This is a genomic window from Proteiniclasticum sp. (assembly GCF_032054185.1).
GTDB lineage: Bacteria > Bacillota > Clostridia > Clostridiales > Clostridiaceae > Proteiniclasticum.
This window is the reverse complement of the sequence record NZ_DAMBTF010000015.1, coordinates 1-57,671: the sequence shown is the minus strand read 5'-3', so window position 1 is coordinate 57,671 and position 57,671 is coordinate 1. Positions and strand designations below refer to the sequence as shown.

Annotated in this window: 47 protein-coding genes and 2 pseudogenes (1 of these 49 running past the window's edge); 5 read left to right on the top strand and 44 right to left on the bottom strand. The window is 43.8% G+C overall.

What is annotated here, in order from left to right:
- The 29 genes and pseudogenes from ltrA (RTX25_RS09700) to RTX25_RS09560 all read right to left on the bottom strand — a co-directional run.
- Positions 1-1,745, bottom strand: partial view of a group II intron reverse transcriptase/maturase gene (ltrA, locus tag RTX25_RS09700; RefSeq protein WP_312653145.1) — the 5' portion only. 220 nt of this gene lie to the left of the window's left edge; 1,745 of the gene's 1,965 nt are visible here — the first part of the coding sequence; the start codon lies at positions 1,743-1,745; its stop codon lies off the left edge, out of view.
- Between the two features lie 771 nt (positions 1,746-2,516).
- Positions 2,517-2,879, bottom strand: a pseudogene (locus tag RTX25_RS09695) (DNA polymerase III subunit alpha); the annotation flags it as partial.
- A gap of 137 nt (positions 2,880-3,016) precedes the next feature.
- Positions 3,017-4,879 carry a group II intron reverse transcriptase/maturase gene (gene ltrA, locus RTX25_RS09690; RefSeq protein WP_312653143.1) on the bottom strand — a complete coding sequence of 621 codons (1,863 nt, stop codon included), beginning with the start codon at positions 4,877-4,879 and terminating at the stop codon, positions 3,017-3,019.
- A gap of 875 nt (positions 4,880-5,754) precedes the next feature.
- Positions 5,755-7,461: pseudogene (gene dnaE, locus RTX25_RS09685) on the bottom strand (DNA polymerase III subunit alpha); the annotation flags it as partial.
- A gap of 43 nt (positions 7,462-7,504) precedes the next feature.
- Positions 7,505-7,795, bottom strand: a complete 291-nt coding sequence (locus RTX25_RS09680; protein WP_312653141.1) for a Dabb family protein — start codon at positions 7,793-7,795, stop codon at positions 7,505-7,507.
- A 25-nt stretch (positions 7,796-7,820) separates the two neighbouring features.
- On the bottom strand, positions 7,821-9,119 hold the full coding sequence (locus RTX25_RS09675) for a DRTGG domain-containing protein (RefSeq protein WP_312653139.1): 1,299 nt from the start codon (positions 9,117-9,119) through the stop codon (positions 7,821-7,823).
- On the bottom strand, positions 9,119-10,069 hold the full coding sequence (whiA, locus tag RTX25_RS09670) for a DNA-binding protein WhiA (RefSeq protein ID WP_312653137.1): 951 nt from the start codon (positions 10,067-10,069) through the stop codon (positions 9,119-9,121). Before whiA ends, RTX25_RS09675 begins: the two co-directional genes overlap by 1 nt.
- Before the next feature lie 196 nt (positions 10,070-10,265).
- Positions 10,266-11,597 (bottom strand): YvcK family protein, encoded by a 1,332-nt coding sequence (locus tag RTX25_RS09665; RefSeq protein ID WP_312653136.1) that lies wholly within the window; start codon positions 11,595-11,597, stop codon positions 10,266-10,268.
- A gap of 102 nt (positions 11,598-11,699) precedes the next feature.
- The gene (locus RTX25_RS09660) at positions 11,700-12,155 is read right to left on the bottom strand and encodes a zinc ribbon domain-containing protein (RefSeq protein ID WP_312653134.1); all 456 of its coding nucleotides are present in this window, start codon (positions 12,153-12,155) and stop codon (positions 11,700-11,702) included.
- 36 nt (positions 12,156-12,191) lie between these two features.
- The gene (hisC, locus tag RTX25_RS09655; protein ID WP_312653132.1) at positions 12,192-13,310 is read right to left on the bottom strand and encodes a histidinol-phosphate transaminase; all 1,119 of its coding nucleotides are present in this window, start codon (positions 13,308-13,310) and stop codon (positions 12,192-12,194) included.
- A gap of 160 nt (positions 13,311-13,470) precedes the next feature.
- The gene (gene murB, locus RTX25_RS09650) at positions 13,471-14,388 is read right to left on the bottom strand and encodes a UDP-N-acetylmuramate dehydrogenase (protein WP_312653130.1); all 918 of its coding nucleotides are present in this window, start codon (positions 14,386-14,388) and stop codon (positions 13,471-13,473) included.
- 280 nt (positions 14,389-14,668) lie between these two features.
- A complete protein-coding gene (gene uvrC / locus RTX25_RS09645; protein WP_312653128.1) occupies positions 14,669-16,579 on the bottom strand; it encodes an excinuclease ABC subunit UvrC in 1,911 nt (636 codons plus the stop codon).
- 4 nt (positions 16,580-16,583) lie between these two features.
- Positions 16,584-18,080, bottom strand: a complete 1,497-nt coding sequence (locus tag RTX25_RS09640) for a penicillin-binding transpeptidase domain-containing protein (RefSeq protein WP_312653126.1) — start codon at positions 18,078-18,080, stop codon at positions 16,584-16,586.
- Between the two features lie 4 nt (positions 18,081-18,084).
- On the bottom strand, positions 18,085-19,278 hold the full coding sequence (locus RTX25_RS09635) for an FtsW/RodA/SpoVE family cell cycle protein (protein WP_312653124.1): 1,194 nt from the start codon (positions 19,276-19,278) through the stop codon (positions 18,085-18,087).
- Between the two features lie 9 nt (positions 19,279-19,287).
- Entirely contained in the window at positions 19,288-19,719 is a 432-nt protein-coding gene (locus RTX25_RS09630; protein WP_312653122.1) for an FHA domain-containing protein, read from the bottom strand.
- A gap of 246 nt (positions 19,720-19,965) precedes the next feature.
- A complete protein-coding gene (gene uvrA, locus RTX25_RS09625) occupies positions 19,966-22,788 on the bottom strand; it encodes an excinuclease ABC subunit UvrA (protein WP_312653120.1) in 2,823 nt (940 codons plus the stop codon).
- A gap of 26 nt (positions 22,789-22,814) precedes the next feature.
- Entirely contained in the window at positions 22,815-24,812 is a 1,998-nt protein-coding gene (uvrB, locus tag RTX25_RS09620) for an excinuclease ABC subunit UvrB (RefSeq protein ID WP_312653118.1), read from the bottom strand.
- Positions 24,813-24,906: 94 nt separating this feature from the next.
- Positions 24,907-26,037 (bottom strand): PDZ domain-containing protein, encoded by a 1,131-nt coding sequence (locus RTX25_RS09615; protein WP_312653116.1) that lies wholly within the window; start codon positions 26,035-26,037, stop codon positions 24,907-24,909.
- A gap of 17 nt (positions 26,038-26,054) precedes the next feature.
- Complete coding sequence (locus RTX25_RS09610) at positions 26,055-27,263, bottom strand: S41 family peptidase (RefSeq protein ID WP_312653114.1); 1,209 nt, start codon at positions 27,261-27,263, stop codon at positions 26,055-26,057.
- Positions 27,264-27,284: 21 nt separating this feature from the next.
- Positions 27,285-28,169 (bottom strand): permease-like cell division protein FtsX, encoded by an 885-nt coding sequence (ftsX, locus tag RTX25_RS09605; protein ID WP_312653112.1) that lies wholly within the window; start codon positions 28,167-28,169, stop codon positions 27,285-27,287.
- A complete protein-coding gene (gene ftsE, locus RTX25_RS09600) occupies positions 28,156-28,848 on the bottom strand; it encodes a cell division ATP-binding protein FtsE (RefSeq protein ID WP_312653110.1) in 693 nt (230 codons plus the stop codon). Before ftsE ends, ftsX begins: the two co-directional genes overlap by 14 nt.
- Positions 28,849-29,035: 187 nt before the next feature.
- Positions 29,036-29,899 (bottom strand): YitT family protein, encoded by an 864-nt coding sequence (locus tag RTX25_RS09595; protein ID WP_312653108.1) that lies wholly within the window; start codon positions 29,897-29,899, stop codon positions 29,036-29,038.
- An 18-nt stretch (positions 29,900-29,917) separates the two neighbouring features.
- Entirely contained in the window at positions 29,918-30,778 is an 861-nt protein-coding gene (locus RTX25_RS09590; RefSeq protein ID WP_312653106.1) for a YitT family protein, read from the bottom strand.
- A gap of 14 nt (positions 30,779-30,792) precedes the next feature.
- The gene (gene alr, locus RTX25_RS09585; protein ID WP_312653105.1) at positions 30,793-31,956 is read right to left on the bottom strand and encodes an alanine racemase; all 1,164 of its coding nucleotides are present in this window, start codon (positions 31,954-31,956) and stop codon (positions 30,793-30,795) included.
- A 157-nt stretch (positions 31,957-32,113) separates the two neighbouring features.
- A complete protein-coding gene (locus tag RTX25_RS09580) occupies positions 32,114-33,631 on the bottom strand; it encodes an NAD(P)H-hydrate dehydratase (protein WP_312653104.1) in 1,518 nt (505 codons plus the stop codon).
- 2 nt (positions 33,632-33,633) lie between these two features.
- Entirely contained in the window at positions 33,634-34,005 is a 372-nt protein-coding gene (acpS, locus tag RTX25_RS09575; RefSeq protein ID WP_312653103.1) for a holo-ACP synthase, read from the bottom strand.
- Positions 34,006-34,197: 192 nt separating this feature from the next.
- Entirely contained in the window at positions 34,198-35,196 is a 999-nt protein-coding gene (locus tag RTX25_RS09570) for a YihY/virulence factor BrkB family protein (protein ID WP_312653101.1), read from the bottom strand.
- A gap of 171 nt (positions 35,197-35,367) precedes the next feature.
- The gene (locus tag RTX25_RS09565; protein WP_312653099.1) at positions 35,368-35,574 is read right to left on the bottom strand and encodes a DUF2922 domain-containing protein; all 207 of its coding nucleotides are present in this window, start codon (positions 35,572-35,574) and stop codon (positions 35,368-35,370) included.
- A 13-nt stretch (positions 35,575-35,587) separates the two neighbouring features.
- Positions 35,588-35,809 carry a DUF1659 domain-containing protein gene (locus tag RTX25_RS09560; RefSeq protein ID WP_312653097.1) on the bottom strand — a complete coding sequence of 74 codons (222 nt, stop codon included), beginning with the start codon at positions 35,807-35,809 and terminating at the stop codon, positions 35,588-35,590.
- 133 nt (positions 35,810-35,942) lie between these two features.
- Between RTX25_RS09560 and RTX25_RS09555 the strand changes: the two genes are divergently transcribed.
- Positions 35,943-36,815, top strand: a complete 873-nt coding sequence (locus tag RTX25_RS09555) for an aldose 1-epimerase family protein (protein ID WP_312653095.1) — start codon at positions 35,943-35,945, stop codon at positions 36,813-36,815.
- A 57-nt stretch (positions 36,816-36,872) separates the two neighbouring features.
- On the opposite strand, the gene RTX25_RS09550 is transcribed toward RTX25_RS09555, so the two are convergent.
- The 11 genes from RTX25_RS09550 to RTX25_RS09500 all read right to left on the bottom strand — a co-directional run bounded on the left by RTX25_RS09550 (position 36,873) and on the right by RTX25_RS09500 (position 51,212).
- Entirely contained in the window at positions 36,873-38,348 is a 1,476-nt protein-coding gene (locus RTX25_RS09550; protein WP_312653093.1) for a gluconokinase, read from the bottom strand.
- Entirely contained in the window at positions 38,338-39,252 is a 915-nt protein-coding gene (gene gnd, locus RTX25_RS09545) for a phosphogluconate dehydrogenase (NAD(+)-dependent, decarboxylating) (protein ID WP_312653091.1), read from the bottom strand. Before gnd ends, RTX25_RS09550 begins: the two co-directional genes overlap by 11 nt.
- Before the next feature lie 58 nt (positions 39,253-39,310).
- A complete protein-coding gene (locus RTX25_RS09540; RefSeq protein ID WP_312653089.1) occupies positions 39,311-40,636 on the bottom strand; it encodes a 6-phospho-alpha-glucosidase in 1,326 nt (441 codons plus the stop codon).
- A gap of 27 nt (positions 40,637-40,663) precedes the next feature.
- Positions 40,664-42,265 (bottom strand): PTS transporter subunit EIIC, encoded by a 1,602-nt coding sequence (locus tag RTX25_RS09535; protein WP_312653087.1) that lies wholly within the window; start codon positions 42,263-42,265, stop codon positions 40,664-40,666.
- 113 nt (positions 42,266-42,378) lie between these two features.
- Positions 42,379-43,131 carry a MurR/RpiR family transcriptional regulator gene (locus RTX25_RS09530; RefSeq protein WP_312653085.1) on the bottom strand — a complete coding sequence of 251 codons (753 nt, stop codon included), beginning with the start codon at positions 43,129-43,131 and terminating at the stop codon, positions 42,379-42,381.
- A 145-nt stretch (positions 43,132-43,276) separates the two neighbouring features.
- Positions 43,277-46,120, bottom strand: coding sequence for an SH3 domain-containing protein (locus tag RTX25_RS09525; RefSeq protein WP_312653083.1), 2,844 nt, complete (start codon positions 46,118-46,120; stop codon positions 43,277-43,279).
- Between the two features lie 117 nt (positions 46,121-46,237).
- Positions 46,238-48,553, bottom strand: a complete 2,316-nt coding sequence (locus RTX25_RS09520; protein ID WP_312653082.1) for an ATP-dependent DNA helicase — start codon at positions 48,551-48,553, stop codon at positions 46,238-46,240.
- 182 nt (positions 48,554-48,735) lie between these two features.
- Positions 48,736-48,879 carry a YvrJ family protein gene (locus RTX25_RS09515; RefSeq protein WP_312653080.1) on the bottom strand — a complete coding sequence of 48 codons (144 nt, stop codon included), beginning with the start codon at positions 48,877-48,879 and terminating at the stop codon, positions 48,736-48,738.
- A gap of 49 nt (positions 48,880-48,928) precedes the next feature.
- Entirely contained in the window at positions 48,929-49,507 is a 579-nt protein-coding gene (locus tag RTX25_RS09510; RefSeq protein WP_312653078.1) for a DUF1836 domain-containing protein, read from the bottom strand.
- A 125-nt stretch (positions 49,508-49,632) separates the two neighbouring features.
- The gene (gene rsmI, locus RTX25_RS09505) at positions 49,633-50,472 is read right to left on the bottom strand and encodes a 16S rRNA (cytidine(1402)-2'-O)-methyltransferase (protein WP_312653077.1); all 840 of its coding nucleotides are present in this window, start codon (positions 50,470-50,472) and stop codon (positions 49,633-49,635) included.
- The gene (locus tag RTX25_RS09500) at positions 50,469-51,212 is read right to left on the bottom strand and encodes a tRNA1(Val) (adenine(37)-N6)-methyltransferase (RefSeq protein WP_312653075.1); all 744 of its coding nucleotides are present in this window, start codon (positions 51,210-51,212) and stop codon (positions 50,469-50,471) included. Before RTX25_RS09500 ends, rsmI begins: the two co-directional genes overlap by 4 nt.
- A gap of 219 nt (positions 51,213-51,431) precedes the next feature.
- Here RTX25_RS09500 and RTX25_RS09495 point away from each other — a divergent pair, with 219 nt between their 5' ends.
- Both RTX25_RS09495 and RTX25_RS09490 read left to right on the top strand, forming a co-directional pair.
- Entirely contained in the window at positions 51,432-51,971 is a 540-nt protein-coding gene (locus RTX25_RS09495; RefSeq protein WP_312653073.1) for a phosphatase PAP2 family protein, read from the top strand.
- Complete coding sequence (locus RTX25_RS09490) at positions 51,964-52,623, top strand: HAD family phosphatase (protein WP_312653071.1); 660 nt, start codon at positions 51,964-51,966, stop codon at positions 52,621-52,623. Before RTX25_RS09495 ends, RTX25_RS09490 begins: the two co-directional genes overlap by 8 nt.
- Positions 52,624-52,691: 68 nt before the next feature.
- Here RTX25_RS09490 and RTX25_RS09485 read toward each other — a convergent pair whose 3' ends face one another.
- Positions 52,692-53,444, bottom strand: a complete 753-nt coding sequence (locus RTX25_RS09485) for a peptidylprolyl isomerase (RefSeq protein ID WP_312653069.1) — start codon at positions 53,442-53,444, stop codon at positions 52,692-52,694.
- A gap of 166 nt (positions 53,445-53,610) precedes the next feature.
- On the opposite strand from RTX25_RS09485, the gene RTX25_RS09480 reads away from it, so the two are divergent.
- Both RTX25_RS09480 and RTX25_RS09475 read left to right on the top strand, forming a co-directional pair.
- Complete coding sequence (locus tag RTX25_RS09480) at positions 53,611-54,087, top strand: peroxiredoxin (protein ID WP_312653067.1); 477 nt, start codon at positions 53,611-53,613, stop codon at positions 54,085-54,087.
- A gap of 16 nt (positions 54,088-54,103) precedes the next feature.
- Positions 54,104-54,811, top strand: coding sequence for a DNA alkylation repair protein (locus tag RTX25_RS09475; protein WP_312653065.1), 708 nt, complete (start codon positions 54,104-54,106; stop codon positions 54,809-54,811).
- A gap of 59 nt (positions 54,812-54,870) precedes the next feature.
- Here the strand turns inward: RTX25_RS09475 and RTX25_RS09470 are convergent, their stop codons facing one another.
- From RTX25_RS09470 to speD, 3 genes are all read right to left on the bottom strand, one after another.
- The gene (locus tag RTX25_RS09470) at positions 54,871-55,455 is read right to left on the bottom strand and encodes a hypothetical protein (RefSeq protein ID WP_312653063.1); all 585 of its coding nucleotides are present in this window, start codon (positions 55,453-55,455) and stop codon (positions 54,871-54,873) included.
- 146 nt (positions 55,456-55,601) lie between these two features.
- On the bottom strand, positions 55,602-56,456 hold the full coding sequence (gene speE / locus RTX25_RS09465; protein ID WP_312653061.1) for a polyamine aminopropyltransferase: 855 nt from the start codon (positions 56,454-56,456) through the stop codon (positions 55,602-55,604).
- 28 nt (positions 56,457-56,484) lie between these two features.
- On the bottom strand, positions 56,485-57,291 hold the full coding sequence (speD, locus tag RTX25_RS09460) for an adenosylmethionine decarboxylase (RefSeq protein WP_312653059.1): 807 nt from the start codon (positions 57,289-57,291) through the stop codon (positions 56,485-56,487).
- Positions 57,292-57,671 lie beyond the last annotated feature (380 nt).

Sequence of the window (57,671 nt, the reverse complement as noted above, 5' to 3'; positions counted from 1 at the left end):
AATTCATCAGTTCCGCCATCCTTACGTGCCTTCTTGTGATGACAATGTATTTCGGCTCTAGTTTCTATGGGTTTACCTAATACATAGCATTTTCCATTTTGCATTGAGTATAATGAAATTCTGTTATCAAAGTACTCAATGTTTTGGTTATTTGGGTAGTGCTTTCGCAATTGATTCAACAGCTTTAATTCATTGCCAAGATAGTCATGTATCTTTTCTCTTCCTTCAGGGGTGTATAGACAGTTCTTAATACTGAATGCCATCGGATTTTTAAACTGTATGGCGTATATTGGGTAGATAGGTTCGCCCGTTCCCTTGATGTATCGGAGCGACTTATACTTCCCATATCTCTGTATTTCTGTGTCCGTTAGGTCCCTACCTGTTTTCACTACACGATTACCATTTTGGGTGTTTAATCCATTGTATAACAGCCTATAGGTTCTTTGTTGTATGTGATTCAAGTCACTTGATACCATCGTTGCGATACTGTAATAGTTTTGAATACCCATTACCATCGCATTGTATAGTACGATTTCCCTAACTTCACTGTCTGAGCTTCCTGCATGACATATCTTTTTAACTTGTTCTATCAGCTTTTCTGACTTGACTGCTAATGCTTTATCACTTATATGTGAGAATACAGTATATTTATTTTTCTGATGATTCCATGTTACTTTTATTTTAAATCCAAGGAACTCCATGTACTGTTTCCTGACATCAACAATTTTTGTCTTTTCTGAGGATATTTCAAGTTTCAGGGTTTCTTTCAGCCATTTTTCAGTTGCGATTAATACTTTTTGTGCATCTTCATGTTTTCTACAGAAGACTCTAAAATCATCTGCATATCTCACAATCCACATTTCTTTCAGCTTTGTTGTCTCTTGCATGCCACGGAAAGCATGAGAGGTTGTTGTTCCGTTAGCTGTCACCCTCTTTTTGTAATTGTTGGTTACTGAGTGATTCTGCCATTGGCTTTCAATCCATTTATCCAAGTCGTTCAATACTATATTAGCGAGTAACGGTGATAGAATGCCACCTTGCGGGGTCCCTTTTATCGGGATTATGGTTTGTCCATTTTCCAGTTTAATTGGTCCTTTAAGGATTTGCTTTATTATCCAGATTAGTTGCTTATCTCTTATACCCATGGCCCATATTTGTCTGATTAATTTCTTGTGGTCAACGTTATCGAAGAACCCTTTGATATCAAACTCTATGACATGGTATAAGTTGCTCATCTGGAGCATTCTATATGTTCTAGCTATAGCATGTTCAACTGACCTTAACGGTCTAAATCCGTAGCTGTTGTTTGAAAATTTTGCTTCACAAATGGGTTGCATTACTTGTAGAATACACTGCTGTATTAATCTATCCCAAATACATGGTATGCCAAGTGGTCTTGTTTTTCCATTGGGTTTAGGTATTTCCTTTCTTCTTACGGCTTTTGGTCTGTACCCATGTTCACTTCCGCGAGTTATGAATCTCACTTTACTTACCACTTCTTCAGCAGTCAGTTTTGAAATGTCTTGGATACTCAATCCGTCAGTTCCAGGAGTTTTGCTTCCACCATTGGTTTTGATGTTCCTGTATGCCAATAATATGTTTTCTTCAGATAGTATTATCTGCATAAGGTTATCTAATGTATTACCATCTTGGCTTTTTGAATACAACTCGTCGAAGACCGTTTGCATGTTGTAGTATTCGTTATGTCTCAGGTCTTCAATAGATTTTCCCTTTTTCTTTGACATAGGGCACCTCCCATCATATGATAGAGGCATTTTTGTCTTACTCGAATCCCCATGTTCAACTATATGATATTTGCTTGTTATTCTCGACTTGTGGCCATTCCTATACTACTCATTACAAGGAGTTTTAAAACGGTTCGACCACTACTTTTCAGCACCGATTCAGTTGCTTATTGTTCTTCGACAACTCGGACCTTTATGGTCCTCGGTACCTTTCCGTGTTCCAATAACTCTATCCTTACATATACCCTTAGGTTCTTGCTATAAGCCTGTTAGCTTAGATACGCCCGCCAGATTTCTCCTTCGCGTATCATGGGATTTCATAACCAAGATTCTTACTTTCCCACACTAACGATGTCCCTAGGACTTGTTCATATCTTTCGATATGCTCATATCTAGACCCTTTACATCGCAAGTTCGTCTGTCAGCGTCTTTTGCTGATATTCTAACCATAGGTATTTTATGGACTACCGACCTATCGACAACCATACCTCTTACTTTCTTCCTTTCATGCGGGTGGGCTCTAGCCACTTTTGCACCAACATTACTTGTCCGTTTCTTAGGCTTAGGTTTCTTCAGCCGTCTTCACCGAGCTTCATACACCTAAACTTTCGTTTTATGATGCATGTCGGAGTATTATAGTATGCGTTTCAGGGCGTTACTCCTTCATTCCGCATATCGAGTTATTAGTTCAGACCTGTTGTTCTCGTAAGCTGATTAGCTAACATTCCTTGCAGGTCTGCTCAATCTTTTCAATTGAGAACGCGTCGCACCCTGGTAGATAATTACCCCGTAGGTTACTGAGAGGATCGGTTCCAGTTCCTTGCAGAGATAGGTGACTTTTCCCGGATGGTTCTTATTCTCGATGTATTTCGGAATCTCACCCATCGGTCCGGGTCTGTAAAGAGATATTCCTGCGATGATGTCCTCAAGGGAATCCGGCCGGAGCTCTTTCATGAAGCTCGTCATACCAGCTGATTCCAGCTGGAACACCCCGACGGTCTTGCCTTCTCCGATCATCTTATAGACTTCTCTGTCATCAAGGTCTAAAGTGTCGATATCTATGGAAACGCCTGAGCTCTCTCTTACCATCTCAACGGTATCCCTCATGACTGTCAGCGTCCGGAGACCTAGAAAATAGGAATAGGTAAGAAACATCCACAGCATTACCTGTTTGGAGTCCTTTTCCCCTCCTTCACACCGTGCGTGCGACTTTCACCGCACACGGCGTTCCATCGTAGTTTATAGTCTACGGTTGACTATTTCGAGTATTGTCAGATGTTTAATTTCTTGCGGTATTTCCTCAAGTTTTCTAATGTTTTCTCTGACAGACTGCTCGGCTCTTTGTCACTATGAATAAGGTCATGACAGTATTGATGTACTGTTACTAGATTGCTGACCTTATTTCTCTTTTCAGATTGCAACTTCGTTTGCACATGGTGAAATCTGGCTTCATTAGGTTCGACGTATCCTCCGCAGATTCTACATTTCCCTTTATCTCTATTGTATGTATATGGTCTATTCATGAAGTATTCAAAGTTGTATAGCGGACTCTTGCTCATCCTGATGTATAATGCATGTTCCGTTGAGTTCACTTCATCAGTTCTTGCTTTAAGTCCTTTACGCCTCATTCTTTGGTTGTACAGTTCTCTTCCTTCTGTCGTATATGGGTTTTCACGCTGATTTTTCATCTTCGGATTTTCCCATTTTGCGAAGTTTGTGTCTGTGATTCCTATGTACATTCCCTTATATTTGATTGCTGGAATGTGCGCTCTATGCCCACTATGCAATCCAATGAGGTTCTTAACTTCATTCGCTCTTATCCATTGACCACCATGTCTCTTTAATGATTTGTATGCTGTGTACTTTTGTAGCCAAGCATACTTCCTTATTTCAACACTGATTTGGTCACACATACTATAGTAGTTTAGCAGTCCCACAATGATAGAGTTGACCCTCGTGATGTTTTGTACAAGTCGGTCGCTGTCCAAAGTTGAGACTTTCCTAATGTAGAACAGCTCGCGACTTAGGTCTTCCATTTTCCTCTGAAATCTTACCCTTTCGGGAGAAACCTTGTTAACCCATCTATTATTTATCCTAGCCAGTCGAATTTCTACTCCTAAAAACTTTATGGGCTTACTGCACACATTTGTTATGAGTGTTTTTTCTTCTGATAGGTCCAGTTTGAGCGTTTCTTTGAGATACCTTTTCGCTTTATACTTAAGCTTTTCAGCATCTTCACGGTTATCCGTGAGGATTACCCAATCATCCGCATACCTTACATAATAAGCTGTTTTCAGATTACTATGATTACGCATGCTCGTAATTTCTCCGTCTCTTCTGGTATAGGTTTTCCTTAGTTTCTTTCGTTCAAAATCACTGGTTATGAAATTATCGAATCGGTTTAGGTATATGTTTGCAAATAGTGGCGATATGATTCCGCCCTGGGGCGTACCTAGTTCGCTGATAGCAATTTCACCCATAACTCCTGCTTTTAACATTTGTTTAATAATACTGAGTACTCTTTTGTCACGTATGCCAATATCCCATAAGCTTTGCATCATTGTGTTGTGGTCTATGTTGTCAAAGAATCCTTTGATGTCTCCTTCAACTACCCAATGACATTTAGCAATGAAATTTATTTGCTTGATTCTAGACACTGCCATTTCTGCTGACCTCATCGGTCTAAAACCATATGAGTGTTCAAAGAATTGGGCTTCTGCAATTGGCTCTATGACATTCCTTACACATTCTTGTATTATCCTATCGATAATTGTAGGAATTCCTAAAGGTCTTTTCTCTTTCTTACCTGGTTTTGGTATCCATACCCTTCTTACCATTTCGGGGTTGTAGTTGTAGAGCTTACCCCTGATTAGTCCGATGAGTTCATCGTATCCCTTGCCTAAGTAATCGCTAATTCCTTTTTCATCTATTCCAGCGGTATTACTACCTTTGTTGGCTTTGATTTTATGAATTGCAGTTACTATGTTTGGTTCGGAAGCGATTATTTCTAGGATACCTGTGAAGTTACATTCTTTCCTGTTATCATAGTTATTCTTAGCCGAAACGTATATGTCCTGTAAAAGTTTATTAAGTTCCTTTTCATTCTTTGGAACCCTGCTAAGTTTTGTCCCCACTGGCATCACCTCCGTGACACTTTATATCGTGGTTAGTTCGTTTCGCTCAACGGCTACCTTAACAATTAAACTTATCTTACATTACTCTAATCTACGACTATGCCCCTTCGCTCCACAGACATTACTCTGCTTCAACACTACTACGGGCTGCTGCCCCCCGAATTCACAAGTCATTTCCTACTTGTTAGAAACATCTGCTCTTAATAGCTTTAACATTTTCTTCCGAGGTTCAATTGTTCCATCTATTTTATCCCTTATTTATTGTAACTTAGCCTCTACCTTTAACCCGTTAGCCATTCTTTTTCCCGCTTTGTCGACTGGGATGAGAACATTTATCCTTATTTTGGATAAATATCGTAACTGCAATGGACAATACAGTTACCACGACTAAAATCCCTATAGGGACCCCCCATCTTTCGATGGGGTCTAATAAATTACGAGCCTTTCATACGGTAGTTCCTGGTGTGTAGGCATATTACATTTCAAAGATTTCTCTTTGGGACCCCCGACCTACTTCGTAACCATCTTTTTTACTTTATAGTTTCATACAGGTGGACCCTAGTCACTTTTGTACCAATATTACTCTTATATTTCATCCAGTTAGGCCCTTTTCGGCCGACTTCACCGTACTTTGTACCAGTTAATAATAAGGTTAACTGGCACAACGGAGTATCAGGGGTTTGGGTATCGACATTTACCCAACAAGTGGAATTTCACCACTCTAATCAAATAGATAGTTAAGTAAGTTTCACTACTTTACTTTTCCAGCGGGCGGGCTCTAGCCACTTTTGTACCAACTTTATCTAGTATTTCATTTGCTTACTCCGCTAACTTGTTTCCATTTCTGGAGTGTTTCGTTAACGAACAATTCGTACGTCCATTTTAAGCAGTCCAAGCTCCTCCAGGGTGTTCATGGTGAACTGGGTCACGATGGACTCATCGTTCTTCTGAAGCGGAACATAGTTCACCAGTGGTTTCTCAGAGATGACGACACCTGCGGCATGAGTGGAAGAATGCCTTGAGAGGCCTTCAAGTTTTCTGGAGATATCCAGAAGCTCCATGACTCTTCCGTCATCCTCATAGACCCGCTTGAGCTCAGGATTCATCTCAATGGCTTTATCCAGGGTGATGCCTAAAACTGAAGGAATCATCTTTGCAATCTGATCCACTTCTCCATAAGGGTAGTTCATGGCACGGCCCACATCTCGTATGCAGGCTCTTGCCGCCATGGTACCGAAGGTGATGATCTGCGCCACATTGTCAGCGCCGTATTTTGCGACAACATAGTCGATGACCTCTCCTCTTCTTTCATAGCAGAAATCAGAGTCGATATCGGGCATGGATATTCTTTCCGGATTCAGAAACCGCTCAAAAAGAAGGTTATATCTTATGGGGTCAATCTTTGTGATGTTCAGGCAGTAGGAAACGCAGGAGCCGGCAGCACTTCCTCTTCCGGCACCTGTGGCGATTTCATTGTCGTTGGCAAACTTTATGAAGTCCCACACAATGAGAAAGTAGTCCACATACCCCATCTGATTCATGATGTCCAGCTCATAGTCGATTCGCCTTATGATTTCCTTGCTCTCTTCATCCTCCAGGCTACGGAGAAACGGGATATCAGGAGTTTTTCCGCGGTAAGCCTTGAATGCCTCATATTTCTCCACCATTCCCTCGTAGGTTCTCTCCACAAGGTACGCATAAGGGTCTGTCCCTTCAGGGAGCGGGAATTTGGGCAGCTTGGATACATGAAATTCGTAGTCAAAATTACATGCTTCAGCAATTTTCACTGTATTTTCAAGGGCTTCCGGGACATACTGGAACAGATCATACATTTCCTCATAGGATTTCAGATAGAACTGATCCGAAGGATAACGCATCCTGTTTTCCTCATCCACGGTCTTTCCGGTCTGGATGCATAGAAGAATATCATGGGCTCTCGAGTCCTCTTTTTTCAGATAATGCACGTCATTTGTACAGACCAGAGGAATATCAAGCTCCTTCGCCAGAGCGATATTGAGCTTATTCACCTTCTTCTGCTCCAGAAGTCCATGGTCCTGCAGCTCCAGATAATAATCGTCCTTGAAGACGCTCTTATAGAAGAGCGCAGCTTCTCTGGCCTTATCCGGCATACCGAGATTGAAGTATTCCTGAACCTCTCCTCCGAGGCATGCAGAAAGACAAATAAGCCCTTCTGCATGCTTTTCAATAAATGCATGGTCGACACGGGGCTTATAATAGAACCCCTCAAGGGACGCCGCAGAAACGATCTTCATGAGGTTCTCGTAGCCCTTCTCGTTTTTGACCAGAAGAACCAGATGATGGGTGGTATTTTCCGGATCCTGATGCTTGATGTGCATATCCTTCGCCGCAACATAGATCTCGCACCCGATGATGGGCTTGAGACCTGCCTTCTTCGCAGTCTTGTAGAACTCCACAGTCCCATACATGGTTCCATGGTCAGTAACCGCCACATATTTCATGCCCAGTTCCTTTGCTCGTCTTATGATGCCATCGATCTTTGCCGATCCGTCAAGAAGACTGAATTCCGTATGCAGATGTAGATGGGCAAACGCTTTCTCCATAGTTATTATCCTTTCTTAAGATGTCGCGGGCTGCAGTGTGAATTTATGCAAAAAAATCACAGGCTTTCGAGTCCAGAAGCATGGGTTTCAGGTTTTTCAGTACAGTGCTTACATGATAGTCATGCACCTGATACTCATCCATAGCTTCATGTGAATCAAAGGTCGTGATGAGGCAGATGTCATAGCTTCTCGCGGAGCTTACAACGTCCTTTCCGACGGTGAGCCCTTTAAGCTGAGGAATCTTCCCTTCCATGGACTGCAGAAGCTCCTTAGCCTTGTCCATATTTTCCGGACTTTTGTCCTTCAGTTTGAATAGTACAATATGATAAAACATGAGTATTTCCTCCTAATTCTGTCTATTAATCATCCAGTGTATGTACGATATTGAGTCTTGAGGTTGCGATAAGCTTATCTCTGGATCTCATATTGACATCCACCTTGGAATGAAGTTTCGATGTCTTGATGATATTGATTTCCATGACGAATTTCGCATCAATGCCCAGCACTTCATAGAAATCTGTCGAGCACTTATCCAGACTGCAGCTGTAATACTGGTTCTGGAGATGGGAAATTGCCGTTTTCGACATGAGCATGGAGAGAAGACCTCTCGATGCATTGCCCAGAGGATCCAGAAATTCAGGAGAGATCGCTCCGCTGTAATAGAACTTTCCGTCCCTCTTCTCCACAACCAGGCTTCTTATGATCTTGTCTTCTATGGTATCGGTCTCCATGGGTTTCATATGACGTTCCTGAAGCGCCTTCAGGATATCCGTCCTCGTAATGACACCGACAAGCACCCCTTCTTCCGTCACCGGACACAGAGGCAGGTTTTCCCAGTCCATGATATGGGCCACATAGGATACCGTAGTTTTAGGCGTAATGGATATATTGACTTTTCTGTATACATCACCGATGAGTTCTGATTCTTCCCGTCCAAGGGTTTCCTTTGCTGTGATGATCCCCTGAACAACCATCTTCCTGTCCACCACCGGAAACTTTTCATGTCCGGATTTTTCGGAAAGCTTGAGGTAATCCGAGATTCTGCTCTCCATCTTGAGATGATGGGTTTCCTTCTGGATAATGTCCTTGACATAGGGAATGGTCTGCTTGATGAGATTCTCAGAGATTCCTCTGTTGATCATGGATGCTGTGGTAAAAGTATCATAGGAGCAGGAGATGATCGGTAGCTTCAGGCGGTCAGCCAGAGCCACGTTCTTCTCGGTGGCCTTGAAGCCTCCAGTGATGAGCACCCCGACGCCCATGTTGAGCGCAAGAGTGTGGACTTCATCCCGATTTCCCACAATGAGCAGTCCGCCCATAGTAAGATATTTCTTCATGGCTTCCATGGTCATGGCACCGATATTGAATCGGTATATGGTCTTTTCCACCCCTTCTTTTCCGCCAAGCAGCTCCCCATCCACAATCCGGATGATCTCATTGTAGGTTATGGATTCGATCTTTTTCTCTTTTTCACTCTCAACTCTTATAGTCCCGGTTCTTGGCAGAGTCTCGAGATATCCCTCTTCCTCCATGATCTTTATGGCTTTGTATGCCGTAGCATCGCTTACCCCCTGATCCTTTGCGAGGGTCCTGACTGACAGCTTTGTCCCAAGCTGCATTTCCCTGATGCTTTCCATGATACGATCGATTTTTGCCACTACAGTCCCCCCTTCCTCAGTTCATCTGCTATTTTTTCTATTTTTCTCAGTCTGTGATTGACTCCTGACTTTCCTACCGGAGGATTCAGCATTTCGCCAAGCTCCTTCAGGGATTCGTCGGGATATTCGAGCCTGATTTCCGCAATGTCTCTTAACGGTTTAGATAATCTTCCAAGCCCGATTTCTTTTTCGATGAGTCTTATGGATTCCACCTGTCTCACCGCAGCATTTACCGTTTTCGACAGATTGGCCGTTTCGCAGTTGACCAGCCTGTTGACGTTGTTTCTCATATCTTTCACGATCCGGACGTTCTCGAATTCAAAAAGACTGTTGAAGGCTCCTATGATGGACAGAATGTCCACTATCTGTTCCCCCTCTTTAAGATAGACGATATAGGCATTTTTCCTCGCAATCACCTTGGCAGACAGGCCATAGGAATTGATGAGATCCTTGAGATCTTCCGCCAGCTCAATCGAGCTTACCACAAACTCCAGGTGATAGGCTCTTTCAGGGTTCGATACACTTCCTGATCCCAGGAAAGACCCTTTGATGTAGGCTTTTTTCAGTGCATCTGTACGGATGAGTTCCTTGCTGATGGAATAGTCCAGATTGAACGTATCCTCCTCATCTTTAAGAATCCCTGTTTCTATGAGCAGATCCTTAAGTCCCATATCTTCACTGATTACAATGACATAGACGTTGTTCTTCTTGAGAGAGCCTGATTTTTTGACCAGGAGTCTTCCATGAATCATGAGATGATCCTTCAGCAGCTTGAAAATGAATCTTGCTGTGGAAGGATTCTCTGTGGTTATCTTGAAGGACAGTTTGGATGATCCAAATGCTAGGGTGCCCGATAACCTCATGATGGCAGAGAGAATCGATATGATTTCTTCTCTGGATATATCTGTATTTCTTGTTATTTCACTTTTTACTGTTGACGAAAATGACATTATGCTCACCCGAACCTGTTCTATTTTTTTCTGCTGATCAGCCATAAACCCCATCAAATACTGACAGATTTAGTACAGCTGACTCATTTTATTATACCATAACGCCCCTGTCATAGAAACGGACATCTGTATGCAGAAATAAAAAGAAAGTGCAGATGAAGAAAGGAAATCCCCTTGCTTCTGCACTTTAACCGCTCTAATTTTTCTTGTTCTTCAGCTTGCCCGATAATACCACATACTCAAGGATTCTCCTTTTGTCGTTCACAAGAGTCTCCTTAAGAATGATCTCCATGAGTCTCTTGGAAAGCTTATCCGCATCATGCCTCACAGAAGTTTCTCTTGGCTTTATGAAATCCCCGAGAATCAGTTCAAAATCTTCATACCGGAGCTTCTCCTCGTCCACGATCACTTCATACTGTTTCATGTCATGATACTTTTTCCGGAGATGCTCATTTCGGATACACATGGTGTTGGCAAATACATAATCGAGCTTTCCGATATCGCCATGCTCGTAGATGGCCCTGATATGATCTGATACCTTGAATTCATCTGTTTCTCCGGGCTGGGTCATGACGTTGCAGATATAGATTTTGCTCGCCCTGCTTTCCTTTATGGCCTCCGGTACTCCTTTGATGATCAGATTGGGTATGACTGAGGTATATAGAGAACCCGGACCGAGAATAATGGCATCGGCATTCAGAATCTCTTCTCTCACATCTGGGAGACATTGGGCATTTTCCGGAGTGACATAGAGCTTCCTGATCTTCGCCCCTTCCGAAATGCTGACCTCAGGAATATGAGATTCGCCCACAACCAGCTGACCGTTATCCAGAATGGCATTGATCTTGACGTTGTCAAGAGTAACAGGAAGTACCTTTCCGGTTATGGCCAGAACATTGGCCATATTCTGTACGGCATCCTCAAAATTATCCGATACTCCATTCATGGCTGCAAGAAACAGATTTCCGAAGCTTTGACCCTTAAGCGACCCATCCTTGAATCTGTACTGCATGAGTTCTTCCATGAGAGGCTCGGTGTTTGCCAGCGCCACAAGACAGTTTCTGATATCGCCAGGAGGTAGAATACCAAGGTCTTCTCTTAATATTCCAGATCCGCCCCCGTCATCTGCGACGGTCACAACTGCTGTGATATTATTGGTATAATTCTTCAGCCCCTTAAGAATGGTCGAAAGCCCGGTGCCTCCACCTATAATAACCACCTTTGGCCCCTGAACCAGAAGCTTCTTCTCGTGAATCAGACTGCCGATTTCTCTTGAGTCCATGTTAAAGTCGATGAGACCATCCTTTGCCAGCGTCATGAAGCTCTTGATGAGCTCAGCGATGGATACATAAAGGACAGAAACACCCAGTATCAGTAGATATATATAGTAGAAGTTATAGGCACTCTTGCCGTATCTCTGAAATATCAGCTCTATCAGCGCAAAAATGATTACACTAAGACCGACGATTCCAAGACCGAACCACCTCTTTATCCCATAACCCATATTCATCCAGTCTTTTATCTTCATACCCTACACCTGTTATTTCCTTGTATTCTTATGAAGATTATACCACAGCAGATAAGAAGAAGGACACTGCCTGATTCAGGCAATATCCTTCTTTTATCATTGCTATATTTCTTTTCCGCAGTTTTTGCAGAATCTGGCATCCTCATCATTCAGTTCTCTGCAGCTCAGACACCTGACCTTGACGACATCCTTCTCACCCGGCTTCGGTTTCAGAATATCCACTTCCTGCAGTGCATCGTTAATCATTCCTCCTGCAGCTGCTGTATAGGGGTTCAGGTCTTCTCTGGCTTTCTCGGGATCAAGTATCAGTCCGGAACCTGCGGCGCCTCTTGCTCCGATATTCATGATGAAACCGCCCAGACCGATGAGAATGAATCCTATGAAGCCGTTTTTCATTGAGCCCATCCCTGAATCACCTGAAAAAGGATCTTCGTTCATTCCGATGAAGAACACAGAGAAGAACAGGATAAAACCAGTAATGAGTATAGCCATACCAATATAATACAGCCCTTTTCTTTCCACTGATATTTTATGCTTATGCTTATCCTTTTCTTCCATACCGCTCTCCTTGGGTGATGTTATGTTTTGATTCGACTATACTGAGATTTTTTCCTGCTCTCTGATTTCACTGAGCACTTCTTTAAATGCACGCATAAAACCGATGTTGTTCTCCATAGTGGATATTGAAACTCGGATGTATCCCGGTATTCCAAGGAATCCGCCTGGTCTTATGATATATCCTTTCTTCATGAGTCTGTGGAATATATCCATATCATCACCTTCAGTATCCCAGAGAATGAAGTTTGCATCGGATACCACATAGGAAAGCCCCATGCTTTCAAGCTCCTTGTAGAAATATTCTTTTCCTCTTGAGTTCTCTTCAATAACCTTCTTGAGATATTCGGTATCCCCAAGAGCTGCCACTGCCGCTTCCTGAGCAAACAGGTTGACATCAAAAGGATCGACAACACGATAGAAATATCCTACAAGCTCAGGATCGGCGAAGCCGTATCCTACTCTAAGCGAGGCCATACCATATGCCTTTGAAAAGGTTCGAAGTACAATGAGGTTCTTGTATTCATCCAGATAATCCAGAGCATCAAAATAGTCTTCTCTTGTGACATATTCTCTGTAGGCTTCATCCATCACGATGATGATATGATCAGGCACCTTCTTTATGAAGGCTTCAAAATCGTTTTTTCCGAAGGATGATCCCGTCGGATTGTTGGGATTGCATAGATAGATGATTTTCGTTCTGTCTGTGATGCTTTTCTCCATGTCATCAAGATCAAGAACAAGCTTTTCCATATTCGTTTTGACGATCTTAGCCCCCATAAGCCTTGCGTTATCTTCATAACGTGAAAAGGAATGCTCACCCATGATGATTTCGTCATCATGATTGAGGAATGTTGAAGAAATCACCTTGATCAGTGAATCCGATCCTCCTCCGATGAAAATCTCATCCATGCTTCTGCCTGTTAGCTTTGAGAGCTCACTTCTCAGCGCATAGGAACCTGAGTCAGGATAAAGACTGATATCCTTGCAGGTTTTCATGATGGCCTCTTTCACTTTGGGACTTGCACCCATAGGATTTTCATTTGATGCCATCTTCACGACCGTTTCGATCCCCAGTTCTCTTTTGACCTCCGATATGGGTTTGCCCGCCACATATCTTTTCATTGTGGTCACCTGTTCACGTATTTTATACTTCATTAGTCTCCCCCTTGAATGAAATCGTATACTTAGATGATAACTCATGAAAACTCTTCAATCAAGGAAATCATTCCACCTTCACGCGTCATAATGGAACAAAAAAAAGAGAAAACACCATGTTCTCTCTTTAAAGATAAATATAATTCAATAATTACTTATATTATTTGTCTTCTCCCACGATGAGCACTTCAGTGCAAAGTTCCACATTGAATTTATCCATTACAGTTGTCTGAATATAGTTAATCAGGTTCAGTACATCTTTAGCCTCAGCATGATCCCTGTTTATGACAAATCCGCTGTGCTTCTCTGAAACCTGCGCTCCGCCCATCTGATAGCCTTTAAGTCCGGCATCCTGAATCAGCTTTCCTGCATAATGTCCTGTAGGTCTCTTGAAGGTGCTTCCTGCTGAAGGAAACTCAAGAGGCTGTCTGTCTTCTCTTCTATGTGTAAGGTCATCTATCTTCGCTTTGATTTCTTCTTTGCTGCCATGCTTTAAAAGGATGACCGCATCCAGTACCACATATCCGTTGATCTTCACTGCTGATGTTCTATAACCAAGCTCAAGCTGATTTTTACTCAGGGTAATGATCCTAAGATCTGGCGTGATGACACGTACACTGTCAAGAACAAAAGACATCTCTCCATCATAGGCACCGGCATTCATAAATACAGCGCCACCTAAAGTTCCAGGGATTCCGCAGGCAAATTCAAATCCGGTAAGGCTTGCATTGTACGCAGCTTCAGAAATATCCGCAAGTAGTGATCCGCATTCTGCAACAACAGTATTCCCTTCAACTCTGATCTGATTGATCATTTCTGTCTTAATGACGATTCCTCTGATTCCGCCGTCTTTAACCAGTAGATTCGATCCATTGCCGATGAGAAAAGTAGGTATGTTATTCTCGGTCACATAATGGATGACTTTAATCAGTCTGTCCACCGAGTCAGGAATAACCAAAACATCCGCAGTGCCACCTATTTCAAACCATGTATGGTTCATCATGGGCTCATCCAGCATGACTTCTTCTTTCGAGAGAATCAATACCAGATCTTCGTAGGCATCAGTATATCTATTCATTATCAATGCTCCTTAAACTTAATTCCATCTATGCATTATACACAATAGCAGGAAATAAATAAATAGAATTTATGTGAAACTCTAGATTATATTTCCTTTGTAGCCCAAAGAGGTCTCAGATTGATTCTTAGTTCCATTATAATGCACAGATTTTACAGAATGGTTAAGGATTGATTACCGATTTCGTAATATTTATGTAGGATGACTTCATAAATGGAGGAATAGTAAGACCAGTTCAAGCGAATTGAACTGGTCCTCAATATGATTATATATACATCTATCAGACTTCTTCATCCTGATGCCTGTCTTCATGCTTCACCTTATCTTCGCTGTTCCCATGGAAATAGGTATAGATGCTCCTTGCTGTCTCTTTATCAACGGACGGGGTCTTCATGAGCTCCTCAAAAGATGCTTCTCTTATGGCATCGATGGATCCGAATTTCACCATCAGATTCTTTCTTCTCCTCTCTCCGACCCTTGGAATATCTTCCAGAATAGAGTGAAGTGTCCTCTTGTCGCGAAGTGTCCTGTGATAGGTGATGGCGAACCTGTGCACCTCATCCTGAATTCTGATCAGAAGATTTCTCGCTTCACTGAGCTCTCTCAGACCATACTCTCTGTTCATATAGATGATTCCACGGGTTCTGTGGTTATTGTCTTTGACAAGACCCATGACCGGAATCTCAAGATTCAGCTCTTTCATGACTTCCAGAGCGATATTCACCTGCCCCTTTCCACCGTCCATGATGATGAGGTCCGGGAAGATCGAGAATTTTCCGCCGGTGTAATCCAGCTTTCGTTCCTGAATCTCTCTGATTTCTTCAAGACCTCTCTTGAATCTTCTTGTGAGGATCTCTCTCATGGAATCATAGTCGTTTGCACCGGTGACGGTTCTGATCTTGAATCTTCTGTAGTCGCTTTTCTTGAACTTGTTCCGCTCATAGACGATCATTGTGCCCACCGAGTCTACTCCTTGGATATTTGAGATGTCGTAGGCTTCGATTCTCTGAGGAATTTCATCCAGCTCAAGGAGTGTACCGAGCTGGGTGATGGCTTGGCTGCTGGTCTCATATTCACTGAGTATCTTCTGCTTGAACTGCTCAATGGTCGCCCTGGCATTGCTTTCCGCAAGACCCAGCATATTGAGCTTATCGCCTCTTTTGGGCGAGCTGAGTGAGGCGTTCTTTCCTCTTCTCATACTCAGCCAGCTTACAAGCACCTCATCTTCAAGATCGATGCGCGTGTAGATCTTTTTGGGAATGAAGGCTGTTCCGCTGTAATAGCTCTTGATGAAATCTGTGAGAATCACCGGATCTTCTTCCTTGGCGAAACCTTCCAGAATATAGTGTTCTCTGCCCACAAGCTTTCCATCCCGGACATTGAACACCTGAACGGAAACATCCTCCTCATCCTTGAATATACCGATGAAATCTTCATCATCCAGTCGTCTTGTGAACACTTTCTGCTTCTGTACGGTTTTCTCAATGGCATAAAGCTTATCTCTAAGATGAGCTGCGCGCTCAAAATCAAGTTTTTCCGAAGCTGCGATCATTTCTTCTTTGAGGGATTTCTTGATCTTGACGTCTCTTCCCTCAAGCAGACTGATGATATCCTCAATCATCGCTGCGTATTCCTGTTTGGATATGTAGCCTGCACAAGGCGCCTTGCAGAGTCCTAGATGATAGTTCAGGCAGGGCTTTGTCCTTTCCCCGAACTCTGTAATCACTCTTCTGCAGGTCCTTATAGGATATATTTTCTTTATCGTATCCAGGGTTTCATAGACTGCCGTGACATCTGTGAAAGGACCGAAATAACGGTTCCCGTCCCTTGCGTAGTTTCTTGTGACATATACCCTCGGAAAATCTTCATTGGTCGTAATCTTGATGAACGGAAAATGCTTGTCGTCCTTGAGCAGCACATTGTATCTTGGACTGTGCTTCTTGATGAGATTCATCTCCAGGATCAGCGCTTCCATTTCGCTGTCTGTGATGATGTACTCGAATTCAGCGACTTTACTCACCATCACCCGGGTCTTTTCCGAATGGTTTTTTGTATTCTGAAAGTATGATTTTACTCTCTTTTTTAAATTCTTGGCCTTACCTACATAGATAATTTCACCCAAGCTGTTTTTCATCAGGTATACTCCGGGGTTATCCGGAAGTATACCAAGCTGATATTCTAAATCAAACACTTTATCACCTGTTCTCTGTGTACCATTTCATAAGTTCTGTTGCGATGGCAGCAGCTTTTCCTCCACCTGATCCGCCGTCCAGTACAACTACTGAAATGGCGATTTCAGGATCTTCAAACGGAGCAAATCCGACGAACCAGGAATTGATGACGGCTTTTTCCTCACCGCTGGTGAGGACATATTTATCCTGGGCAGTTCCTGTTTTCCCGGCTCCACGGATTCCAGAGAGCACCTTCATGACATCTGATTTGGATGAATCCACATTGTTCTTCATGTAGGCTTTTACGGTCTGAGCGGTTCCGATGTTGGCAACCGTCTGATAAAGTTCAGGTTCATAGGTTTCCTTTGTTGTGCCGTCATAACGCTGAACAGCATTGATGAGCCTTGGAGACATCAGTCTGCCGTCGTTTGCGATGGCTGCTGCCACCATGGCCATCTGAAGTGGATTTGTACCGACCTCACCCTGTCCGATACCGGTCTGAGCCAGAAGTCCGTCATCATTTTTACTGTGGGGCGTTATGGTGCTGTTTCCGATATTGATGCCCTTGAAGGAAAGCTCCTTGTTGAAGCCGAATCGGCTAGCTACGTCGGCAAGCTTATCTCCACCAAGTTCGATGGCAAGCCCCCCGAAGACAACATTGGAGGAAACGGAAAACGCTTCTTCCAGATTGATCCTGCCGTAGATATTCCCGTTGACGTTAGGTATAGCTACACCTGCCTTAACATCGAGCTTACCCTTGTCTTCGAAGATCCTCTCTTCAACGCCGTCGATATTTTCGAGAGCTGCTATAAGGGTGATGATCTTGAAGGTCGATCCGGGAGCATATCTTGAACGGGCAGCCTTGTTGACGAATACCCCTTCATCTCCGCCCTTCTTATTGAGTTCTTCATAGATCTGATCCAGATTGTTCGGATCATAACTTGGGCGATTGACCATGGCAAGGACTTCACCGGTTTTCGGATTCAGAGCCACAATGGAACCTGAGCTGCCAAGGGCATCACCCAGAAGTTCATAGGCTTTTTTCTGAAGTTCCGTGTCCAGGGTGGTGATGACATTGTTTCCCACCTTTGTCCGGTGAATGATTGATGTGGGATCCTTCAGCACTTCAAGGAAGTTGTTTCTGCTGATGTTCATCTCAAATTCGTCCGTGACCAGTGTCTTGTCCATAATATTTTCAAGTCCGGTGACGACAGATTTTGTGGCATATCCAAGCGCCTGTGCAAAGGGTGCTCCACCCTGATAGATTCTCTTCTGACTTTCATTGTCCTGTCTCTCACTCTTTGAGAGAATGGAACCGTTTCGGTCATATATCGTTCCTCTGAGCACACGGTTTCTTTCTACCGCAGCTCTCACATTACCTGGTCTTGCTGCAATATCTTCAGCCAAAACAGCCTGAAAATAGAGCATATAACCCATAATTGCAATGAAGAGGGTCAAAATCACTCCGGAGATGATCTTGATGTTCTTGTTCAGTGCAATCTTTCTTTTTTCATCTCTCATGATGTTATGCCTCCTCTGAAATCTTCTGGATGATTCCTAAACTGAAGAATATGGTCAGCATGGAAGTACCCCCATAGCTGATGAGCGGCAGAGTGATACCTGTAAGCGGAATCATATTGAGCACGCCACCGATGATGACGATGACCTGCATGGCGATCATTACCGAGAATCCGACACCAAGCAGCGAAGTAAAGGTCGATTTCGCCTTCAATGCGCTTCTGATGTTACGATAAAACATGAGGAAGTAGATGATGAGTATTCCGAAGGAAAAGATCATCCCCAGTTCCTCGACGATTACTGCAAAGATATAGTCAGACTCCCTTACAGGGATATATTCCGGTGATCCGTTACCAAGTCCCTGACCGAAAAGTCCTCCCGATGCCATAGCATAAAGACCCTGAACGATCTGATAGCTTTCATTGCTGGCATATTCCCATGGTTTTCTCCAGATCATCACACGTCTTCTGATGTGCGGAAACAGTGCATAGCTTGCAACAGCGCCCACCGACGCTACTCCGAAGGATGCAAGCAGATACTTCACCTTGGACGTTGCGGCAAAAATCATGGCGATGGCGATAAATGAAAAGATCATCGCTGAACCCAGGTCTCTCTGCAGCACCATGAATCCGATGGACAGAAGTACGATGATTCCCGGTTCGATGAGTGATTTAAGATCCGAGAAGTTCTTCAGACTGCTCGCAAGATAGAACACGAAGAAGATCTTTCCGAATTCAGAAGGCTGGAACGAGATAAAGCCCAGATCCACCCAGTTCTTCGCACCGAATCGGGTTACGCCGATAAAGGTGGCCATAGCCATAAATATCACTGTACCGGCAAGGTACAGGTACTTGAACTTTGCAAAACGCTTAAGGTCCGGCAGAATGATGACAAGCGCGATATAAGCACTGATTCCGATGATGAACCACAGAACCTGCTTTACCGCAATGCCCGGATCAAGTCTATAGAGTACGGCTATACCGATGACCGGCAGAACCGAAACGAAGGTGACCAGAAATTTATCCCCGCCGGGGAAAAATTTATTGACCACAAAGTGAGCGTAGGCGATCAGAACACACATGACGCCGGCCATGATCAGTGCACCGATATCGAATACCGGCTGAAAAAGTGCTATGTTGAAAAACATACCGAATGTCAAAAGAAAAATCGGTGTCAGCATCCTGATTTTTGAATCTTTCATAAATTCCTCCTAGGAGACATTCACTTTAAGTGTGAGATTACCCACCTTAATGATGTCTTCTTTCTTCAGATAGGTCTTCATTTCAAGCTTTTCTCCATTAAGAAGTGTGCCGTTTGTCGACTGATTGTCTTCGATGACAAATCTGCCTTCCTTCGGGAAAATCCTGAAATGGTATCCGGAAACATAAGGATCTGTGAGGACTACAGTATTGTCGTTCTTTCGTCCGAATGTCGTTTCGTTTACGATACTGATCACTGCACCTTCCTTGAGATTTCTGTTCTCACCTGACTTCAGAATGGTCAGTCTGAGACTCTTTTCCTTTACTTCTTCTACGCTGTCCATATCTCTGGACATCAGAAATAATGATCGTATGATGATAAAAAATAGTATGATGACGAAAAAGCCCGTAAAGGCAAGACCAATGAATCTTTCAATATCCATAATTCCCTCCCGATAATTTCAGATTTATACCATTTTACCTTTAAAAGATTAATTTTGTTTGAATACCACCTTAATCTATGATGGAAAGATAGGTGCCATTTCTGAATAAAGTAGGCTGTTATCTGATTCTATTCTATACCATTTAGTTCGGTTAATACAGAAAACGACTGGCTGCAGTTCCCCTTATAGAATAACACTCCGTTCAGTCTCCCGTAAGGGCATTACTAAACGGAGTCGAAATTCTGACTAAACCAGCATTTTCTTCAGATACATTCCTGTGTAGGAGGATTCGTTCATGGCGACTTCTTCAGGGGTACCTATGGCAATTATGCTTCCGCCCTTATCTCCACCTTCAGGTCCAAGATCGATGATATAATCCGCAGACTTTATGATGTCCAGATTATGTTCAATGACGATGATGGAATTACCCGCAGATACCAGTCTCTGAAGAATCTCATTGAGTCTCTTCACATCATCAGTATGCAGTCCTGTGGTCGGTTCATCCAGGATATACAGGGTCTGCCCTGTACTCACCTTGGAAAGCTCAAAGGCAAGCTTGATACGTTGGGCTTCACCACCTGAGAGCTGCGTTGATGGCTGTCCCATCTTGACATAGCCCATACCCACGTCCATGAGTGTTGTGATTTTTCTGTGGATTCTTGGCAGGTTCTCGAAGAACTTGTTCGCTTCTTCAACCGTCATATCCAGAATATCCGCTATGCTCTGTCCCTTGTATTTGACTTCCAGAGTTTCACGGTTATATCTCTTACCCTTACAGACCTCGCAGGGCACATAGACATCGGAAAGAAACTGCATCTCGATCTTGATGATTCCGTCCCCAGTGCAGGCTTCACAGCGTCCACCTTTGACGTTGAAGGAGAATCTGCCGGGTTTGTACCCTCTTGCCTTTGCCTCAGGTGTATTGGCATAAAGTTCTCTGATTCTGTCGAAGACTCCGGTATAGGTTGCAGGATTCGATCTAGGCGTTCTTCCTATCGGGCTCTGATCGATGTCGATGATTTTATCGATGTTTTCGATTCCTGTCACGCTTTCATGTCTTCCCGGGAGTATTCTTGCCTTATTGACCTTACGGTGAACAGCTTTATAGAGGATCTCATTGACTAAAGTGGATTTACCTGAACCGGATACCCCTGTTACCGCCACGAGTTCTCTCAGCGGAAAGTCCACTGTGAGGTTCTTCAGATTGTTCTCTTTTGCTCCTACCACCGTGATCTTGGAGCCGTCGCCCTTTCTTCTGGTTTCAGGCACTTCGATCTTCATTTCTCCTGTGAGATATTTTGCGGTGATGCTTTTTTTCGATTTCATGATCTGCTTTACGGTTCCCTTGGCCACGACTTCACCGCCATGTTCACCCGCTCCAGGTCCGATGTCCACTACATAATCCGCATTTCTTATGGTATCCTCATCATGTTCAACCACAATGAGTGTGTTACCGTTGTCTCTAAGCTTCTTCAGTGTTTCGATGAGCTTATCGTTGTCTCTCTGATGGAGTCCGATGGAAGGCTCATCAAGGATGTAGAGAACACCCATTAGAGAAGAGCCGATCTGTGTAGCAAGCCTTATTCTCTGGGCTTCACCCCCGGAAAGTGTTCCAGAATTACGGGCAAGATCAAGATAATCAAGACCGACATTCACAAGGAAGCTCAGCCTTGCCTGCACTTCTCTTATGATCTGCTCTCCGATTTTAATCTCTCTCTCAGAAGGCTTGTAGGCTTCGATGAATTTCAGGGCATCCGAGATGCTCATTTTAGTAAATTCATAGATGTTCTTTCCAGCTAAGGTGACGGACAGCACTTCAGGTTTCAGCCTTGCTCCATTGCATGTCGGACAGGGATTACTGCTCATGAACTGCTCGATTTCACCTTTGATGTAGTCTGAGCTGCTCTCCATGTATCTTCTCTTCAGGTTATTGATTTCACCTTCGTAGGCATAGTTGTATTCTCCACGAGAGTAGTTCTTGGTATAGAAAACCTTCAGCTTCACACCCCGGGTTCCGTAGAGAAGGATATTCAGAATGTCCTCCGGAAGATCCTTTATGGGTGTCTTGAGGTCAAATTTATATTTCTTGGACAGCGCCTGGAGAATGCCATAGGTCCAGGAATCTTCCTTCAGTCTTCCGTCTCCCCAGGATGCAAATGCACCATCAAGAACACTCTTGTTTCTGTCCGGAATGACCAGGTCCTCATCGATTTCCAGAAGTGTACCCAGCCCGTCACAATGCTCGCATTTTCCGTATGGCGCATTGAAGGAGAAGAGTCTTGGTTCAAGCTCCTCGATACCGATATTATGTTCAGGACAGGCAAACTTTTCGGAGAAGATCATATCTTCACCATCAATTATGCTGACCACTACAGTTCCCTCGCCAAGCTTGAGGGCCTGCTCCAGAGATTCCGACAACCTTCCTTTAATATCTTCACGGATGACCAGTCTGTCGATAACCGCTTCGACATCATGCTTCAGAGTCTTCTTCAGATTCACTTCTTCCTCGGAAATGTCCACAATTGTCCCGTCGATTCTTGCTCTTACATATCCGGCTTTCTTGATGGTCTCAAAAACCTTCTCATGTTCGCCTTTCTTTCCACGGATCATCGGGGCCAGGATCTGCACCCTGGTTTTCTCGGGCAGTTCCAGAATCTTGTCCACCATCTGGTCTACGCTCTGGGAGGAGATTTCTTTTCCGCATATGGGGCAGTGGGGCACACCGACTCTTGCATAAAGAAGCCTCAGATAATCATAGATTTCTGTGACGGTACCTACAGTAGATCTCGGATTTTTGGATGTGGTTTTCTGATCGATGGCTATGGAAGGACTCAATCCTTCTATGGATTCCACATCCGGCTTGTCCATCTGTCCAAGAAACTGTCTTGCATAGGAAGAAAGAGACTCAACATACCTTCTCTGCCCCTCAGCATAAAGGGTGTCAAAAGCGAGAGAGGACTTCCCTGATCCTGATAACCCTGTGAGTACCACGAATTTGTCTCGCGGAATCTCCAGACTGATATTCTTCAAATTATTGACTTTTGCACCTTTGATCACTATATTCTTCATTTTCTCTCCTGTCTTCTGATCCTTTTTTAACCCTTACTGTTTCTGATGAGTTCTTTCTTCAATTTGGCGATTTCATCACGGATAAACGCAGCTTTTTCAAACTCCAGTTCCTTGGATGCTTTATACATATCCATCTCCAGTTTTTTGATGGTCTTTTCAAGATTGTCTTTATTGTATTTTACAGCATCCTCCAAGGATTCAAACTCCGTGATCTCATCTGCAATCTGAGTGATTTCAAGCACACTCCGGATGTCTTTCATTATGGTTGTAGGCGTAATATCATGCTGGGTATTGTACTCTTTCTGCACCTTTCTTCTTCGCTCAGTTTCTGCCATGGCTTTTTCCATGGATTTCGTTATTCTGTCCGCATAAAGTATGACTTTGCTTTCACTGTTACGTGCGGCACGTCCTATGGTCTGTATGAGCGATGTTTCAGATCTCAGGAATCCTTCCTTATCCGCATCAAGTATGGCAACCAGTGCAACTTCGGGAATATCCAGACCTTCTCTTAAAAGATTGATTCCTACAAGAACATCGACTTCACCGAGTCTCAAGTCTCTTATGATTCTCATTCTTTCCATGGTGTCGATATCTGAATGCATATAGGTCACTTTCACCCTCAGCTCTTTAAAGTACTTGGTGAGGTCTTCTGCCATCCGCTTGGTCAGGGTCGTGATGAGTACCCTGAATCCCTTTTCCACTGTTTTATTGATTTCACCGTATAAGTCATCAATCTGCCCGGTCACCGGTTTTATGATGACCTCCGGATCCAGAAGACCAGTCGGTCTTATGATCTGCTCTGCCGTTACTGCAGAATGTTCCTTTTCATAAACAGATGGTGTAGCGGAGACAAACAGAACCTGTTTTACTTTCTCCTCAAATTCCTGAAACTTGAGCGGTCTGTTATCAAATGCCGAGGGCAGCCTGAATCCGTATTCCACAAGATTTTCCTTACGGGAACGGTCTCCTGCATACATGGCTCTCAGCTGTGGTAGGGTCACATGACTTTCATCGATGAACATGAGAAAATCATCAGGAAAATAATCGATGAGCGTCTTCGGAGGCGTATTAGGCGGTCTTCCGTCAAGAATCCTAGAATAGTTCTCTATTCCGGAGCAGTAACCCATCTCCAGCATCATCTCGATATCAAAATTTGTTCTCTGTCTCAGTCTCTGCGCTTCCAGAAGCTTGTCCTGGCTGTTCAGCTCTTTTATGCGGTCTTCAAGCTCTTCTTCAATGACCTTGATTGCCCTCTGGAGATTGTCATAGGATGTGGCAAAGTGAGAGGCAGGAAAGAATATGGTATGCGAAAGTTCATGGAGGATTTCCCCTGTCAGGACATCAAATTCCCTGATGCGGTCAATTTCGTCTCCGAAGAACTCCACACGAACCCCTTTAGCCGTTTCATTGGCCGGAATGACATCGATGATGTCTCCACGGACTCTGAAGGTACCTCTTGAAAAATCGATGTCATTGCGCTCGTACTGGATCTCCACCAGTCTTCTGATGACCTCATCCCTGTCCTTCTGCATACCGGGTCTCAAAGAGATGGACAGGTTCCTGTACTCATCAGGATTACCCAGTCCATAGATACACGAAACAGAAGCCACGATGATGACATCACGGCGTTCAAATAAAGCTGCGGTAGCAGAGTGCCTCAGCTTGTCGATTTCATCATTTATGGATGAATCCTTCTCTATATAGGTATCTGTCTGCGCAACATACGCTTCAGGCTGATAGTAGTCATAATAGGAAACAAAGTACTCTACAGCACTATCAGGGAAGAACTCTCTAAACTCCGAGCACAGCTGTGCAGCCAGAGTTTTATTGTGTGCAAGGACCAAGGTCGGTCTCTGGGTTCTTTCGATGATGTTTGCCATGGTAAAGGTCTTACCCGATCCGGTGACACCAAGAAGCGTCTGTCCAGAGTTGCCGCTGTTTATGGAATCCACCAGTTTATTGATGGCATCAGGCTGATCTCCTGTAGGTTTGAACCTGGATTCGATCTTGAAGGTTCCTTCCATTTCGCTCACCTCTTCTTTTTCGTTACCTGTCTATTATAACCCTTAACCCCTAATAAGTACATATGTTCATTTATTGTTAATACACCTTTAATTTCTACGGTTTCTCCTTGGAAGGCAGAACGATTTCACCTGCTGGAGGTACAATAATGATCCCTGTGCTCGTTCCCGGCATGATTCTGAATGCTATATCCTTCTCCTCATCATTTTCATCCCGTACAGTGAGGTTTATTCCTCTCTCATAATGCAGCGTACCCATAAAGGACAGAAGTGATCTGTAAGAAGGTTTTTCTCTGCCGTCAAAAGACAGTATGCGGTTACCCGAACGAAGTCCTGACTGAAATGCAGGGGTATTCTCCCTCACTTCAAGAACAACGATACTTTCCTCATCCGATACATAGTAAGGTGGACGCCTTGATTCAAGATAGGCGAAAACCATTCTTTCCGAAAAGAGAAGAACGGGAACCAGAGGAATCAGAAGGTAGATGAAAGTGATATTAAAGCTCACTACATAAGAAATCAGAAGAATCAGTGTCCCTATGAAGATTCTGATGCTGCTCAGCGCTTTGATGGCCTGTTTTTTGCTGAACGTCATTACCGTCTCATTGACCGCAAACAGCTGAATCAGACTGAGGTAGAATACCGATGTCCCAAGTATGCTTCCGGTCATGGCATAAAAACCTGCTGCAGAGGGAACAAGGTAGGTCTTTTTGATTCGGAAGCCCCCTCGTATGACACTCTGACTGGAAAAGAGTACAGGCACAAAACCCCTTTTTCTGTCCATGAGCATCAAAAGCCCATGAACAGTATGGGATAGTCCGATAAACAGATAGAGATTGATCAGATCAAGGGTAGGGATGATTTCTCTGTCCAAAAGAAACGCCAAGAGAAATATCGCCAGAACATTGATTCCGACATTGACATACTTTGAAAATCGGGTCACTGAAAATACGGTCAGCATAAAGATAAGCTGCACTTCCATATAGGAAACAAATGCAATATCCAGCAGACCGGCCAGTAAACTGATGATCAGTCCTCCTGCAAGACCATAAATCAGCTGATAAAAAGTCAAAACTAGGGGAGAGTCTTCACTTTCCCCTAGTACTATTCTTCTTAGTCCTGCTTCTCGTATATTCTGAAAGTAGAACACGAGTACAAGAATGATCAGGATTAATATCTGCGGAGAATAAAACATACTGAAATATCCGTTAAGGATTTCCACAAACATACTTCATCCTCTTTCTTTTACTGTATCTGGTCTCTGAGAACCTCTACAGCTTTCTGTAACTGTGTATCATTTTCTATGGTCAGCGGCGCTTCTGTGCCTTCGGGAATCAGAACTTCCACATCAGGAACGATCCCTTCGCCGTGAATATTGATTCCATTTGGTGAGTAGTAGGAGGAAACGGTCACTTTGACCCCTTCATTGTCACCCACTTCAAATACCATCTGCACAATACCCTTACCGAAGGATTTCTGACCCACAAGTGTTGCGGCATCGTAGTCCTTCAGTGCTCCTGAGACCACTTCCGAAGCTGAAGCGCTTCCTTCGTCGATGAGCACCACAAGAGGCTCACCGATGAAATCTCCACCCTTGGAACGGTATTCCTTTTTCTGGTCATACTTGTCCAGGGTATAGAGAATGGTCTTGTCCTTTTCTACAAATAGGGAGGCTACATCCACTGCTTCATCCAGGAATCCGCCCGGATTCCCTCTCAAATCGAGGATATATCCTTTCGCACCCTGACTTTTCAGATCTTCCATAGCTTCTCTGACCTGTTTTGCTGTATCATTGCTGAACTGAAGCATGGTCACATGAGCGATGTCGCCTTCCAGCATTTCAGATTCCACATTCACCATGGTGATGCTTGCTCTGACGATGGTCACATCCTCTTCGATACCGTCTCTCATGATGGTAATGGTGACAGGTTGTCCTTCTTCACCTTTGATCACTGAAACTGCTTTATCCAGCTCTGTTCCCTTATATTCCACACCCTCGACTTTTGTAATGAAGTCTCCGGATCGAAGGCCCGCCTTGAATGCAGGTGACCCTTCAAATGGTGTTATGACAACGATTCGATCTTCTTTTATCCCGACGATGACACCTATACCGACGTAATTTCCCTGTCCATCGTCATTGAAGTCCTTATATTCTTCTTCATTGAAGAATACTGTGTAAGGATCGCCGACAGAATTGACCATTCCTTTGATTGCTCCTTCAACTAGAGCATCCTGATCGATATCCTGATAATATTGACTGTTAATAACATCTCTGACTTCATAGAGTTTGTCAAATGAAGAATCTGCATTTGCAGGAGACCCCGGATCAATGACCTTGTCACTGTTTATGGATCCGTAAATGGATCCTCCGAAAAATGAGCCTGCCCCTACAATGAGAATCAGAATGAACGTTATCAGTTTGCTGGTCCCTTTTCTATCTCTGTCATCATTCACTGTCATCACCCTCCAAGAATATTATACATCCAAGAATCTCTTCAGTGCAATGAAACTTCCAAGTGCGCCTATGGCTAGTCCTGCAATACCGAACTGCCAGGAGAAATTCTGGAGAATATACTGTGGTGTAACAAGCTCAGCATAAAACATGCTCTTGGTCACATCGGCATATACCAGACGGTAAGCGAAGTATACAACGCCAAAGGCCATAATTCCGCCGATGACACCCATAATCATACCTTCTATGATGAAAGGCCATCTGATGAACCAGTCTGTCGCTCCCACGAACTTCATGATTCCGATTTCTCTTCTTCTGGAGTATACTGTCAGCTTGATGGTATTGGAAATGAGGAAGAGCGATACGAGTACAAGAATCACGAATATGACGACACCCATTGTTCTGATGAGTTTAGCCAGTCCTACGATTCTCTCGACAGTTTCTCTTTCATTACCGATATCTTCCACACCTCTGACTCCAGTCAGAGCTTCTTCAACCCTTAACGCGGCCTCTGGTTCATCAAGACTGATGACAAAGGAGTTTGGAAGCGGGTTTCTCTCTTCTGAGAAACCTGTAAGAATGGAATTGTCTTCGCCAAGACGCTCTTTGAACTGCTCAAAGGCTTCTTCTTTGGTTTCATAAACAACTTCCTTCACGCCTTCCACAGAATTGATGACGGCTTCAACATTGCTCTGTTCCTGAGTTGTGATTTCATCATTAAGATAAGCTTTGATTTCAACTTTTTCTTCTACGGATTCCACACCCATGTTGATGGTCTGTGCAACAAGAAGGAATACACCAAATATAAACAGTGTTGCCGATACAGTGATGATACTTGCCAGTGTTATGGTTCTATTTCTCTTGAGGCTCTTGAGGGCATCAAGGAAAAACATCTTAATTTTCTGCATTGAATTCATACCTGCCCTTCTTCTCGTCTCTGACAATCTTGCCCTTCTCCAGAGCAATTACTCTTCTTTTGCTGGAATCCACAATATCTTTGGCATGAGTAGCCATCAGAATGGTTGTTCCGGCCTTGTTGATATCCATAAGAAGTCTCATGATATCTTTGGCAGTCTCTGGATCAAGATTACCTGTAGGCTCATCTGCAATAAGAAGTGTCGGATTGTTCGCAATGGCTCTTGCAAGAGAAACTCTCTGCTGTTCTCCACCGGACAGTTCATTCGGGAAACTTCTGGAACGGTCAGAAAGACCAACCAGAGCAAGGACCATAGGCACTCTTCTTCTGATTTCCTTCGGTGTGGCATCTATGACTCGCATGGCAAAAGCGACATTCTCATAAACGTTAAGTGTCGGTATCAGTCTGTAATCCTGAAAGACCATTCCGATTTTTCTTCGATAATAAGGAACATCTTTTCGGCTTACGCCTTTGAGATTCTTGTTTCCCACGGTGACTTCGCCCTTGGTCGGTTCCACTTCCTTAAGAAGCATTTTAACAAATGTGGATTTTCCTGCTCCACTTGCACCAACCAGAAATACAAACTCGCCTGAATCTATTTTAACGTTGATATCTTCCAGAGCGACAACGTTGTTGTCGTATTTTTTTGTGACATTTTTAAACTCTATCATTTTACATCTCCCAATGTTCATATTCCTGTGACATTCTCATTCCATGAAAATTTCACGTTATTCCTTAAGTGTCTGGCACCTGTGCATTTTCAACTGTAAATTATTATCCTCACGAGTACTCATTATGGCACAAGCATGTAAAGATTTTATGAAGAAAGTGATTATTGACATATCACCTGGATGTCAATCAGAGTTTGATGTCCGTGAAGCCTTCTCCTAGAACCTCATGGACTTCGTTCACTGAAATAAATGCTCTCGGATCGATTTCTTTGATATAACTTCGCAATCTTATGTAATCCCTTCTACTTAATATAACATATAGAATGTCAATATCTTCTGAAGTATATCCTCCGTATCCGCTGAGCACTGTACAGGATTTGTCCAGCTCCTCGATGATGAACTTAATGATCTCTGCTTCTTTTTTACTGATGATCATGAGTTCTTTAGAGGTATTGAATCCGTCAATAAGTCGGTCGATCAGTGTGCCATTGACGATAATACAGAGCAACGCATAAAGCCCTGCTGTGATGCCGAAGGTAAGAACACCTGTAAGTCCGATGATGAAATCAACCATGAGAAGAGACTTGCCGATATCCACGTGGAAATACCTGTTGAGGATCTTTGCAAGGATATCCGTTCCGCCGGTGGATGCACCATAATTGAAAACCATAGCCATACCGATGCCGATGACAAAGGTGCCCACAGCCGCGTTGATGAAAAGATCTTCAGACAAGACAGTGGGTGGAAAAAGAAGTTCCATGAGCCACATGATGGCTGAAAGACCGAAGGAAGCATAAAGAGTCTTGGCGCCGAAGCCTCCCCCGAGTGTCACAAAAGCGACAGCAAAGAGAATGAGATTCAGAATCAGAATGATGATGCCCACTGGAACCTGAACGAGAAAACTGTTGATGATGATTGCAAGACCTGAAACACCGCCTGCTGCGATATTATTCGGTATATGAAAGTACTGAAGACCAAAAGCCACTAAGAATATTCCTATGGTGATCATAACAAAATCTTTCAATGTAAACTGTCTGCTTATTTCTTTCATGGCTTTCCTCCTGATGTTCTAATTTGCGCTGACGATTCTTTTTGGCATGCTGAAACCCTGTCCGAGCACTTCAGTGGTGCTGCTTACAGTGACGAAGGAATCAGGATGTTCTTCTCTTAGAAAAGTTTTAAGGGTGACGAATTCCTTGGTGGAGAGCACGGTATAGATGACGTGGTTTTCCGCTCCGGAAAATCCGCCTTCACCCGTGAATATGGTTGCTCCACGCTGGATATGATTTACGATGAATGATTTCACCTCGTCCTTGTCACTGGTGATGATGAATACCTGCTTCTTCTCGTTGAATCCGCCGACCACTCTGTCGATGACGATCCCGTTAAGGAAAGTGGCAAGGCCGGCATAAAGGCCTCTCTCGAGACCGAAGAAAAACGCCACCAGAACCACGACCATAAGATCGATGATGGTCATGGACAGCCCCATGGAGAGATTCATATATCTGTTCAGAATTTTTGCCAGAATATCTGTGCCCCCTGTAGATGCGTCCTGATTGAACACGATTCCCAGTCCGGTTCCTAACAGAAGGATACCCAGAATAGAGGAGAGCATAAGATCATCAGTGATGGCTTCGGGTCTGATCACATTCTCGATGACCCACATGATGATGGAAAGTGAAAAACTGGCATAAAGCGTCTTGAATCCGAATCCGCCGCCCAGAAGTCTGAAGGCGAGAAGGAACAGCAGAATATTGAGGCCGATGACATAGGTTGAGACCGATATTCCCGGTGTCAGGGAATTCATGACAAGTCCGATACCCGAAACACCACCTGGTGCGATCTGATTTGGCACAAAAAATAATTGGATAGCAAGAGCCACCAATGCTGAGCCAAAAGTGATAAGTATATATTCCTTATATTTTTTCATGTTTACTCCTAAACTCAAGTTTTCCTGTGAACCTCTTTTCCATTTCTTACATAGATACGAGGCACTCTTTTAGAAACAGCACATACCACCTCATAAGGTATTGTTCCTGCAATCTTTGCGATATCATCGGCGGTAAAGGATACATTGCCTTCTTCGCCCATAATGATGACCGTATCCATGACTTTGACATCCGGCACTTCCGATACATCGACCATAATATGATCCATACAGACAGATCCCACCTGCGGACAGAGAATCCCGCCTACGATAACCTGAGCTTTTCCGGATAGAGACCTGAAATAACCGTCAGCATATCCGATGGGTATCGTAGCGATTTTTGTTTTCTCACGTGTAGTGATATATCTGTGTCCGTAGCTGATTCCCGTTCCTTCCGGTACGGTTTTCAGCTGTATGATCTTGCCTTTGATGCTCATGACAGGCTTTAAGGACAGATTCTCCTTCTTCACTTCATCGGAAGGCTGATATCCGTACATGATGATTCCCGGTCTGACACTTTCAAGATAGGTTTCTGCCATATCCACAATGGCAGCACTGTTTGCAACATGTTCATGATAAAAGTTCACACCCGCTTCCTTCAGTCTTCCCATGGCATAATGATACCGGTTAAGCTGAAGGTTTGTGAGCGTCTTGTCTCTGTAATCCGACGACGCAAAATGGGTGTAGATGCTGTCCATCTCGATGTGAGGCAGTCTGCTGATCTTTATGATTTCACGGATCCCTTCTTCGTTGGGCTGAAAACCTACACGGCTTATACCTGTATCTAGCGAAATCAGAATCTTTCCTTTCTTTCCCAGTCTGCCTGCAGCTTCACTCAGCTTTTCTGCATCGTCAAAAGAAAGACAGTTAAGTACGATATCCTCATTTATAGCGTCAATATAAAACTCAGGCGGAGTATAGCTGAGCACAAGAACCGGTTTTGTTATTCCACTCTCTCGAAGCTGGAGAGCTTCAGTGATGATGGCCACACCGAATCCTTCTGCCCCTGCCTCAATCATTGTTTCAGCCACCTCTGCTGCACCATGTCCATAGGCATCTGCTTTCACAATGGCGATGATTCGGCTCTTCCCGACAAGTTTCTTGATGTTTCTGATGTTATAGATCAGATTATCCAGACTGATCTCAGCCCATAAAGGCCTCATCTTATCCTTCATGATCATATGTGGAGTTCCCCTTTCTCCCGATTAACGGATGTTTTGAAAATTAATACATCTTCTATCTTAACATAATCCGATATCCGAATTCATTAAATATCGCATATTTTGAGCAATATGGCATCCGGGTAATTCCTCTTTTTTCTCCTAAGCTTCCAGAACATCAGCCCTTGCTCTTCTCAAGAAGCTTCTTCATATAGAAGGGAATATTTTCGATGATTTCGGAAGCTTTTACACTGTACCGTTCAAGAGCCAGCTGATCACCGATACATCCATGGATAAATGTGCCCAGAATGGCCGCCTCATAAGAACTGAGGCCCTGACCTGAAAGCGAGGCGATGATCCCCGTGAGTACATCTCCCATTCCCCCCTGAGCCATGGCAGAAGATCCTGTGGAGTTGATGTTTACGGTCCTGCCGTCTGTGACTACTGTACGATACCCTTTGAGCACCACAATCACATCATGCTCTTGCGCAAATCTCTTGGCTGTCCCCATGCGGTCATCTTCAATCTCTTTCACTGATTTCCCCGTAAGCCTTGCCATCTCTCCGGGGTGGGGCGTAAGCACCACATTGAAGCAGAGCGGCTTCAGTATCTCAGTTCTGCCCTCAAGGGCATTCAGGCCATCTGCATCAATGACAAGAGTGGAATCTGATTTACCTTCTTCCTGAAGGGTTTTTATGACCCTCAGGAGAAGCTGAAAGGTTTCTTCTGAATTTCCGAGTCCAGGTCCGAACGCCACGATATCGGCTTTTCCGACTCCTTCTTCAAGGTTCTCTTCGTCAAGGCTCATGATCTCCGTCAGCCTTGGAACAAGGATCTGCATGGTTTCATCATAAGAGCAGAGCGTGACAAGACCTGAACCTGTGGCAAGTGCAGCTTCAGAACTCAGCATGGCAGCTCCGGTAAATCCCCGTGAACCTGCTACAACGAGAACACGCCCGTAGTGATTCTTGTGCCCTGTGAGTTCTCTCTCCGGAATCAGCTTTTCCGCTTCATGATGATCCGTGAAATATACAGGTTTTATCTCTTCCTGCAGAAGCGTTTCTGGAATACCGATGGGTTCAACAGCGAGCTTCCCCACATAGGGCAGAGCGCTGTAGGAAATCAGTCCTTTCTTGATGGTTTCAAAAGTCACCGTTCTATGTGCGATAACCGCAACCGGCATGGGCATGCCTGTGTCTGCGGATAGACCTGAGGGTATATCGACGGAAATGATCTTCGGTGCGAAGTCGTTCATGCTGTCGATTACTGCAGCGTATAAGGGTGAGACATCACCTTTGATGCCCGTTCCTAAGAGTGCATCAACAACCACATCCGCATCTTTTAACGCCTCGATGAATGACCACAACTGATCTTCATCTGAAATGATTTCAAGCGATATCCCGCTTTTCATGACGATCTCATAAAAAACTCCGGCATCGCCCTCCGGCTTCTTATTTTCGGAAGCTAGAAAAACATCCACTTCCTTGCCGAGGTTTTTCAGTTTCAAAGACAGAGCCAATCCGTCTCCACCGTTGTTTCCTGTACCGCAGACTATGACAAAATAATCCTTCTCAAGATCCAGATGTCTTTTCACTGCCAGTGCAGCATTATCCATGAGGAGTATCCCCGGGATACTGTATTCCGTCATGGCACGCTGATCTATCCTTCTCGTGGTTTCCACATCCGTTACATACATGATTATTCCTCCTCGATGATCACCATGGCTGTCGCCCTTTCCCTGTCGTGTGAAATTGTAACATGCACTACAATGACGCTCTCTTTATGGAAAATTCTTTCGAGGTGAGGTTTAAGGCGCTCCATATTAAAATATGGCTTTCCGGAAGAATCCTTTAGAATCTCCATTTCCTTGAACTCTATACCACGAATTCCAGTACCCAGAGCTTTGGATAAAGCTTCTTTAGCGGAAAAAAAACCTGCCATACGTGCATGGTTTTCTCCGAAGCATTCAATTTCTCCGGATGTGAATACACGACTTTTTCTTCGTTCTGTTGAAAATACATTCTTTACCCGTTCAATTTCGATAATATCTATTCCTGTCCCTAAAATCATGTTCTCACCTCCATCTTTAACCCTCATTATACTATGAAGAATATATGATGATAAGAGATGAAAAATAACTTAGCCTCATGTTATCAGAAAGTTTATGTTTTACAGATGAATCGGCAAGTGTAAAAAATGAGCACTGACCCTATAAAGGAATCAGTGCTCAATATATCTGTCAGTTATTCAGGAAGAATGAATTCACGATCTCCCGCTGTCTTTAAAAGTCTCTTCCACTCTCTTTTTAAGGGTTTCGAATTTTTTCTCGGGTACGGATTTTGAATCCTCCGGACTTCTATTACCCGAATCCTCATCTTCTTTCTCTTTTTCTTTCTCTTCCCTTCCTGTACCGTTTTTCCTCTTCCTCTTTTTCATATAAGGATCTTCTATCTCTCTTCTTTCAATAAGATAAGCATTTAAGGAAGCGCCCAGCATCATAATGATGGACGTAAGAGAAAGCCAGAGGAGAAGACCGATGACTGCTCCTAGAGTACCGTAGAACCGGGAATAATTCGCGAAATTGTTGATATAGAACTGGAACAGGATGGTAAATGCGATCCAGACCAGTGTAGAAAAAATCGCACCGGGGAAAGCATATTTAAACTTCACATTCCTGTAGGGGATGAACATATACGCCAGTGACAGTACCCCAAAAAGAAGACCTACGGGAATCACAATTCTCAGAATTTCAACAATACCTTCCGTTGGAATGAACGGAAAGTTGGATGAAACAAAATCAAGAATCTGCCTGCCGAATACGATCCCCAGAAGTGCAAGAAGAATCGTAACTGCAAGCTGCAGTACCCATAATATCGAAATGATATACCGATAGATAAAACTTCTTGTATCTTTAAATCCCATGGACTGATTCATGCCCTTCATAAAGGCTCTGAAGCCACCGGAGGCCGCATAGACCGCACCAAGCACAGAAAGCGAGAGCAGTCCTCCTCTCTGATTTTCCACAAGATCCACAACCGGTCCACTGACAAGTCCGTAAATTTCTTCAGGGAGACTTGTACGAAGAAGATTCAGCACATAGCTTCGGTCAAGGCCCAGATAGGCAATCAGTGTCAGGACGAAGATGAGGAACGGAAAAATGGATAGCAGCAGACCATAAGTCAGCTGATAGGCATAGGCTATGCTGTCCTCTTCATTCACCTTATCCAGAAACCCTTTCAGGAATTCAATCGATTTTTTCATAATCACCCAGTCTATCCCGGGCACTTCACCTCACCTCATCAGTTCTTATTCCAATTATACATGAACTGCCGGACGTTACCCAGACACCTCAAGGTGAACAATCGGAAAACATCTGATGAACCGTAAAAAGGCGGCCTTACCACCGTAGTGATAAGACCGCCTGTAATCGGGTTATGCGATGATTTCTTCTTCTCTTGTGATGGAAGCCGAATCTATGGATTCAAGCTCCTTCTCTCCTGCGAAGAACAGATTTTTTGACAGGATTGTGGTCATGAGCTCTTCCACTTCCACTTCTGTGATGTCGGTTCTTACCTTAGGTAGTCTCAGATTGAAGTTTTTGCCTTCCTTGTTCAGAAAAGTCATTGTCAGTGTATTCATACTCTCCTACCTCCTATAGTGCTGAAATTGTGCTGACGTCCTGGATACCGATATCTTCACAGCTCTGTTCGCTTAAGGCTACAATTTTCATTGCCACCTCATGAAGATCCTCCGGAAGAGCATCCACCTTCAGGTTTCTCACTCTTCTTGCCTCGCTCACAGGTTTCCCCTGTTCGTTGATCCTCTCAAATGTGAGAATCAGGTCCTTTGATAGCTGTTTTACTGTTACTGCCATGATTATCAACCCCTTTCATAACTGAATTATGCGGATTGCTGAGGATTGGCAAATATTGCTCATAAAAATTCAACAATTCTTCAAATAAAAGATGCTATACTGTTATCAGAATAGTTAATCAAGGAGGAGTAAAATGGTTATCCTGAAAAACACCTATCTCAGTATCGAAATCAGAGAAGCCGGAGCTGAACTGTTCAGCATAAAAGATATGGATGGCACAGAATTTCTGATGAACGACAAAAGGTACTGGAATTATACTGCCCCTCATCTGTTTCCTGTTGTCGGTGCACTCTATAACGGAGAGCTTCGCCATAAGGAAACCCCATATCCTGTTAAAAGACACGGATTCGCCCGCAATATGGACTTCAATCTTCTGGAAAGTTCGGAGAGTCATGCCGTATATGAACTGAAAAGCTCGGAAGAGACTCTCTCGATGTATCCCTTCCCGTTCAGTTTCAGAGTCATCTATAAGCTGGATGGAAAGTCTGTCTCCATCAGTTATGAGGTCAGAAATACAGGCGAAGAGAAAATGGCATATTCTGTAGGCGCCCATCCGGCGTTTCTGGCACCCAGAAGCACTGCTGATTCCTTTACCGACTATTATCTGGAATTTGAGCTGTTTGAAGATCTGTCTTCCATCGCAATCAATCCGAAATCTGGCCTCCTTCAGCGAAACAGGATTCCCATGGGCAACAATGTCAAGGTCATAAACCTCACAAAAGATCTCTTTAAAGAAGACGCTCTGATTTTCCATAACCTGAAATCAGAATACATCTCCCTGAAAAACCGTAAAGACAATAAGGAAGTCCGCTTCCATATGAGCGAGTTCCCTTTCCTTGGCATCTGGACAAGCCTTGGAGATGCACCGTTTATCTGTCTTGAACCCTGGGCCGGACATGCAGATTATGACGACTTTTATGGTGAATTTCTGGAGAAGGAAGACAATGTGCTCCTTGAACCAGGTGAAACCAGAACCCATACCTATATCATGGATATCCGATTCTAGCAAAAAAAAAATTACAGCAGCCAAGGAGATTTATTTTCCTGGCTGCTGTTTTTTCGTTTATGGAAAGAGTTCTCTTCCCTCTTTCTGAAGCTTAGCGATCTTACCTGAATACCAGAGATACCTTTCAAAGTATGCCTGATACATGTCGCTGTTATTCTCCTCATAAGTTACGGGTGTCTGCTGCCTGTTCCCGTCTGTTAAAGGAGCAAGGGTCTCATCAAGGAGAACCGCCCCAAGACAGCTGCTGTCTTCTGAATCCTGAGTGTAGATATCCATCGCGAAAATTTCTGCAAGAAGCCTCTTCCAGCTTTCGCTTTTCAGAAACCCGCCTGAGGCGGTAAGTTTCAATGTTGCACCACCTATGGTTTCCAGCCTCATCAGAACTTCCTTCAGATTGAAGAGGATTCCTTCGACTGCCGCACGGACAAAATGTGCCTTTTCATGAAAGGCGTTCATACCGAAAAAGGATGCCGTGAGGCTTCCGTCCCAGTAGGGCGCACGCTCTCCATGAAGATAGGGAATAAACAGAAGTCCGTCACTGCCCCTTCGAATTTTTGTGATGTTCATGGAAAGATCCTCAAAAACCTTACCCTTTCCTTCGTAGAAGATTCCATCAAACCAGCTGAGGACATTTCCTCCGTTATTCACGGCTCCGCCGATAACGAAGCAGTCTTTTTTCAGGTAGTAACAGAACGTCCTTCCTTCTGCATCAAGCCTCGGTTCTTTCACCGTCATTCTCACTGCGCCGCTTGTTCCGATGGTGAGCGTGGTCTCGCCTTCCTTCATCGCACCGCTGCCAAGATTGGCAAGGCATCCGTCTGATGCGCCGATCATAATTTTCACATCATCGGATAGACCCGTCTCATGGAGAAAACTCGGGTTATTCATCCGAAGACAGCTTATCACATCCTTTGGCTGAGACAGCAGTTCTTCACTGATGCCAAGATATTCTAAAGCACTTTTATCCCATTTCAGTTCATGAATGTTGAACATACCTGTTGCAGATGCAATGGAATAATCCACTATATACTGACCGGTAAGACGCTGAATGATGAACTCCTTGATACCGATTGCCTTATGAGTCTTCCTCAAAAGCTCTGTATGGTTGCTGAACCACTTCAGCTTGAAAAACGGACTCATGGAATGAATAGGCGTCCCGGTATTCCGGTAGTGTTTCATGAAGTCTTCCTTCAATTTGAAATTCTCCACTTCCTTCACCGACCGGTTATCCGACCAGATGACCGATCGTGTAAGGGGATTACCTTCCCTGTCCACAAGAATCAAAGCATGCATGGCGCCTGAAAAAGAAATAAGACTCACATCATTTTTCCACTCTCCGCTGCCTGCAAGAACCTCCTTTACCGCCTGTGTAAAGGCATGATAAATCTCCATGGGTTCCTGCTCGGAAAAGCCAGGCTGATCATGATAGGTTCTGTAACCCACATTAGCCGATGCGATTTTTTCAAGATTCTCTCCATAAAGAACTGCCTTTGTACTGGTGGTTCCGATATCCACTCCGATTCTATAACTCATCTTTCATCCCTTTTCTTCTCATTTCATGGCCTCCGAACTCGTTGCGGAGTGAGGCGATGACCTTTTCACCATATTTTTCCTGATCCTCCGAAGCGTACCTGACCATCACCGACTGGGCGATGACAGGAACGGCCACCTTAAGCTTCAGCGCTTCTTCCAGCGTCCACTGTCCTTCTCCCGATGAATGGATGACGCCCTCAATATCCAGCAGATCCTGATCTTTTGAGAGGAGAGACTCTGTGAGCTCCATAAGCCAGCTCCTGATGACGGAACCGTTATTGAATACTCCTGCAACCTTCTCCAGATCATAGTCATACTGACTCTTGTGGAGTAGGCTGAATCCTTCTCCGATGGCCTGCATCATCCCATATTCAATTCCATTATGAACCATTTTCAGAAAATGTCCACTTCCGCTCTCCCCGGTATAAAGGTATCCGTTCTCCACATTAATGGCTTTGAAAATGGGTTCGACGTACCGGAAAGCTTCTCTGTCTCCGCCGATCATCATGCAGGAACCGTTTCTTGCGCCCTCTACGCCGCCTGAGGTGCCTACATCGAAGAAGTATACCCCTTTCTCCTCTGCTTTCAGAAATCGCCTTAGAGAATCTCTGTAGTGTGCATTGCCGCCGTCTATGATGATGTCTCCTTCAGAAAGCTTCTTAAGCACGCTTTCAAACACCATTTCCGTTATTGTCCCTGCGGGGAGCATGAGCCAGATCACTTTTCTGCCGTTCATGGCATCAGCTAAGCTGTCCTGATCGGTATAGAACTGTGCACCGTATTTTTCAGCCTCTGCCTGAAGAGCTTTATTTCTGTCGCTGGCATATACCTTAAACCCCTTATCTCTCATATTCCTGAGGAGCATCATGCCCATTTTCCCAAGTCCTACTAATCCGATATCCATTTTTATCCTTCTCCTTTAAAAAAGGCAGGAGATCCGGTCTCCTGCCTTGTGTATTTTTTTACTTGAGCTCCGGCCAGAAACCTCTGTTGGCTTCGATGAGATCATCAAGAAGCGCTTTGGCCACGCCGGCACTTGGAACGGTCTTTGACAGAGTCAGCGCCTGCCAGAGCTTCAGATAGCTCTTTTCAACGTAAGCCTCAACGACCATTTTTTCCACCATGACCTGCTGGAACATGAGTGTTCTTTCAAAGTCAGGAATCTTTCCTTGGGATAGGGGCTCCGGTCCATCCGAACCCACTATGCAGGGAACCTCCACCATGGCATCATCCGGGAAGTTAGCAATGGCACCGTTGTTTTCAACGATCATGAGCATACGTTCATGGGTGTTGAAGGCGATGGCCCTTGCAAGATCCACGATGAAGGAGGCATGGCTGTCTATATGGAAACCGCTGTCTTTAGCCGTTCCTCTTTCTGTGATTTTCCTGGCTGCATCAAATACGGTTTTCTCTCTTCCGTCCATGACTTCATTCGCTCTGGAATAACTGGAGTCGGAATGTTCCACTTCATAATCAGGGAACAGATAGTATTTCAGATAGGTATTGGGCAGATATCTCGGATTGACCGCCAGAAGATCCTTCGCTTTCTTATGGGTCGCCTGCCAGCTTTCGTCCATATGCTGGGTATCCACTTCCACCTGAGTAAGGTATCCGTTTTCTGCAACATAGCTCTTGATTTCGTCCAGGTACTCATGACCTTCCTTGTCCTTGACACTGGTCCACCATCCGAAATGATTGAGTCCGAAGTATCTCACTTCAAGATCCGCAGGTGTTTTGCCTACAATCTGGGACATTCTTCTTAAGGTGCCCACAGGCATATCGCAGATGTTCAGCACCTTGGCTTCTGGTCTCAGTACGCGGCATGCTTCAGCGACTATGGCTGCAGGATTTGAATAGTTCAGCATCCAGCACTCAGGAGAATATTTCTCCATGTAATCGATGATTTCAAGCATCCCCGAGATGCTTCTCATACCATAGGCGATTCCTCCTGGTCCGCAGGTCTCCTGACCCACAACACCGTATTTCAGGGGAATTTTCTCATCCTGCTCTCTCATGGCATATTTTCCTACGCGGATATGTGCCATGCAGAAATCGGTATCGGTAAACGCTTCTTCCGGATCGGTGGTATGGAGGAACTCGATTTCCGGAGCATTCTCCTTGAGGAGAATTTCCAGAGCATCCCCAAGGATACCCTGTCTTTCCCCATCATTATCATAGAGTTTCAGTTTACGGATCGGGAATCTGTCCAGGTTATCGAGCAGCATCATGACGATACCGGGTGTAAAAGTACTTCCCCCGCCTGCAATAACTACTGAAAATTTCTTCATATGTTTTTATTCATTCCTTTCATTGGTTCAGTCTGCGGATTCGGCGATTCCAAGATATGAATCTACGGATTTTCTCACACTGCCCACATTGAGCCCATAAACGACCTGCACATTGTCACCCTTGCGGATAACACCGCTGGCACCAGTTTCACTCTTCAGTCTGTCTTCATCGACCCTGTCTGCATCGCCAAGGACGAGTCTGAGTCGTGTATAACAGTTGTCCACAGATTTTATGTTCTCCGCTCCGCCTAACGCCGCGACAATAATATCTGCATGGTTATCATTCATCACACTTGCAACACCGGGAATTCCGGCAGTTTTCTTTTCATTGTACTCCGCTTTTGTATAAAGCTTGACCTCTCCGCCTTCATCCTCACGACCGATGGTCTTAAGGTTCCACAGTCCGATGAGGAATCTGAAGAGCAGATAGTAGATGAAGAAGAAGACTACACCCACAAGTATGTACATCGGCCATCCGGTCTTCTCAATACCCAGAGGGACATTGTAGAGCAGGAAGTCGATAAAACCGTTCGGTCCGATGGCACGCACATTGAACAGATTCAGCACGACCATACTGAGCCCGCTCAGTACCGAGTGGATGACAAACAGAATCGGAGAGACGAACATGAATGAGAACTCGATGGGCTCCGTGACACCTGCAACAAAAGATGTTACCGCCGCAGGGATAAGAATCGCCCTGGCTTTCGCCTTATTCTCGGGCTTCGCCATCTGATACATGGCTACACATGCACCAATGAGACCGAACATCTTTGAGATACCTCTGGCATCCCAGATGACACTCTGGGAGAGTACTCTGACCGAATTGTCGGCAATTTCGGCAAAGTAGATGTTTCTTGATCCTTCAAGAAGCACTCCTCCAACCTCCTGCACGCCTCCAAGGGAGGAATATAGGAACGGAGTGTAGACCAGATGATGAAGACCTGTCGGGATAAGCAGTCTCTCGAGCATTCCATAGAGGAACAGACCGAAGTTTCCGCTCTGATTGATCAGTGTACCCAGACTATTGATTCCGTTCTGGAAGAAGGGCCATACATAACTGAATGCAATGGCAAGAAGTACAACCACAGGGATGAGCACGATGAAGACAAATCTTGCCCCTCCGTAAATCTGAAATGCGTTATTGAACTCCTTGTCGATGAACCTGTTATGGACAAGTGCTGTGACGATACCCAGAATGATTCCGAGGAATACACCCATATCGAGGATCTGCACACCCATGACCATGGTCTGTCCCGTTCCTCTTAGTGAGTCTCCAACAAAAAGAGTTTCCGTAAGCACCATAAACTTGTTCATGGCATTGATGAAGACCAGGAAACCGAGAAGCGCCGTAAAACCTGCTTCCGCTTTCTTCTTGTTGGCAAGACCTACTGCAATACCTACAGCAAAAATAAGTCCGAGATTAGTCAGTATCGAGACCAGTGAACCCGATAATATGGTTCCGAAACCTGTTGTGATGGGGTTGTTCAAGAACGGCACCGCTTCAAGGAGCTTGGCATTGGTAAACAGATTTCCTATGGCGATGAGGATACCCGCGATGGGCAGAATCAGTACAGGAATGAACATGGCTTTGGCAAAGCGCTGCATTCCATTCATCAGTTTTTCTTTCATCAGTTATGACCTCCTTCATTGATTGACTTCAGTTTATCGGATGACAAGCCGCGGGTAAAGGATTTCAGACCAAAATGAAACACGTCCCGCACAAACGGAACGTGTTTCGCATTTCATCTTAAACCTTCGCAGTAGTTTCTCATGAGATACTCAAAAAGCATGAGAATTTCCGAGAAAAAGAAATTCGGCGACATATTGCGGTCATCAAGCTTCTCTGCATCAGTCACCCTCAAGGTCACATCTGCAAGCTCCGCCGCGCGGTTATCCATCTCATTTGTAAAAGTCACGACAGGGATACCCCTTTCCTTGCAGTAGTTCATTTTCTCGATCACCTGCTGAGTTTCTCCTGACTTCGTCACAGTAAGCAGCATACCGATGGAGTCGATATTGCTTTCAAGAATTGCAATGGAATCAGTCCCTGTGGCAAAAATCACGCGCTGACCACACACAAGGAATTTTTTATAGAAATACTCGCCTATGATTGCGGAAAAACCCGTAGCATAGATGAACACATATTTCGACTTGGAGCTTTTCAGAAGCGCGATAAAGGATTTCATATCGCGTTCGTCATTGACCTTAAGAATCTCCTCCAGCGGATTGTATCCTGCAAGACTCTCATCGGTAATGGATTCCTTTTCGCTTTCCTGGACAAGAGGAAGCAGCTGATAATACATATCGATGAATCCTGAGTAACCGAGCTTCTTTGACAGTCTCATGATTGATGCAGGCGAGGTGAAGTTTTCTCGGGCAATCTGCCTGACCCCTTTTTCAAGTACGGTGTCCATATTGCTCAGTATATACTTTATGACATTCTCTTCGGTTTCGGTCAGTGATTTCCCCTGAACGATCTTGCTTAGATCATACATTACCCAGTCCCCCAATTTCTTCTGCTTCAGATCAGATGTCGCTTCTCATCCATTGTACTATGAGAAAGAATAGAAAATGGAGAAAAAATGTAACTTTTTTCATAAAAAAAATCCCCGTACTGCTACGGGGATCAAATACAGATTTCTACATACCGAAGTATGCTTTTACACGGTCAGCCATGGATTTCGCCAAAGCTTTCTGGAAAACAGGATCAACAATCTTAGACAGATCCTGTGCATTGGACATATATCCGATTTCAACCAGTATGGATCTCATTTCAGTCTGTCTCAGAACTGCAAGCGTATGACCTGAGATACTCTGATCTGTTCCATCACGTCTGTTCTTGAAGCCCATGGATACAAATGACTGCTTCACGTATGATGCGACATCGATGCTTTCCTTGATGGATGATTCAGAAATACTTGTTGTCTTGGCTGAAGGATAAATTACGAATGCACCTTGTGATGCCGGATCAGGACTGTAGTCATGGTGGATGCTGAAGAACAGATCCGCATAGGCCTGATTTCCGATCTTAGCACGATCCGCGAGTTCAACGAAAGTATCATTGTTTCTTGTCAGAATCGTATTGAATCCGGCAGCTTTAAGTGCTGCATCAAGAGCCAGCGCATATTCAAGAACGTATCTCTTTTCATATACATTTGACCCGTTGAGAACGCCTCTGGCACCACTGTCTTTACCGCCATGTCCGGCATCTATGATGATTGTAGGGATTTTCTCCACGTTGATCACTTTATTGTAGATGAGCGTTTCTCCACCGTTACCTGTGACTTCCACCTTGATGGTGTTCTGTCCTGGGAACAGATTGTTTCTCTTGATGAGATACTCATAACCGGTATTCATGTTTCCGTCATCGGTTCTTGCTTTACCGTAAACTGCTGATCCCAGCGCTCTTCCGTTCATGGATACACGAACGCTTCTGACACCAGTTGCAATCTTGGCAAAACCTGAGACAAGAATGTCTTCATTCTTGTAGTTCACCACATCCATCTTATCCAGAACACCCTGCGGTTCAAATGTAGGTCTTACATAAGTGAAAGTTGTGGAAGCTGAGACAGAGGATCCGTCTGCAAGTTTAGCAGTGGTCTTTACTGTGTTCTGACCGTTATTGAAACGGTCTTTCCCGACAACGAGTCTGAATCCGCTGTTTCCTGAGTTGGTATAGGTTGGATGAGCGGCTTTGAGATCATCACGTTTCACATTGATTTCCGCTGTGCCTACTGCGATACCGTTGATACTGACTTCCACACTGCTTACTGTACCATTTGTCAGAACATATCCTGAAACTGGAACATCAGCATACTGCAGTGTACCGGTGGGACCTTCGATTTTCATCACAGCGTCCGTAGCAGGTGTTTCGACAGGAGGTGGGGTTGGTGTATCGGCCACCTTTGTAAGGTAATCCACAGATACGAAACCTGTCTTACCACCATAAGTCACCTGAGCCCAGCTGCCTTCAAGTTTAAGCACAGTCAGTCTGGTTCCCTTAGGTATGGTCAGGAGGATGCCGAAGCCTGTCCCTGCACCACTTCTCAGGTTGAGATTATAGGTTGTCATTCTTACATCGGCAACTGGTGCTACCACAACGGGTGCATCATAAGGGCTCATATAGTTTGTGGAGGCATAGCCTGTTACGCCATTATGGGTAACCTTTGCCCACTTTCCGGTAAGTGATTCCACTTTAACAACCGTTCCTTTTGGCAGTACAGCCAGTACACTTGAAGTACCGTCTGGTGCAGATCTCATATTGAGATTTCCTGTAACGATCATCATTTTGTTTTCCGGTACAGGAACTGGATCCGGAACCGGCGTAGGAGTAGGAGTAGGCTCCGGTGTTGGTGTTGGTGTTGGAGTAGGATCCGGTGTTGGTGTTGGTGTAGGCGTAGGATCCGGTGTTGGTGTTGGTGTTGGCGTTGGTGTAGGAGCCGGAACTGCAATCTTCTTCAGATAGGAAGTAGATGAGTATCCCGTTTTACCGTTATAGACGACCTTTGCCCATCCGTTACTCTCGCTTACGACCGTGACCTTGCTGCCTTTAGGAATGGTCAGAAGAATTTTTCCGCTTGTACTTGCAGTACTTCTCATATTCAGATTCTGCGTGGTTTCTCTTATGTCTGTACCCACCCCTGGAACTGGTGTAGGTGTGGGTGTGGGCGTAGGCGCCGGAGCTGCAACTGTCTGCAGATAACCTGTGGACACATAACCTGTCCTGCCGTTATAAGACACTTTTGCCCAGCTTCCGCTCTGACTCTGTACGGTAAGAGTTGTTCCCTTGGGTATAGTCAGAAGTATCGAGCTGCCGGTGCTTGCACCTGATCTCAGGTTCAGGTTCGCTGTTGTCTTTCTTGTATCTGTACCTGAAGGTACTGTTGTGGCAGGAGGTGTTGTAGGTGTAGGCGTCGGTGCTGAAGGTGCTGCCACGGTTCTCAGATAGTTTGTGGAAACAAATCCTGTCTTCCCGCTGTAGCTTACTTTAGCCCATGAACCGCTGACACTCTGCACAGTCAGTGTGGTTCCCTTGGGTATGGTTAACAGGATACCTGCAGACAGGCTTGCAGAAGTTCTTAAATTCAGATTCTCGGTTGTCTGTCTTGTATCAGCAGCACTTGGTGCTGAAGGAGTAGCAGGTGCCGGTGCTGCCGATGAAGAAGAGAATGATACATATGCCGGATTGGCACTGATATAAAGTCCATTAGACAATTTATACATCTCTCTCCCGTCAACAGAATGCTTTTCTGTCACCTGGAGTACGGTTCCTTTATTATAAGTCCTCGTCTTTGCATTCCAGTTAGGTGAGCTGTATGCCCATAATGAAAACGCAGAGACGGTAACACTGCCAGTTTGAGTATTGATTACTGCAGCTTCTACAATGGTATGGTTAACCTTTACCGGTACAACCAGTGCAGAGAAACTCATGACTAAAGCAATGCTTGTCTGCAATAATACCTTTTTAATTCTCTTGCTTAACATAATCTACTCCTTTCATATCAAAAATAATATAATGCCTTCTTAATGTTATAATTAATTCATAAGTTCTGTCAATATTTTAAGCTATATTAAAAATAATTCACATTTGATTTCTGTCATTTATCTGCTTTCCCTTTCATTCCAATCCATTAGGGGCTGCCATTCAGGCGGAAGAAGATTTTTATACTGTGCCCAGGAGTAGCGAAGGTCCATAAGGAGCACCTGGCCCTGATCTGACTCGGATCGGATGACTCTCCCAGCAGCCTGAAGAACCCGGTTTATGCCCGGATAGATATAGGCATACTCAAAACCGAGATTTTCACGTGCAAAATATTCTTTGATGAGATCCCGTTCATAGGATACCTGAGGATAGCCTACACCAACGACTGACGCGCCGATGAGCGCCTCTCCCTGGAGATCTATCCCTTCGGAGAAGATTCCCCCAAGAACCATAAAGGAGATAAAGCTTCTGTCCCTTTCCTGATAGAAGAGCGATAGAACATCGTCTCTTTCTTTTTCACCAAGATTTGGCTCCTGGATATAAATATCATACTCGTTTCCATATTTTTCCATGAACAGAGCGTGAACATCCCTCATATATTTATAGGAAGGGAAAAAGGCAATGTAGTTTCCTTTTCTTCTCCTGGCCATCTCATGGATATTTTCACTGATTCCTTCAAAGCTCTCTTCTCTTTTTGTAAATCGCGTATCGATATTCCTGTCCTGATAGACTTCGAGATTTTCTTTAGGAAAGGGTGATCCGAGGGACTTTCTGTAATCTCCCTCTTCTCCGCCCAGTACATCGAAATAGTAGTTCATCGGAGCGAGTGTTGCAGAAAAAAGAATCGAGGCTTTTGCACGCTTGAACACATCAATGAGGATATCCCGGGGGTAAATGCAGAAGAGCTTGATGATCACATTTGATCCTGCTGTTTCTTCATAAGTCAGATAGCCCTCATTGTAGATTTCGGAAATATTAAGGAAACTGTGTACGGCAAAAAAGAGGTCCAGGATCTTGTCCCTTCCTTCAAAGTCTTCCCGTACTTCCTTCTGAAAGATTTCGAAGGACTGAAGAAAGTCTTTAAGAAGAAAGATGAGATCATCCGAAACACCGAAATAGGTATGCTTACCCCCCTTTTCTTCGAGAGTTTTCCTCATTTCGATGAACTTCTTGTTGATCTTGGTCAGAGAACGCTTAAGATACGAAAACCTGTCGCCTGCTTTTTTCGCTTCCATGACCAGCTCTTTGGATAGGGAAGCCGAATACATGTCCCTTGATCTGTCCACAAGGTTATGGGCTTCATCCACAAGAAAGATGTAGTTTTCCCTGACGTCCATGAAAAATCTTCTGAGATACACTTTAGGATCAAACACATAATTGTAGTCGCAGATGATGAGATCGCTGAAATAGGAAAGATCAAGTGAAAGCTCAAAAGGACATACCCGATATCTTTTTGCATATTCGATGATCATCTCTTTGGAATAGCTTCTCTCGTTTCTCAGAATATCCAGAATGCATGCGTTGATCCGGTCATAATGCCCTTCCGCAAAGGTGCATTTATCCGGATTGCAGTTGATCTCATCATTGATGCAGATCTTCTCTTTGCTTGTGATGGTGAGGAATTTCACTTTTCCTCCCTTTTTTCTGATGATCTCCACGCTCTCCTCCGCAACGGTCTTCAAAGTACCCTTTGCGGTGAGATAGAAGACTCTGTCCGCCTCGCCTTCTCCTATGGCCTTAATGGCCGGAAAAAGTGTGGAAATGGTTTTACCGATTCCCGTCGGCGCTTTGGCAAATAGCTTTCCGCCCTGTCTGAGGGTTCTGTAGACATCAACAGCCAGATCTCTCTGTCCAAGACGATAGCTCATGAACGGAAAAGGGAGTGTTCTTAGGGATTCATTTCTTTCCTTCTTCCATCTGACATCTTCCCGGGTATATTTCAGATACTCTTCAATGGTATCCGATACAAAATTCTTCAGTTCCTCATAGGTATAGTTTCGTTCGAATGTTTTCGTGGTTTCCGTATCGAGATTGAAGTAGGTGAGAAGCAGAAGAACATTCGCCTTCTTTTCCTCTTCCATATACATGAATCCGTAAAACATCACCTGTGCCCAGTAGAGCCTGTTGTAGTCTTCATCGATATCTTCCAGTGGCGCATAGGTGGATTTTATCTCTTCGATATATCTTCCGCGCACAATTCCGTCCGCTCGACCATCCACAATGAAAAGAATATCTTCAAAAGCGATCTGATACTTGAAATACTGTTCCTTTTCATAGGAAATATCTTCCTTCTGCCGCTCCTTCTGGATCTTTACATGAGCCCGAGTGCCCTCTTCCAGCCTGGACGGACTTGTGCCCATTCCTCCAGATACGATATCCCCATATCTGTGTACAAATTCTATGAGATTTCTAACGGATATCTTTATATCAATCATTATTTACTCCAAATAGTTTAAATGCATACCATCATAAGGATTATACCACTAAATCTATGATTTAACATTCCAGAAATACGGATGCCCCTATGGGTATCAGTCTAAAAAACCTCATCAAAAAAAGTCTCCGAAGAGACTCCTCAAGTGAGCTTACGCTCATTTTTTATAGGGATTTTTCAGTGTCACAGAGATTTTTCAAGCGCGCTGCTGAGTTTATTAATGCTGAGTGTAAGGTTTTCCATTTTCACTTCAATCCTTGTCAGGAGATAGATTGAAATCACCATAGGAAATCCGATGTTGGCACAGGCTTCAATAAATACTTCCATTTTGCTCACCCCTAAGTTAACTATGCAGAGTACGCATGATTGACCAGGATCACTGAATCAGTTCCTTTGCGGTGTTCTTGATGAAGCTGGCTTTTGCCACAAGTGCAAGGACTGAGATGAAAACAAAAATTCTCTCCTTGTCTTCTTCGTGGATCTTGAGCTCATCAACGATATCCCTCAGCTTTTTCTCATCTATAATAACGTTTGTGCCGGATTTCGTCTGGCTCTTCTGAATTTCATAAAACAGCTCATACGCGGTTTCCCACGTTATGATATCATCCTCACGATTGTTGATGTCGTTGAACGCCAGTCTGAACACTTTTTTGATTTCATCCGTACTGAGTACCGGCCTCATATAGCTGATGAAGACCAGCTGGATGAGATGGAGCTTTGTGTAACCTTTTTTCTTGCCCTGATACGGCTTTGTAATGACATCACTCTTTATGTAGTTCTGAATGATATTGATTGTATAGGACTCATCATTGAACAGATCTTCGATAAACTCGATGACCTGAGATAAAAACAGATCATATTTCGGAAAATCGTCCAGAGGCATAATACTGCTCTTCGCTTTAACTTTTACAGAATCTTCTATACTTAATACATTCTGGTCTCCCTGTGCACTCATACATTCACCTCTTTTAAATACTTACTTTAACTTTATTATAAGTTATTTAATACCATATCGCAAACATTTCATTGTGTTTCCCCTGCACATATGGGAATCTTTACCTCTCTTCCATTTTGTCGGATTCAGAGTTCAAGACTTTCCTTGTAGACTTCTTTCTTCGGGATTCCTCTTAGCAGGGCAACTTTCTGTACCGCCTCTTTCTTGCTTAATCCGTCTTCCATGGTAGCCACAAGATGCTCTTTAATGGTCATATCGATAAACGCTTCTTCAATCTCCTGCCGGATCTCGTCCTTGGATTTACCTGAGACGACAAGTACAAATTCACCCTTTGGCGTTTTTTCCGCGAAGGAATCAAGAACCTCACTTACCGTTCCTCTCAGATGCTGCTCATAAAGCTTGGTCAGCTCTCGGGATAAGGAGATATTTCTTTCTCCAAAAACTTCCTTTACCGCCATAAGCGTATCCAGAATTCTGTGAGGCGCTTCATAAAAAATAAGGGTTTCCTCACGATCCTTAAGCAGCATCAGCTCATCTCTTTTTTTCTTTTTTGCCTTATCCAAAAATCCCACAAAGGAAAACTTCCCGGTGGGAAGACCTGATGACACTAAAGCGTTGATGAGTGCTGAGGGTCCCGGAAGCACATTGACTTCTATTCCCCGCTCTATGGCTTTTCGGACAATGACCTCCCCCGGATCCGATATTCCGGGCATACCCGCATCGGTGACAAGGGCGATATTCTCCCCGGATTCGATCTTATCGAGAATATACTCCGAAGCTTCCATTTCATTATGTTCTCTGTAGCTGACCAGAGGCTTTCTGATCTCATAACGGTTAAGGAGCTTAGCCGTCACTCTCGTATCTTCGCATGCAATGCGGTCCACCTCATTCAATACTTCAATCACCCTAAGGGAAATATCCTTGAGATTCCCGATGGGTGTGGGAACCATATACAGTTTACTCATCTTCTATCATCTCCATAAATTCTTCGAATTTCATCTGAATAGTTTCCCTCATCATCATACACAAAAAGAGGCGCTTCAACCTTAAGAAACTCCCCTCCCCCACGAAGTCCTTCCACAAGCACCATAGTGGGAGGCTTCTTTGTATTGGGATAAACCATTCTGATTCTTTTTGGCTCGATCTTATATTTCCTAAGCAGCGTCATGATGTCCGCCAGTCGTTCAGGTCGATGGATCATGTAGAATCTGCCATTGTCTTTCAGTATAAGCTGAGCCGCTCTCACCACATCTTCAAGGTTCAGACTCACTTCATGACGGGCAATGGTCAGGGCATCCTTCTCATTGATGATGCCGCTGTTCTCTTTTTTATAAGGTGGATTCACTGTCACCACATTGAATTTAGGCAGACCCTTCAGAAGATCAATGTCCTTAAGGTCTCCATGAAGTATTCTGACTTTCTTCTCTATCTCATTAAGCGCTAAGCTTCTCTTTGCCATCTGGACAAATTCATCCTGTATCTCCAGACCCATTATTTCTTCCGCTTCAGTTTTACCGAAAAGGAGAATAGGAATGATCCCAGTCCCTGTACAAAGATCCATAACATGATCTCTTTTCTTCACTTTCGCAAAATCGGACAGCAGAACGGCATCCACGCCAAATCTGAATCCTTTTTCTTTCTGTATGATTTTCAGACCGTTTCGATCAAGGTCTTCCAGTGTTTCACCGGGCAATAGATGAGTCATGTTCTCTACCTGCTTTCACATATCCATATCGTTCTCTTACATTTTATAGGCTAAAATGACTTTTAACAAGGAAGCATTATTCTGATTGCTTATACCTCTGCATTTGGAAGGTTAACGTTCAATTTCCATAAACATAACATTCTCGTATTCGATCTGGTTGTTATCGCATTTAAAAATAGGTTATAATTACACATATCTTTAGGCTGGTGGTGATGAAAAATGATCGATAAAATCAAAAACTGGGATGAACGCATAGTAATATACATCAATCAGAGAGTGAAGAGAACCTATCTCGATTACTTCTTCACTGCAGCAACTTATCTTGGATCCGATATCTTTGCCATCGGATTCATTCTGGCATTCACCATACTGCCAATGAGCAGAATCGATGACTTTGCGAGATACGCTGCAGTTGCGCTCATCATGTCTTCAGTCACTGTCGGCATAATGAAGAATAAAATCAGAAGAAAAAGACCTTTCGAGAGCATCATTGAGCTCAAAAGTCTGAAAATCGGCGTGGACCAGTTCTCATTTCCATCCGGACATACCACGGCAGCTTTCTGCCTGGCAGTGACATCGGCTCTGGTAACAGAAGGACATATCGCATCCACTGTCTATCTTGTTCTGGCACTTATCGTCGCCATATCCAGAGTGTATCTGGGTGTACATTACCCTTCCGATGTCATCGCCGGAGGCGTGATCGGAACTTTCTATGCCATACTTGTCAATATTTTACGGGAGGTACTCATTAATGTTTGAAGATGTTAAAGGTGTTATTTTTGATATGGATGGAACGCTGATCGATTCCATGTGGGTCTGGAGAAAAATCGACGAAGATTTTATCCTGAAGCAGGGAATCAAGATCAGACCGGAGGAACTTATGGGAAGCATTTCTCATCTCAGCTTCCACGAAACCGCGGAGTATTTCAAAAGAGAATTCAAGCTGATGGAGTCTGTTGAGGAGATCAAAAACAGCTGGAATACCCTAGCAAAACATGAATATATCCATAATGTCCTTTTGAAGGACAATGCACTGAAACTGCTTGAAGCACTTAAAGATAAAGGCATCAAGATGGCCATTGCAACTAGTTCATCCAAAGAACTGCTGGAAGACACCATATCCTCCAAAGGGATTGCTCATTTCTTCGATGTCATCGTCACGACGGATATGGCGGGCAAGACAAAAATCGAACCTGATGTCTATCTCCTCGCGGCAGATCTTATGAATATCTCACCGGAGAATATCGCCGTGTTCGAAGATATTCCTGCAGCAATGATCGGCGCAAGAAAAGCAGGCATGAAGGTTTTCGGTGTCCACGATAAATTCTCTGAGAGCAGAAAACTTGAAATCCTTGAAATCTGCCACATGTATATTGAAAACTTCGATGAGATTCTGCCTCTTCTGGCATGATCAGACCAAAAATTGAAACAGTCTCAGGAAAATCAATACGATTCTCCTGAGACTGTTCTTTTTCAGTATTATTTATTATAGGTAACAGGAAACTTTTCCTGAAGCTCAGTCATAAGCTTTGAGTAATATTCCATCTGCTTGTCCTGAAGCATCTTATTCATGACTTCATCCTTGACTTCAGCAAAGGGACGTGGTTCCTGACCCTTCTTGTCTGTTGTCTTGATGACATGGTATCCGAACTGAGTCGACACTGGAGTCTTTGTCATTTCTCCGACTTCCATGGAGAAAGCGGCATCTTCGAACTCCTTGACCATCATTCCTCTTCCGAATTCTCCAAGATCTCCACCCTGCTCTTTTGAAGGACAGCTTGAATGTTCTCTTGCAGCATCTTCAAAAGATACCTCATCGGCACTGATCTTCGCAATCAGATCCTTCGCCAGGTTCTCATCATCTACAAGAATATGACTTGCTTTGATGCTTTCCTGTCCCTGATATCTTTCCGGATGTTCATTGTAGACCTTCAGAGCTTCCTCTTCTTCAATAGTGATTGTTCCGAGAATCTTGTTCATGGTGAAGCTGTATTTGATGTCCTTAAGCGCCTGCTCTACCTGTGACTGATAAACAGGATCGCTGTCCAGACCAAGCTCTGTGCCGAAAGCTGTAATCAGTTCAACGCTTACCAGCTGATCAAGCAGCTGCTTTCTGCCGTATTCTGATTCAAAATATCCTCTTCTCTCCGGTGCTAATGAGGCAATTGTGCTGTCCAGGATTGCATCAGTGATTTCAATGCCGTTGACAGTTGCCAGTACTTTATTTTCCATTATTATAAAATCTCCTTTATTCGTAAATTCTTTTCTATCTTACCATATTTGAATAAGATTACAAAACCATAAGCATCATACCATCTCGAGCTTAGATTATACTTAATTTTTCGTTCATAACTTTAAGCTAGAATAGTATTCATAATATGAAACAGGAGGTCTTCAAATGACAAATCTAAACAAAAAAGCCCCTGATTTTACGCTCATGGGCTCCGATAAGAAAACCCATTCCCTGAAAGATTATCTGGGCAAAAAAGTCATCCTTTATTTCTATCCTCGGGACAACACACCAGGATGCACCCTCGAAGCGGAAAGCTTCAGAGACAACAGTGAGACACTTTCCGGTGAAAATGCTGTGATTCTAGGAATTTCACGGGACAGCCTGGCTTCTCATGATCAGTTTGCAGAAAAGCTTGATCTTCCCTTTGTTCTGCTTTCTGATGAAGACAGTAAAGTATGCGAGACTTATGATGTTCTGAAAGAAAAGAACACCTTCGGAAAGAAATCCATAGGTATCCAGAGGAGCACATTCATCATCGATGAGAACGGGATACTCATATATGAGAACCGTAAAGTGAAAGCCGAGGGCCATGCTCAGGAAATCATCGATTTTCTTCGAAGCCACAATCAGCAGAACAGCTGAAACGGAGGTAAATAAATTGGATTTTGAAGCTGTAATGAAAGAACTGGAATCTCTGGGAAAAGAAAGGACAAAGAAAATATATATATCCAATGGTGCCGTTGAACCTCTTTTCGGTGTAAATACCGGGGACATGAAACCTCTTCTGAAAAAAACCGGTCTCAATCAGGAGCTTGCTGAAAAGCTCTATGCTACCGGAAATTATGATGCCATGTATTTTGCAGGTGTCATCGCAGAGCCCAGGAAAATGACAGCATCCGATTTCGAAAGATGGATAGATGGTGCTTATTTCTATATGATCTCAGATTTTGTGGTTGCCGTGACCCTGTCAGAATCCGACATCGCACAGGAAGTATCGGACAGATGGATAGATAGCGGAGAGGATCTCAAAATGTCCGCAGGCTACAGCTGCTACTGCTGGCTTCTCGGTAATCGGAAGGATCAGGAATTCGACCCGGAGAAGATTTCTAAGATGATGGAGCATGTGAAATCAGCCATCACTGATGCGCCAGTCAATACAAAAAAAGCCATGAACAGCTTTATCTATACAGTGGGAATTTCCTATATCCCACGAAACAGAGAAGCTCTGGATATCGCTGAAGAAATAGGCAAAATCGAATACAGAAACCATAAAAACAAGGTCATTGTATTGAATCCCCATGAGACCATAAAAAAGGAGCATGAAAAGGGAAGGCTTGGCTTCAAGCGCAAGTTCGTACGATGCTGATAAGCTCTAGAATAAAGCGAGGCACAGATTTTTAGTCTGTCCTCGCTTTTTATCTGTTATTACACGACTGTGATTGCAGCTGTTGCCACAAACATTCTCTTCTCTGAAAGTTCCTTGAGATTGATCATCTCCATTTTCCCGTTATTGGATACCAGTACATTGAAATGGTCAGCATATCCCGTCACAGTCACCCAGTGATTGTAAAGTCCGTCACGATACCCTTTAAACAGCCTTAAACCGACGATAAGAGGGACCGGATTGTCTTTGTCGATGTTCTTCTTGATGTCCATCATCATGGCTCTAAGCCCCAGAGAACTACCTAAATAACTGTGTATGATATTGACCTTCGCTTTTTTTCCGATTTTATGGTAATACCAGAGGGCTGCAAGCTTGAATCTTAATGCGGTAGTTGGTCCAAGAAGATATTTTCTGAACATCTCATTCTGATCTCTGATCAGTTCTTCTCGGACATAGGATTTTCCTACAGTATACGCCACATGGTTATTCAAGGTCACCGATCCGCACCCGAAAGCAGCAAGAGGTTTTGTAGACAGATGCTGGTTCCCGCCATAAAGTCCATCAAATATTTTCCTCATATCACGATCAATCACGGTAAAATTTATGCCGTTAAATGTATATTTCACGTTATCTCTCCCATACATTTTCTTCTATCATATCAAATAATTCTTTAAGATGGATTAATCCAGTCAAGTTTTTCAATGTTTTCATGAAGAACAAATATAAGAGAAAAGAGTGATTCCGTTTTTACAGAACCACTCCTTATATGTCTCTATTTCACCGCGTCTTCCAGCAGTTTTTTAACATAGTTTGGCAGTGCAAATGCAGCTTTGTGAATCTCTGTATTGTAATATCCTGTCTCAAGTCCAAGTGCATTCCACTTTTCATCATTGAGGTCTCTCACTGGATCAAAGGACTTTGAAGCAAACCCGAACAGCCAGTGTCCTGAAGCATAAGTAGGAATATGTACCTGATAGACCTTAGCGACGGGGAAGAATTCATGAATCCTCTTATGGGCTCTCTGCATCGCTTTGGCATACTCCTCATAGAAAGGGCTCTCATGCTGATTGACAAGTATTCCGTCTTTTGTAAGTGCTCTATGACAGTTACTGTAGAACTCTCTTGTGAAGAGACCTTCTCCAGGTCCGATAGGGTCTGTACTATCAACGATGATGAGATCATATTCATTCTCTTTTTCGCTGACGAATTTAAGTCCATCCTGGAAGTAGAGACTTACACGTTCATCATCAAGACCGCTGGTTGAATTGGGGAAGTATTCTCTGCAGACATCAACAACCAGCTTGTCGATTTCCACCATATCTATTTTTTCGATGCTTTTGTAGCGAACCAGTTCTCTCACTGTTCCGCCATCACCGGCACCTATGACAAGCACCTTTTTAATGTTCGGATTTGTCGCCATCGGTACATGCACGATCATATCGTGATAGATGAATTCGTCTTTTTCTGTAATCATAACCAGACCATCAAGAGTGAAGAACTTTCCGAACTCATTGCTCTGAAACACATCGATTCTCTGAAAGTCACTCTTTCCTGAATAAAGCTGCTGCTCCACCTTTATGGAAAACTTCGCTTCCTTGCTGTGGTCTTCTGTATACCATAATTCCATTCCATTACCTCCATGTATGATTTAATCTTTAATCATATATATTTCTGCCGCTGAATATTTCTATCATTTCTTTTCTCAGATTATTTGAAATCTCCAGTCTCTCTTTAGGACTGAATTCTCTGATATCGTTTCTGAAAAGATAGTTCTGCAGATTGATTTCCTTAATGAGCATTTTTGTATGGAAGATATTCGCCTGATAGACATTAATATCATGTGCATCATAAGCGTCCAGTGTTTTCGTATCAATATATTCCTGTATCGATCTGATATCATGATCGATGAAGAACTTTCTTCCATCTTCACCACGGGTAAATCCTCTTACACGATAATCGATGGTGATGATATCGGAGTCAAAGCTGCCGATCAGATAGTCCAGCGCGTTAAGCGGTGAAATCTTTCCGCAGGTGGATACTTCAATATCAACTCTGAAGCTTGCTATGGATTTGTCCGGATGATATTCAGGATAGGTGTGCACAGTCAGGTGACTTTTATCAAGATGCCCTACTACACTTTCTCTTTTTTCATAAAGGCTCTCACCAAGATTGCATGAAGGATCTACGCTGCCTTCAGACAGAGGTTCTTCTGAAATCAATATGGTCACACTTGCACCCTGAGGATCATAGTCCTGCTTTGAAACATTTAATACATGAGCTCCGATCATTTCAGTCACATCACATAGGATTTTGGTCAGCCTCTCTGAATTATACATCTCGTCTATATAATCTACGTACTCACTCTGTTCTTTTTCACTTTTCGCATAACAGATGTCATAGATATTGAAGCTTAAGGTTTTCGTCAAGTTGTTGAAGCCATATAATTTTAATTTTTCTGCCATTTTGGCGCTCCTTCTTTTTAAATGATTTCCTCAATCAGTATCGCGAAATACATGATTTCAGACTTGAAGTTCGATGGTTCTCTATCTGTAAAGATAGAACTCTAGACTGCTCCTTTCGTGAGTTTACAGAAAAGATGAGCTCTTGTCAATAACTTAAAGCAAACTTTAATAAATATTTTGTTTAGTGCTACTAAACTTATTTGATGTTTTTTTATTTTCCTGAAAATCAGATATCTTTGAATCTTCATCTCTTAATTCTCTTACTTCGGATCATCATGTATATTTCCCGACACATAAAAAACCGCATCAAACGATGCGGTTTTTTATGGTGGCTTCACTCGGAATCGAACCAAGGACACGTAGATTTTCAGTCTACTGCT

Coding starts and splice junctions, on each gene's coding strand:
- RTX25_RS09560 (WP_312653097.1), bottom strand. CDS start 35,809: ATGGCAGTAACAGTAAAACAGCTATCAAAGGACCTGATTCTCACATTT.
- RTX25_RS09520 (WP_312653082.1), bottom strand. CDS start 48,553: ATGATTGATATAAAGATATCCGTTAGAAATCTCATAGAATTTGTACAC.
- RTX25_RS09535 (WP_312653087.1), bottom strand. CDS start 42,265: ATGAAAGAAAAACTGATGAATGGAATGCAGCGCTTTGCCAAAGCCATG.
- RTX25_RS09480 (WP_312653067.1), top strand. CDS start 53,611: ATGACAAATCTAAACAAAAAAGCCCCTGATTTTACGCTCATGGGCTCC.
- hisC (WP_312653132.1), bottom strand. CDS start 13,310: ATGAAGTATAAAATACGTGAACAGGTGACCACAATGAAAAGATATGTG.
- RTX25_RS09530 (WP_312653085.1), bottom strand. CDS start 43,131: ATGTATGATCTAAGCAAGATCGTTCAGGGGAAATCACTGACCGAAACC.
- rsmI (WP_312653077.1), bottom strand. CDS start 50,472: ATGAGTAAACTGTATATGGTTCCCACACCCATCGGGAATCTCAAGGAT.
- RTX25_RS09630 (WP_312653122.1), bottom strand. CDS start 19,719: ATGGATATTGAAAGATTCATTGGTCTTGCCTTTACGGGCTTTTTCGTC.
- speE (WP_312653061.1), bottom strand. CDS start 56,456: ATGGAATTATGGTATACAGAAGACCACAGCAAGGAAGCGAAGTTTTCC.
- alr (WP_312653105.1), bottom strand. CDS start 31,956: ATGATCATGAAGGATAAGATGAGGCCTTTATGGGCTGAGATCAGTCTG.
- RTX25_RS09635 (WP_312653124.1), bottom strand. CDS start 19,278: ATGAAAGATTCAAAAATCAGGATGCTGACACCGATTTTTCTTTTGACA.
- speD (WP_312653059.1), bottom strand. CDS start 57,291: ATGGCAGAAAAATTAAAATTATATGGCTTCAACAACTTGACGAAAACC.
- RTX25_RS09595 (WP_312653108.1), bottom strand. CDS start 29,899: ATGAAAGAAATAAGCAGACAGTTTACATTGAAAGATTTTGTTATGATC.
- ftsE (WP_312653110.1), bottom strand. CDS start 28,848: ATGATAGAGTTTAAAAATGTCACAAAAAAATACGACAACAACGTTGTC.
- RTX25_RS09555 (WP_312653095.1), top strand. CDS start 35,943: ATGGTTATCCTGAAAAACACCTATCTCAGTATCGAAATCAGAGAAGCC.
- RTX25_RS09525 (WP_312653083.1), bottom strand. CDS start 46,120: ATGTTAAGCAAGAGAATTAAAAAGGTATTATTGCAGACAAGCATTGCT.
- ftsX (WP_312653112.1), bottom strand. CDS start 28,169: ATGCAGAAAATTAAGATGTTTTTCCTTGATGCCCTCAAGAGCCTCAAG.
- RTX25_RS09500 (WP_312653075.1), bottom strand. CDS start 51,212: ATGACTCATCTATTGCCCGGTGAAACACTGGAAGACCTTGATCGAAAC.
- RTX25_RS09565 (WP_312653099.1), bottom strand. CDS start 35,574: ATGAATACACTGACAATGACTTTTCTGAACAAGGAAGGCAAAAACTTC.
- RTX25_RS09680 (WP_312653141.1), bottom strand. CDS start 7,795: ATGTTTTATCATATTGTACTATTCAAACTGAAGGACAAAAGTCCGGAA.
- RTX25_RS09490 (WP_312653071.1), top strand. CDS start 51,964: ATGTTTGAAGATGTTAAAGGTGTTATTTTTGATATGGATGGAACGCTG.
- uvrB (WP_312653118.1), bottom strand. CDS start 24,812: ATGGAAGGAACCTTCAAGATCGAATCCAGGTTCAAACCTACAGGAGAT.
- RTX25_RS09495 (WP_312653073.1), top strand. CDS start 51,432: ATGATCGATAAAATCAAAAACTGGGATGAACGCATAGTAATATACATC.
- RTX25_RS09660 (WP_312653134.1), bottom strand. CDS start 12,155: ATGGAAGAAAAGGATAAGCATAAGCATAAAATATCAGTGGAAAGAAAA.
- RTX25_RS09510 (WP_312653078.1), bottom strand. CDS start 49,507: ATGAGTGCACAGGGAGACCAGAATGTATTAAGTATAGAAGATTCTGTA.
- RTX25_RS09570 (WP_312653101.1), bottom strand. CDS start 35,196: ATGAAAAAATCGATTGAATTCCTGAAAGGGTTTCTGGATAAGGTGAAT.
- whiA (WP_312653137.1), bottom strand. CDS start 10,069: ATGTCATTTTCGTCAACAGTAAAAAGTGAAATAACAAGAAATACAGAT.
- RTX25_RS09540 (WP_312653089.1), bottom strand. CDS start 40,636: ATGAAGAAATTTTCAGTAGTTATTGCAGGCGGGGGAAGTACTTTTACA.
- RTX25_RS09515 (WP_312653080.1), bottom strand. CDS start 48,879: ATGGAAGTATTTATTGAAGCCTGTGCCAACATCGGATTTCCTATGGTG.
- uvrA (WP_312653120.1), bottom strand. CDS start 22,788: ATGAAGAATATAGTGATCAAAGGTGCAAAAGTCAATAATTTGAAGAAT.
- RTX25_RS09550 (WP_312653093.1), bottom strand. CDS start 38,348: ATGAGTTATAGAATCGGAGTGGATATCGGAACCACCAGTACAAAGGCA.
- RTX25_RS09485 (WP_312653069.1), bottom strand. CDS start 53,444: ATGGAAAATAAAGTACTGGCAACTGTCAACGGCATTGAAATCACTGAT.
- acpS (WP_312653103.1), bottom strand. CDS start 34,005: ATGATTTTAGGGACAGGAATAGATATTATCGAAATTGAACGGGTAAAG.
- RTX25_RS09580 (WP_312653104.1), bottom strand. CDS start 33,631: ATGTATGTAACGGATGTGGAAACCACGAGAAGGATAGATCAGCGTGCC.
- RTX25_RS09590 (WP_312653106.1), bottom strand. CDS start 30,778: ATGAAAAAATATAAGGAATATATACTTATCACTTTTGGCTCAGCATTG.
- RTX25_RS09615 (WP_312653116.1), bottom strand. CDS start 26,037: ATGTTTGTGGAAATCCTTAACGGATATTTCAGTATGTTTTATTCTCCG.
- RTX25_RS09640 (WP_312653126.1), bottom strand. CDS start 18,080: ATGAGAGATGAAAAAAGAAAGATTGCACTGAACAAGAACATCAAGATC.
- murB (WP_312653130.1), bottom strand. CDS start 14,388: ATGAATAGATATACTGATGCCTACGAAGATCTGGTATTGATTCTCTCG.
- gnd (WP_312653091.1), bottom strand. CDS start 39,252: ATGGATATCGGATTAGTAGGACTTGGGAAAATGGGCATGATGCTCCTC.
- RTX25_RS09665 (WP_312653136.1), bottom strand. CDS start 11,597: ATGAAGATAAAAGACTGGATGAATATGGGTTATGGGATAAAGAGGTGG.